This is a genomic window from Kiritimatiellia bacterium (assembly GCA_018001225.1).
Lineage (GTDB): Bacteria > Verrucomicrobiota > Kiritimatiellia > CAIQIC01 > JAGNIJ01 > JAGNIJ01.
Window position 1 is genome coordinate 1 of record JAGNIJ010000020.1, and the last position, 57,379, is coordinate 57,379.

General features: G+C 68.4%; 50 protein-coding genes. 31 read left to right on the plus strand and 19 right to left on the minus strand.

Features of this window, described 5'->3' with window-relative positions; all coding sequences use genetic code 11:
* The 4 genes from KA248_08135 to KA248_08150 form a co-directional block, all read left to right on the plus strand.
* A partial coding sequence (locus tag KA248_08135; GenBank protein MBP7829870.1) for an efflux RND transporter permease subunit occupies positions 1-405 on the plus strand: 405 nt, incomplete at its 5' end.
* Between the two features lie 48 nt (positions 406-453).
* A complete protein-coding gene (locus KA248_08140; GenBank protein ID MBP7829871.1) occupies positions 454-843 on the plus strand; it encodes an STAS domain-containing protein in 390 nt (129 codons plus the stop codon).
* 63 nt (positions 844-906) lie between these two features.
* Positions 907-3,894 carry a phosphoribosylformylglycinamidine synthase gene (locus KA248_08145; protein ID MBP7829872.1) on the plus strand — a complete coding sequence of 996 codons (2,988 nt, stop codon included), beginning with the start codon at positions 907-909 and terminating at the stop codon, positions 3,892-3,894.
* The gene (locus KA248_08150; protein MBP7829873.1) at positions 3,884-4,666 is read left to right on the plus strand and encodes a phosphoribosylformylglycinamidine synthase subunit PurQ; all 783 of its coding nucleotides are present in this window, start codon (positions 3,884-3,886) and stop codon (positions 4,664-4,666) included. Before KA248_08145 ends, KA248_08150 begins: the two co-directional genes overlap by 11 nt.
* A 6-nt stretch (positions 4,667-4,672) precedes the next feature.
* On the opposite strand, the gene KA248_08155 is transcribed toward KA248_08150, so the two are convergent.
* Entirely contained in the window at positions 4,673-5,833 is a 1,161-nt protein-coding gene (locus tag KA248_08155) for a hypothetical protein (protein MBP7829874.1), read from the minus strand.
* Between the two features lie 83 nt (positions 5,834-5,916).
* On the opposite strand from KA248_08155, the gene KA248_08160 reads away from it, so the two are divergent.
* From KA248_08160 to KA248_08215, 12 genes are all read left to right on the plus strand, one after another.
* Positions 5,917-7,389: a S8 family serine peptidase gene (locus KA248_08160; GenBank protein MBP7829875.1), complete on the plus strand. Its 1,473-nt coding sequence runs from the start codon at positions 5,917-5,919 to the stop codon at positions 7,387-7,389.
* Positions 7,390-7,476: 87 nt separating this feature from the next.
* Positions 7,477-8,124 (plus strand): hypothetical protein, encoded by a 648-nt coding sequence (locus tag KA248_08165; GenBank protein MBP7829876.1) that lies wholly within the window; start codon positions 7,477-7,479, stop codon positions 8,122-8,124.
* A 42-nt stretch (positions 8,125-8,166) separates the two neighbouring features.
* Entirely contained in the window at positions 8,167-9,087 is a 921-nt protein-coding gene (locus KA248_08170; protein MBP7829877.1) for a hypothetical protein, read from the plus strand.
* 51 nt (positions 9,088-9,138) lie between these two features.
* Positions 9,139-9,867, plus strand: coding sequence for a 16S rRNA (cytidine(1402)-2'-O)-methyltransferase (gene rsmI / locus KA248_08175; GenBank protein MBP7829878.1), 729 nt, complete (start codon positions 9,139-9,141; stop codon positions 9,865-9,867).
* Positions 9,868-9,901: 34 nt separating this feature from the next.
* Complete coding sequence (locus KA248_08180) at positions 9,902-10,813, plus strand: ParB/RepB/Spo0J family partition protein (GenBank protein MBP7829879.1); 912 nt, start codon at positions 9,902-9,904, stop codon at positions 10,811-10,813.
* Between the two features lie 11 nt (positions 10,814-10,824).
* Positions 10,825-11,994: a M48 family metalloprotease gene (locus KA248_08185; protein ID MBP7829880.1), complete on the plus strand. Its 1,170-nt coding sequence runs from the start codon at positions 10,825-10,827 to the stop codon at positions 11,992-11,994.
* Positions 11,995-12,261: 267 nt separating this feature from the next.
* A complete protein-coding gene (locus KA248_08190; protein ID MBP7829881.1) occupies positions 12,262-13,437 on the plus strand; it encodes an ABC transporter ATP-binding protein in 1,176 nt (391 codons plus the stop codon).
* The gene (locus KA248_08195; GenBank protein MBP7829882.1) at positions 13,434-14,312 is read left to right on the plus strand and encodes an ABC transporter permease; all 879 of its coding nucleotides are present in this window, start codon (positions 13,434-13,436) and stop codon (positions 14,310-14,312) included. Before KA248_08190 ends, KA248_08195 begins: the two co-directional genes overlap by 4 nt.
* Positions 14,309-15,085, plus strand: a complete 777-nt coding sequence (locus KA248_08200) for an ABC transporter permease (protein ID MBP7829883.1) — start codon at positions 14,309-14,311, stop codon at positions 15,083-15,085. The genes KA248_08195 and KA248_08200 overlap by 4 nt, the downstream gene beginning before the upstream one ends.
* Positions 15,082-16,116, plus strand: coding sequence for a spermidine/putrescine ABC transporter substrate-binding protein (locus tag KA248_08205; protein ID MBP7829884.1), 1,035 nt, complete (start codon positions 15,082-15,084; stop codon positions 16,114-16,116). The genes KA248_08200 and KA248_08205 overlap by 4 nt, the downstream gene beginning before the upstream one ends.
* A gap of 143 nt (positions 16,117-16,259) precedes the next feature.
* Positions 16,260-17,558: a TrpB-like pyridoxal phosphate-dependent enzyme gene (locus tag KA248_08210; protein ID MBP7829885.1), complete on the plus strand. Its 1,299-nt coding sequence runs from the start codon at positions 16,260-16,262 to the stop codon at positions 17,556-17,558.
* A gap of 95 nt (positions 17,559-17,653) precedes the next feature.
* On the plus strand, positions 17,654-18,877 hold the full coding sequence (locus KA248_08215) for an anion transporter (protein MBP7829886.1): 1,224 nt from the start codon (positions 17,654-17,656) through the stop codon (positions 18,875-18,877).
* A 42-nt stretch (positions 18,878-18,919) separates the two neighbouring features.
* On the opposite strand, the gene KA248_08220 is transcribed toward KA248_08215, so the two are convergent.
* Entirely contained in the window at positions 18,920-19,768 is an 849-nt protein-coding gene (locus KA248_08220) for an RNA methyltransferase (GenBank protein ID MBP7829887.1), read from the minus strand.
* Between the two features lie 145 nt (positions 19,769-19,913).
* Here KA248_08220 and KA248_08225 point away from each other — a divergent pair, with 145 nt between their 5' ends.
* Positions 19,914-20,582, plus strand: coding sequence for a hypothetical protein (locus KA248_08225; GenBank protein MBP7829888.1), 669 nt, complete (start codon positions 19,914-19,916; stop codon positions 20,580-20,582).
* Between the two features lie 86 nt (positions 20,583-20,668).
* On the opposite strand, the gene KA248_08230 is transcribed toward KA248_08225, so the two are convergent.
* From KA248_08230 to KA248_08245, 4 genes are all read right to left on the minus strand, one after another.
* Positions 20,669-21,538 (minus strand): hypothetical protein, encoded by an 870-nt coding sequence (locus KA248_08230; protein MBP7829889.1) that lies wholly within the window; start codon positions 21,536-21,538, stop codon positions 20,669-20,671.
* A 40-nt stretch (positions 21,539-21,578) separates the two neighbouring features.
* Complete coding sequence (locus KA248_08235) at positions 21,579-22,265, minus strand: hypothetical protein (GenBank protein MBP7829890.1); 687 nt, start codon at positions 22,263-22,265, stop codon at positions 21,579-21,581.
* A 34-nt stretch (positions 22,266-22,299) separates the two neighbouring features.
* A complete protein-coding gene (locus KA248_08240; GenBank protein MBP7829891.1) occupies positions 22,300-22,524 on the minus strand; it encodes a PUR family DNA/RNA-binding protein in 225 nt (74 codons plus the stop codon).
* A 360-nt stretch (positions 22,525-22,884) separates the two neighbouring features.
* Positions 22,885-23,928, minus strand: coding sequence for a hypothetical protein (locus KA248_08245; GenBank protein ID MBP7829892.1), 1,044 nt, complete (start codon positions 23,926-23,928; stop codon positions 22,885-22,887).
* Between the two features lie 114 nt (positions 23,929-24,042).
* Here KA248_08245 and KA248_08250 point away from each other — a divergent pair, with 114 nt between their 5' ends.
* Both KA248_08250 and KA248_08255 read left to right on the plus strand, forming a co-directional pair.
* Complete coding sequence (locus KA248_08250; protein ID MBP7829893.1) at positions 24,043-24,378, plus strand: hypothetical protein; 336 nt, start codon at positions 24,043-24,045, stop codon at positions 24,376-24,378.
* Positions 24,379-24,486: 108 nt separating this feature from the next.
* Positions 24,487-26,163 carry a response regulator gene (locus KA248_08255; protein MBP7829894.1) on the plus strand — a complete coding sequence of 559 codons (1,677 nt, stop codon included), beginning with the start codon at positions 24,487-24,489 and terminating at the stop codon, positions 26,161-26,163.
* Positions 26,164-26,214: 51 nt separating this feature from the next.
* Here the strand turns inward: KA248_08255 and KA248_08260 are convergent, their stop codons facing one another.
* From KA248_08260 to queG, 3 genes are read right to left on the minus strand one after another with little or no spacing between them, the layout of a single operon-like run.
* The gene (locus KA248_08260; GenBank protein MBP7829895.1) at positions 26,215-26,760 is read right to left on the minus strand and encodes a hypothetical protein; all 546 of its coding nucleotides are present in this window, start codon (positions 26,758-26,760) and stop codon (positions 26,215-26,217) included.
* Positions 26,761-26,807: 47 nt separating this feature from the next.
* Positions 26,808-27,776: a M48 family metallopeptidase gene (locus KA248_08265; GenBank protein MBP7829896.1), complete on the minus strand. Its 969-nt coding sequence runs from the start codon at positions 27,774-27,776 to the stop codon at positions 26,808-26,810.
* A gap of 40 nt (positions 27,777-27,816) precedes the next feature.
* Positions 27,817-28,920, minus strand: coding sequence for a tRNA epoxyqueuosine(34) reductase QueG (gene queG, locus KA248_08270; GenBank protein MBP7829897.1), 1,104 nt, complete (start codon positions 28,918-28,920; stop codon positions 27,817-27,819).
* A gap of 137 nt (positions 28,921-29,057) precedes the next feature.
* Between queG and KA248_08275 the strand changes: the two genes are divergently transcribed.
* Both KA248_08275 and KA248_08280 read left to right on the plus strand, forming a co-directional pair.
* Positions 29,058-29,552 carry a hypothetical protein gene (locus KA248_08275; protein MBP7829898.1) on the plus strand — a complete coding sequence of 165 codons (495 nt, stop codon included), beginning with the start codon at positions 29,058-29,060 and terminating at the stop codon, positions 29,550-29,552.
* Complete coding sequence (locus KA248_08280) at positions 29,549-30,403, plus strand: hypothetical protein (GenBank protein MBP7829899.1); 855 nt, start codon at positions 29,549-29,551, stop codon at positions 30,401-30,403. The genes KA248_08275 and KA248_08280 overlap by 4 nt, the downstream gene beginning before the upstream one ends.
* A gap of 8 nt (positions 30,404-30,411) precedes the next feature.
* On the opposite strand, the gene KA248_08285 is transcribed toward KA248_08280, so the two are convergent.
* The 3 genes from KA248_08285 to KA248_08295 are packed head-to-tail and all read right to left on the minus strand — an operon-like array spanning position 30,412 to position 32,226.
* Positions 30,412-31,119 carry an HAD hydrolase-like protein gene (locus KA248_08285; protein MBP7829900.1) on the minus strand — a complete coding sequence of 236 codons (708 nt, stop codon included), beginning with the start codon at positions 31,117-31,119 and terminating at the stop codon, positions 30,412-30,414.
* Positions 31,116-31,751: a uracil phosphoribosyltransferase gene (gene upp, locus KA248_08290; protein MBP7829901.1), complete on the minus strand. Its 636-nt coding sequence runs from the start codon at positions 31,749-31,751 to the stop codon at positions 31,116-31,118. The genes KA248_08285 and upp overlap by 4 nt, the downstream gene beginning before the upstream one ends.
* A 25-nt stretch (positions 31,752-31,776) precedes the next feature.
* The gene (locus tag KA248_08295) at positions 31,777-32,226 is read right to left on the minus strand and encodes a hypothetical protein (GenBank protein MBP7829902.1); all 450 of its coding nucleotides are present in this window, start codon (positions 32,224-32,226) and stop codon (positions 31,777-31,779) included.
* Between the two features lie 358 nt (positions 32,227-32,584).
* On the opposite strand from KA248_08295, the gene KA248_08300 reads away from it, so the two are divergent.
* The 9 genes from KA248_08300 (at position 32,585) to trmB (ending at position 45,525) form a co-directional block, all read left to right on the plus strand.
* A complete protein-coding gene (locus tag KA248_08300) occupies positions 32,585-33,175 on the plus strand; it encodes a glutathione peroxidase (GenBank protein MBP7829903.1) in 591 nt (196 codons plus the stop codon).
* Positions 33,172-33,726 carry a chalcone isomerase family protein gene (locus KA248_08305; protein MBP7829904.1) on the plus strand — a complete coding sequence of 185 codons (555 nt, stop codon included), beginning with the start codon at positions 33,172-33,174 and terminating at the stop codon, positions 33,724-33,726. Before KA248_08300 ends, KA248_08305 begins: the two co-directional genes overlap by 4 nt.
* Before the next feature lie 141 nt (positions 33,727-33,867).
* Positions 33,868-36,603, plus strand: coding sequence for a pyruvate, phosphate dikinase (locus tag KA248_08310; protein MBP7829905.1), 2,736 nt, complete (start codon positions 33,868-33,870; stop codon positions 36,601-36,603).
* Between the two features lie 62 nt (positions 36,604-36,665).
* On the plus strand, positions 36,666-39,410 hold the full coding sequence (locus tag KA248_08315; GenBank protein ID MBP7829906.1) for a pyruvate, phosphate dikinase: 2,745 nt from the start codon (positions 36,666-36,668) through the stop codon (positions 39,408-39,410).
* Positions 39,411-39,516: 106 nt separating this feature from the next.
* Positions 39,517-40,371 (plus strand): sigma-70 family RNA polymerase sigma factor, encoded by an 855-nt coding sequence (locus tag KA248_08320; protein ID MBP7829907.1) that lies wholly within the window; start codon positions 39,517-39,519, stop codon positions 40,369-40,371.
* Entirely contained in the window at positions 40,368-40,892 is a 525-nt protein-coding gene (locus tag KA248_08325) for an adenine phosphoribosyltransferase (protein ID MBP7829908.1), read from the plus strand. Before KA248_08320 ends, KA248_08325 begins: the two co-directional genes overlap by 4 nt.
* A gap of 128 nt (positions 40,893-41,020) precedes the next feature.
* On the plus strand, positions 41,021-42,235 hold the full coding sequence (locus tag KA248_08330) for a hypothetical protein (protein MBP7829909.1): 1,215 nt from the start codon (positions 41,021-41,023) through the stop codon (positions 42,233-42,235).
* A 60-nt stretch (positions 42,236-42,295) separates the two neighbouring features.
* Positions 42,296-44,836 carry an ATP-dependent helicase HrpB gene (hrpB, locus tag KA248_08335; protein MBP7829910.1) on the plus strand — a complete coding sequence of 847 codons (2,541 nt, stop codon included), beginning with the start codon at positions 42,296-42,298 and terminating at the stop codon, positions 44,834-44,836.
* A complete protein-coding gene (trmB, locus tag KA248_08340) occupies positions 44,833-45,525 on the plus strand; it encodes a tRNA (guanosine(46)-N7)-methyltransferase TrmB (GenBank protein ID MBP7829911.1) in 693 nt (230 codons plus the stop codon). Before hrpB ends, trmB begins: the two co-directional genes overlap by 4 nt.
* A gap of 160 nt (positions 45,526-45,685) precedes the next feature.
* On the opposite strand, the gene KA248_08345 is transcribed toward trmB, so the two are convergent.
* The 7 genes from KA248_08345 to KA248_08375 all read right to left on the minus strand — a co-directional run bounded on the left by KA248_08345 (position 45,686) and on the right by KA248_08375 (position 55,808).
* Complete coding sequence (locus KA248_08345) at positions 45,686-46,318, minus strand: hypothetical protein (GenBank protein MBP7829912.1); 633 nt, start codon at positions 46,316-46,318, stop codon at positions 45,686-45,688.
* Complete coding sequence (locus KA248_08350; protein MBP7829913.1) at positions 46,311-49,679, minus strand: RHS repeat protein; 3,369 nt, start codon at positions 49,677-49,679, stop codon at positions 46,311-46,313. Before KA248_08350 ends, KA248_08345 begins: the two co-directional genes overlap by 8 nt.
* 105 nt (positions 49,680-49,784) lie before the next feature.
* Positions 49,785-50,342, minus strand: coding sequence for a hypothetical protein (locus tag KA248_08355; GenBank protein ID MBP7829914.1), 558 nt, complete (start codon positions 50,340-50,342; stop codon positions 49,785-49,787).
* Positions 50,339-52,057, minus strand: coding sequence for an adenine deaminase (gene ade / locus KA248_08360; protein MBP7829915.1), 1,719 nt, complete (start codon positions 52,055-52,057; stop codon positions 50,339-50,341). The genes KA248_08355 and ade overlap by 4 nt, the downstream gene beginning before the upstream one ends.
* 81 nt (positions 52,058-52,138) lie before the next feature.
* Positions 52,139-54,463 (minus strand): molybdopterin-dependent oxidoreductase, encoded by a 2,325-nt coding sequence (locus KA248_08365; protein MBP7829916.1) that lies wholly within the window; start codon positions 54,461-54,463, stop codon positions 52,139-52,141.
* 20 nt (positions 54,464-54,483) lie between these two features.
* Positions 54,484-54,966 (minus strand): (2Fe-2S)-binding protein, encoded by a 483-nt coding sequence (locus KA248_08370; protein MBP7829917.1) that lies wholly within the window; start codon positions 54,964-54,966, stop codon positions 54,484-54,486.
* Positions 54,963-55,808, minus strand: a complete 846-nt coding sequence (locus KA248_08375) for an FAD binding domain-containing protein (protein MBP7829918.1) — start codon at positions 55,806-55,808, stop codon at positions 54,963-54,965. Before KA248_08375 ends, KA248_08370 begins: the two co-directional genes overlap by 4 nt.
* Before the next feature lie 175 nt (positions 55,809-55,983).
* Here KA248_08375 and KA248_08380 point away from each other — a divergent pair, with 175 nt between their 5' ends.
* Complete coding sequence (locus KA248_08380) at positions 55,984-57,165, plus strand: glycosyltransferase family 4 protein (protein ID MBP7829919.1); 1,182 nt, start codon at positions 55,984-55,986, stop codon at positions 57,163-57,165.
* Positions 57,166-57,379: the final 214 nt, after the last annotated feature.

Below are 57,379 nucleotides of genomic sequence, written 5' to 3' on the forward strand. Positions count from 1 at the left end.
CTGTCCATCCTCGGCCTGCTGGGCGGCGTTATGCTGATCGGCGTCGTGGTGAACAACGCGATCCTGATGATGGACGAGGTCAACGTCCTGCGCCGCGAACAGGGCCTGCACAAGCGGGAGGCCATGCTCAAGGCCGCGGTCGACAAGTTCCGGCCGATCTGCATGACCTCGATCGCCGCCGTGCTGGGCATGCTGCCCATGGCGCTGGGATCCGGCCTGGGCAGCGAGATTCGCGCGAGCATCGGCATCGGTTCGGTCGGCGGCATGGTGGTGTCCAGCCTGCTTTCGCTCTACTTCATTCCCCTGCTCTACATCCTGGTGGGCCAGACCGACCGCCGCCAGGACCGGCACCGCGCAAAGATGGAAGAGGAAGCCGCGCCCCCGCCGCCCGTACAAGCGGGTTGATGCCGCCGGCCCGGGGGCGTAGGATGGCGCGGTAAACGAGGGACGATTATGCCGCTGAAAACCATCGTCGAGAAACGCCGCCAGGGCGGATACCTGGTGCGGCTCGAGGGCCGCCTGGATTCCGCGACCGCGCCGGCCTGCGAGAAGAAGCTCATGCCGCTGCTCCAGGAAAACGTCCGCACGATCGTCCTGGACGCCGCCGGGCTGGAATACATCAGCAGCATGGGCCTGCGGATCGTGCTGGAGATCCGGAAGCAACTGGCGGCGCGCAAGGGGCACCTGGTGCTGGCGCATCTCCAGCCGGCCGTCGCCCAGGTCTTCGAGGTCGCCGACATCCTGCCGCGCACGGGGATTTTCGATTCCGTCGAGAGCGCGGATATCTTCCTCGACGCCATCCAGCGCCGGGAGCAGGTCAAGGGCTCCGACGAATCCGACTGACCGACCCCGGCGCCGTCCGCGGGCTTGCCTATCCCCCGCCGCGCGGGTACAAGGCGAGGGGTCATGGCGATCCGACTCGAGGTTTCCCTGAATCCGCGCATCCCGGATGCCCGCGGCCGTGATGCCGCCGCCCGGGCGCGACGATTCCTGCGCGCGCCTGTTTCGTCCTGCCGGACCCGCGACGTCTACCTCGTGGACATGCCCCTCTCGCCGGCCGGGATCGGCCGCGTCCGCCGGGCCTTCGCCGATCCCGTCACCGCCCGCGCCGCCGCCGGCCGCCTCCCCCCTCCGCGGTTCGACTGGCTGATCGAGGTCGGGTTCCGGCCCGGCGTGACCGACAACCTCGGACACACGGCCCGCGAGGCGATCGCCGACGTCCTCGACCGCGAGCCCGGGCCGCGCGAAGGCGTCTACACCGCCACCCAGTACTTCCTGCGCGGACCGAAGCTCGCGCGCGGCGACGCCGAGCGGATCGGCCGCGACCTGCTGGCGAACGAGCTGATCCAGACCTGCCGCGTTTTCTCGCCCGCCGAATGGGCCGCCTCGAGCCCCGACACCGAGCCCCCCGTCGTCCGCGAGACCGTCGAGCCGCAGGCCCGCCCGGTCGACCTCGGCGGCCCGGACGACGAGTTGCTCCGCATCAGCCGGGACGGCGTCCTGTCCCTCGATCTCGGCGAGATGCAGGCGATCCGCGACTACTTCGCCCGGCCCGACGTCCGGTCTGCGCGGGACGCCCTAGGCCTGCCCGCCGCGCCAACGGACGTCGAGGTGGAATGCCTTGCCCAGACCTGGTCCGAACACTGCAAACACAAGATCTTCTCCGCGCGCATTCGCTACACGGATGAAACCGGGCGCGAAGAATGGATAGATTCCTTGTTCAAAACTTACATTCGGGGCGCGACGGAACGGATCGCGCGGGAGCGGAGCTGGCTGGTCTCGGTCTTCACGGACAACGCGGGGATCATCCGGTTCAACGAGCGGTTCCACCTCGCGGTCAAGGTCGAGACGCACAACACGCCGTCGGCGCTGGACCCGTACGGCGGCGCGATCACGGGTATCGTCGGCGTCAACCGTGACCCGATGGGCACCGGCATGGGCTGCGAACTGCTCTGCAACACATGGGGCTACTGCTTCGCCTCGCCCTTCCACGCCGGCCCCGTGCCGGAGGGGCTCATGCCCCCGCGCCGCATTCGCGACGGGGTGCACCAGGGTGTGATCGACGGCGGCAACCAGAGCGGCGTGCCCTGGATGCGCGGCTTCGAACGGTTCGACGAACGGTTCCTCGGCAAGCCGCTCGTCTTCTGCGGGACGGTCGGCCGCATCCCGTGCGCGCTGCAGGGGCGCCCTTCGGAGCGTAAAGAAGTCGCTCCCGGCGATCTGATCGTCATGTGCGGCGGGCGCATCGGCAAGGACGGCATCCACGGCGCGACGTTCTCGTCCGAGGAACTGCGCAAGGAGTCGCCCGCGCAGGCCGTGCAGATCGGCGACCCGATCACGCAGCGGCGGATGTACGAGTTCCTCGTCGAGGCCCGCGACGCGGGGCTGTACCGCGCGATCACCGACAACGGCGCGGGCGGCTTGAGCTCGTCCGTCGGCGAGATGAGCCGGTTGAGCGGCGGCGCGGACCTGGACCTCGCGCTCGCGCCGCTGAAGTACGAGGGCTTGCAACCCTGGGAAATCCTGCTCTCCGAGGCGCAGGAGCGCATGACCCTCGCGGTCCCGCCGGAACACCTCGACGCCCTGCGGGCCCTGGCGAAGCGGCGCGACGTGGAAATCACCGCGCTGGGCCGATTCACCGACGGCGGCGCGCTTGTAGTCCGCCACGGGGAGAAGGTGGTCGGCCGGATCGGCCTCGATTTCCTGCACGACGGCGGCCCGCGGATGACGCTCGAGGCCCGATGGACGCCGCCCACGTTCCCGGGCCCCGCGCGCCCGCGGGCCGGAGCGCGGACCGGCGTCCTGCTGGACCTCCTGCGCTCGCTGAACGTGTGCTCGAAGGAGTTCAAGTCGCGCCGGTACGACGCCGAGGTCAAGGGCTTGAGCGTGGTCAAGCCGTTCGTCGGCGCGCGCGCGGATATGCCGGCCGACGCGACGGTCATGCGCGTCGAGCACGGCCGCGACGAGGGCATCGTCCTCGCCGACGGCATCAATCCCTTCTTCTCCGACCTCGACGCCTACGCCATGGCCGCCTCGGTCGTGGACGAAGCGGTCCGGCGGATCATCAGCGCGGGCGGCTCGCTCGACCGGATCGCGGGCCTGGACAACTTCTGCTGGCCCGACCCCGTGCTCTCCGAAAAAACGCCCGACGGCCCGTACAAGCTCGCCCAGCTCGTCCGCGCGAACCGCGCGCTGTACGACGTGACCACGGCGTACGGCGTGCCCTGCATCTCGGGCAAGGACAGCATGAAAAACGATTCCGTGCGCGGCGGGAAAAAGATCTCGATCCCGCCGACGCTGCTCTTTTCCACGATCGGCGTCCTCGACGACGTGCGCCGCGCCGTGACGCCGGACTTCAAGCAGGCCGGCGACTTCATCTACGCGATCGGCCTGACGCGGGACGAGCTGGGCGCGTCGGAATACCATCGTTGGCTCGCCGCGCGGCAAGGCCGGGCCGGCGCGTGCGGCGGGACGCCGCCGGCGCTGGACGCGGACCTTGCCGGGCGGCTTTACCGGGCGATGGGCGAGGCGACCCGGGCGGGGCGGCTGCGCTCTTCGCATACGCCAACCCTCGGGGGGCTGGCCGTCGCGCTGGCGCTGGCCGCGATGGGCGGGGACCTCGGCGCGGACGCCGACCTCGCGGCCGCGCCCGGGGCGCGGGAGCTGGACGACGACGCGCTGCTCTTCTCGGAATCGAACAGCCGGTTCGTGGTCACCTGCGCGCCGGACCGGGCGGCGGAGCTGGAATCGCGGTTCGCGGGGCTGCCGTGCGCGCGGATCGGGACGGTGATCGCGGAGCCGCGGGTGCAACTGCGCATCGGCGGCCGGCGCAAGGCGGATGTATCCGTCGAGAAGATTCGAGGCGCTTTCAAGGAAACGCTGGATGGCTTCTGACCCCTCCATTCTCATCCTGACGGGGCACGGGCTCAACTGCGAGGCCGAGTCGGCCTATGCCTGGGAGCGGGCCGGCGCTCGGGTGACGCTCGCCCATTTCAACGACGTTCTCGCCGAGCCCCGCCGCCTGCACGACCACGCGGGGCTGATGTTCATCGGCGGGTTTTCCTACGGCGACCACATGGGCTCCGGCCACGTGATGGCGCTGCGCGCGCGGCACCGGCTGCGCGAGGACCTGGAAAAATTCGCCGGCGCGGGCAAGCTGGTGCTCGGCGTCTGCAACGGCTTCCAGATCCTCGTGAAGCTCGGGCTGCTGCCGGGGCTGGACGATGACACTTTCACGCCGCGCGCGGCGCTGCTGCCGAACGAAGGCGGCGCGTTCCAGAACTTCTGGGTGCGGGTGCGGTTCGAGCCGGCCTCGCCCTGCGTGTTCACGCGCGGGCTGGAGTTCATGGATCTGCCGATCCGGCACGGCGAGGGAAAGTTCTTCGCGCCGCCGGACGCCCTGAAACGGATCGAGGCCCAACGCTTGGCCGCCTGCCGGTACGTGGACCCGGCGACCGGCGAACCGGCCGCGAGCTTCCCGCACAATCCCAACGGCTCGCTGAACGCCATCGCGGGGCTCTGCGATCCCACCGGCCGGGTGTTCGGACTCATGCCGCACCCGGAGGCCAACCTCTACCGCGAGAATCATCCCGCGTGGACTCGAGGCGTCTCCGGGGGTGATGGCTTGAAGCTGTTCCGAAACGCCGTGGACTTCCTGCGCGGCTGATCCGCGCTATTTCGACCCGGTCGCGGGTTGCTGCCACGGGGTCGAGGCGGTGGGCAGCGTCGAGCCCCACGGGCGCAGCATGTCGGCCGGCTTCCCGGCCTGGAATCCCGGCGTGGCATAGGACGGCATGGGCGACCCGCCAAACGAAGGGGGGGCAATCGGGGTCGCGCCGAACAGGCTCCCCGCCTTGCCGAGGCTCGAGGCGGGGGTTATGCCGGGCAGCGCGGAGCCCGACGGCGCGGCGGCCCGGGGCTGGGCCCCGCCCCACTCGTAGACGGAGGCCGCTGGCTTTGCCATGGCGGCCTCGCCCGGCACGAGAAGCGATCCCGGCGCGGGCGGCTCCGCGCGCGAGGACTGGCTGCGCACCGCGACCCGCTCCCGCTCGACGGCCGGGGCAAACAAGGCTTCGGTTCTCGGCATGAGCGAGCGTTCCGACCGGTCTCTCCCCTTCCAAGCGTCGGCCGGGTCTCGCTCGGAGACCTCCAGGTCGCGGTCTTCGGGATTTTCCAGGGCGCTGACCCGCGTGCGCAGCAGGCCCCCGTCGTCTTCCCGCAACGCGCGCGGATCCGCCCGGCCGTCGACCCGGGCCAGTTCCTGCGCGTCGCGCACGCCCACCTCCTCGTACACGCTCGCCGCGAGGCGGCGGTCCTCCGGCGGGTCCATCATCATGCCCGTGGCTCCGGGAACCCGCCCGCCGTCCCGGAAATCGTCGTCCTGCGCGGCGGCCTCGTCCGGGGCGGCCTCCTCGTCGCCGGTCTTGCGCCGCTCGCTGACGTCGTCGGCCAGCCAGCCCCATCCGGACTCCCGGCGCTCCTCCTCCAGGGCCTTGTCGCTTTCCGTCTTCACGTTCAGGGCCGACGGGAGCAGCCAGTTCTGGTCACGCTTGGCGCGCCTGGAAGACGACGGCGCCGGGGGCGGCAGGGTCAGGAGCATCTCGGTCGTGACGAAAAGCCCGGGCATGAACGCGGAGTCCGAGCCCAGGCTCTCGGGGGCCGTTACCCGCGGCTCTTCCGGGACCACCGGCGTGGCCGAGACGGTGACGTCGTGCATCTGCACCCGGTCCGAGTACTCGCGCCCGGCCGGCTTCCGGCGCGGCGCCGCCTCCTCTTCGGCCGCGACCGCCGCGACCGACAGCAGCGCCAGCACTGTGGTCACCACCTTCTTCACAAGATCATTGTAGGCGGCTCCCCCGGCGGCGTCAATGGAGCGCGCCGCTTGAAGCCCCGCCTCTTTCTGTTACGTTGGTTCATATGACACCGCGAACCCTCCGATTGCTCATCGCGCTGGGCGGGCTGGCGCCGGGCGCCGCCGTTGCGGCGGAGTTCCGGCTGCTGGGGGAGCAGCTCTGGTTCCAGGCCGAAAACCTGCCGCTGGCCGAGGCGCTCCAGCCGTTCGCGCAAGCCGGCGTGCGGGTCCGGATGGACCCGGCCGTCACGACCCGCGTCACGGCGGATGTCCGCGGCGAAAACGCGCAGGCCGCGCTCGCGCGGATGCTGGAGCCGCTCGGTTATGTCCTGACCTGGGACGTCGTCCAGGGCCCGCTCGGGCCCTGGCCCCGGCTCGCGGAAATCCAGGTGTTCCAGCCGGGCCGGCGCGAACAGGCGCAGCTTCTGCCGGGCCAGTCGGACAACCTGGACGTCGCGCGGGACGCGGACGGGAACCTGCTGGTGCGGGACGAAATCCTGCTGGCCTTCCAGCCGGGCAGCCGGCGCGAGGAGGTCGAGCGCCTGCTGGCGCCGTACGGCGGCGTTCTGCTCGGCGGCATCTCCGAACTCGGGATTTACCGCGTCCGGTTCCCGCCCGGCTCCAACATTACCTCCCTGGTGGAGCACCTGGGCCGCCACCCGCTCGTCAAGGCCGCGGAACCTCACCATGCCGTCGCCCTTCCCCCGCCGGCGGTCTCCGCTTCCGCGGCCGGCGCCGCCGCTGCGCCGGCCGCAAGGGGTTCGGTCCCGGTGGACGCGGCGCCCGTCGCGATCCTGGACACGGGGCTCCTGAAGGAGTCCGGGCTGTCCGCGCTGGTCGCCGGGCGCTACGACGCGCTGAACCCGGACCGGGCGGTGGACGACCGGCAGGGGCACGGCACGCAGATGGCCCTGATCGCCTCCGGCGCCGTCCTCCCGGCCGGCGCGGCGGAATCCGCGGACGGCGTTCCCGTTCTCGCGATCCGGGCCTTCGACGACCACGGTTACGCCTCCGCCTTCTCCCTGATGAACAGCATGGTCTATGCCGCGACGAACGGCGCCCGCGTGCTGAACATGAGTTGGGGCACGCCGGTCGACAGCCGGTTCCTGGCCTCGGCCATCGCGTGGGCCCAGTCCCGGGAGATCGTGGTGGTGGCCTCGGCCGGCAACGAGCCGACCGGAAAGCCCGTCTACCCGGCCGCCCTTCCCGGCGTGGTGGCGGTCTCGGCCCTGGACGCGTCGGGCGAGCCTTGGGACATGTCCAACTTCGGCCGCTTCGTGTCCGTCTCCGCGCCGGGCACGGCCAGCCTGCCCGTCGGGTATCGCGGCCCGCCGGGCGGCTACGCGGGGACCTCCATCGCCAGCGTCTATGTCGCGCGGAGCCTGGCCCTGTACCGGGCGCGGCATCCCGGGGCGACGGCCCGGCAGACGGTCGCGGCCCTCCGGCAGGCGGTGGCGCCCGGCGCCGGGGGCGCACAGGATCCGCGGCTGGGGTATGGGCGGCTCGACGCGGCGGCGCTGGGCCGGCTGCTTCCCTGACGGCGCGGCGGCCGAAAAAACTGTTGTTTGCCCGCGAAAAAGGAATACAGTGAGCCCGTCGATATCCACCGAAAGGAAAGGCAGCACATGAAAAAGTTGGGTACCTTCCTGGCGATCGCGGCCCTGGCCTGCGGTACGGCTCAAGCCGCCCAAGGGGACGCGGAAACCTGGGCAAACGAGGTCGAGGGCGGGCTGGTGATCCAGTTCCCGGGCACCGGTGATTTCGATCTCTACGACATCGGCTTCGGCGCGGAAATCCAGTATCGAAACTGGGCCCTGGACCCCTTCGGCGTGGCGTTCTCGGTGGGCTACGTCCAGTGGGAGGCGAACGAGGATTGCTACAAGCTGGGCCGCATCCACACGGACTTCGACGGCTCGGTCACGACGATTCCCCTCGGCGTCTCGGGGCTGCTCTATCTGTACGGGTCGCAGAATTTCAGCCTCATCCTCGAGGCCGGCCTGCGCTACCTCGTCACGGACAGCGACATCACCTTCAACCGCATCGTGGAAACGGAGGAGGGGAAGGTGCCGTCCAGCCTCGAGGTGGATGACAGCGTGATCGGCCTGCTGGCCCTCGAGGCGGACTACTACATCAGCAAGCAGGCCCTGATCTTCGGGGGCGTGGGCTACCAGCAGGACATCGAGCGCGGCGCGATCGACACGCCGACGGGGCCCCTCCGCGACAACGAGTTCACGAGCCTCTTCATCCGCCTCGGCGGCAAGATCGTGTTTTAGTCCCGGCCCGGGTCGGAGTCCGGCCGCCGCGCGGGAAGTCCCATGAAGACGCGGGTTCTTTTGCTCTTCCTGTGGGCCGGCGCCGCGTTCGCGCAGCCCCCCCCGACCAATCACACGCTGGCCGACCACGTGCACGAGAGCCTTAGCGGCAACGTCGCTCGATTAAGCCGGTGGGTCGACTCCTTCTTCGGGAACTTCCCCGTGGAGGAAGAGCGGCTGGGTAACCGGGTGCGGCTGATCCCGATGGTCGAGTTCCGCGAGGGCGACACCCCGGACTTGAAGCTTCGCGTGCATGCCAAGCTCCGGCTTCCCCGATTCAGCCGGCGGTTGGGGCTGGTGCTGTCGGCGTTCCGCGACGAGGACGCCGCCCAGTACGGCGTGCCCGGGCAGTTCGCCGCCGACGAGGACGTGCAGCAGGCCGCCCTGCGGTACGTGATCGAGGAGGAAAAGCGGGCGCGCTTGAGCGCGGACCTGGGCTTGCGCTTCGATCCCGAGGTGGATCCCTACCTGCGGCTGCGCTGGCGCTACCAGCTCACCGACGATCCCGTCGCCAGCCGTGTGGTCCAGTATCTCTACTGGAGCCCGCGGCGCGGGTGGGGCGAGACGTCCCGCTTCGAGATGGAATCCAAGATCGCGCCGAAGACCTTTGCGCGGTCCACAACCGCCGCCACGTGGTCGGAACGGAGCCGCGGGGTGGACTGGGCGCAAACCTTCTCGACCTGGCACTATTTCTCCCTCCGCCGCGCCGCGGGGCTGGAGTGGCTGACCGAGGGCTTCACGGATCCCCGGGCCTCGCTGGAAAAAAGCCGGCTCTCGCTCAAGTACCGGCGGCGCGTGTCGCGGGACTGGCTGTTCATCCAGGTCGGCCCGTTCGTGGAGCTGCCGCGCGACCAGGATTTCGACGTCACCCCCGGCTTGACCTTCCAGGTGGAAACCGTGTTCGGCGACTCGCCCTTCTGGTGAGGCGGCCGTTTTGCTGTTGCCACGGCCCCGCGCCGCCCTACACTGGCCCGCATGGAGCCCGGCCTGTACATCGTCGGCACGCCGATCGGCCACCTGCAGGACATCACGCTGCGCGCGCTGGACGTCCTGCGGCAGGCGGAGGTCGTGGTCGCCGAGGATACGCGACACACGCGGATCCTGCTGGAACGCCACGAGATCCCCGCCCGCCTCTTCAGTTGCCACCGCTTCAACGAGGCCTCGCGGGCGCAGGCGATCCTCGACCGCGTCCGGGCGGGCGCGGTCGTGGCGCTCGTGACCGACTCCGGCATGCCGGGCGTCTCCGATCCCGGCAGCCGGGTCGTGGCCGCGTGCCGCGCCGCGGGCCTGCCGGTCACCTGCCTGCCCGGCCCGTCGGCCGTGACGGCCGCCGTGGCCTTGAGCGGCATGGGCGGCGCGGCCTTTTCCTTCGCGGGGTTCCTGCCGCGGAAGGAGGGCGCGCGCCGGCGGCGCCTCGAGGAACTGGCCGCGCGGGAGGAGCCGGTGGTCCTGTTCGAGTCGCCCTTCCGCCTCCTGCGCACCCTGGAGGAAATCGAGGCCGTCATGGGCCCGCGGCCGGTGTTCCTCGGCCGCGAGCTGACGAAGCAGTTCGAGGAAAGCCGGGTCGGCACCCCGTCGGACCTGCGGGCCGCCTTCGCCGGGCGCTCCGTGAAAGGCGAACTCGTCCTCGTGATCTCGCCCGCCGGGCGACGCGGCGAACCGGACGACGCGCGGCCCGACGGTCCGGCGGAAGGAAAGAGTTGATTTTTCAGGGCGGCGCGGACAGGCTATCCGCAACATGGCAGCCAAGCACATAGGCCTCGGGCGCGGCTTGAGCGCCCTCATCAAGGATACCCCGGCCGCGCCGGAACCGGCCGCCCCGGCGCCCGGCGAGGAGCGCGGCATCGTCAGGCTGCCGATCGACCAGGTTCATAAAAGCCCCTGGCAGCCGCGCCGCGAGATGAAGGCGGAGGCGATCGAGGATCTGGCCCACTCGATCCGCGAGCACGGCGTGCTGCAGCCGCTGCTGGTCCGGCGCGTCGAGGACCACTATGAGCTGATCGCCGGCGAGCGCCGCCTGCGCGCGGCGCAGGCCGCCGAACTGCGCGAGGTGCCGGCGCGGGTCATGGAGGTCTCCGACCGCGAGGCGCTGGAGCTGGCCCTGATCGAGAACCTGCAGCGCGAGGACCTGAACCTCATCGAGGAGGCCGAGGGCTACCGGACGCTCGTCGAGAAGTTCGAGATGACGCAGGAGCAGATCGCGCAGCGCGTCGGCAAGGCGCGCGCGACGGTGGCGAATGCCCTGCGGCTGCTGGACCTGCCGGACGCCGTGAAGCAGAAGGTCGCCGAGGGCGCGTTGTCCGGCGGCCACGCGAAGGTGCTGCTGGGGCTTGAGATCCCCCGCGAGCAGGAGCTGCTGGCCGCCCGCGCGCTCAAGGAGGGCCTGTCGGTCCGGGCCCTGGAGAAGCTGGTGGAACGGCTGCGCAAGATGCCGCGCAAGCCGCGCGCCGTGCGGTCCGACCTGCCCGAGAGCTATCTCCAGTCGCTGACGGACCGGCTGCACCAGCACCTCGGCACGTCGGTCCACGTCACCCCCTGCCGGACCCTGGCCAACGGACGCAAGGCCAAGGGCTGCATCGCGATCGAGTTCTACACGAACGAAGAGCTGGACCGCCTGCTGACGATCCTGGGCCTGGCCGAGAACCTGTAGGGGGCCCGGCGATGAGCGATACCCCAGCCCCGGCGCCGGCCCCGGACGACGATCTCCGGGCGCGCCGGTACGAGTCCCTGCACAACCGCCTCTTCCTGCTGCGCGCGGCGCTGACCCTCGGCCTGGTCTGGGCCTACCTCCTGACCGGCGCCTCGGCGGCGCTGGCGGCCGGCCTGCACGCGCGGTTCGGGGGCTGGTGGCCGCTCGTCAACGGGCTCTACACGCTGATCACCCTCTTCGGCTTCTCGGCCCTCATGTTTCCCTTGAGCTACTTCAGCGATTACGTGATCGAGCGTCGCTACGGCCTGTCGCACCAGTCGCCCGAGGGCTGGTTCCTGGACTATCTCAAAACACTGGGGTTGGAGTTGCTGCTCGGCGTGGTCTTCTTCAGCGTCCTGTACGCGCTGCTCCGGTGGCTGCCCGGCTCGTGGTGGGTCTGGGCGACGGTGTTCTACGTGTTCTTCGCCGTGGTGCTCTCGTCCCTGGCGCCGGTCCTGATCCTCCCGCTGTTTCACCGGATCGAGCCGCTCGACCAGCCCGAGCTGGTCGCCGCGGCGGAGGCCCAGGCGCGGCAGGCGGGGGTGCGGGTGCTCGGGGTGTTCCGCTGGGGGCTGGAGGAAAAGACCGAGACGGCCAACGCCGCGCTCGCCGGGCTCGGCCGTACGCGCCGCATCCTGCTGGGCGACACGCTGCTGAAGGGATACTCGCGGGACGAGATCCTGTCCATCCTGGCCCACGAGCTGGGCCATTACCGCCACCGGGACATCGCCCGGCTGATCGCGGCGGGAACGATCCTGGCCGCGCTGGGCTTCTTCGCCGCGCAGGCCGCCCTGAAGGGCCTGGTCGCGGGGTTCGGCTTCGCCGGGCCGGCGGACATCGCCTCCTTTCCCCTGATGATCGTCTGCCTCTTCCTCTTCTCGCTGATCGCCATGCCGTTCTCCAACGCCTACTCGCGCCGCCGGGAGCTCGCCGCGGACGCGTACGCCGTGCGCGCCACGGGGTCGGCCGGGCCGCTGGTCTCGGCGCTGAACAAGCTCGCGGCCCAGAACCTGGCCGTGCGCCGGCCGGCCGCCTGGCTGGAGTTTCTGCTCTACAGCCATCCCTCCATCGATCGCCGGATCGAGCAGGCGCAAGCGGCGGAAAAAGCGCCGGGAGAGACCGCCCGACACCCCGGCGCGTAAATCCGAAATTCGAAAAGCGGGAAACGGAACGCCCGGGTTCCGTTCTTTCTGAAATGCTCCGCCTTCGGATTTGTTTCGGATTTCGACATTCGGATTTCGAATTTTCTTGTTGTTGCGCTTGTATCCGCCCCGCGATCGCTCATAATGGGCGGCAACGGGTAAACGCGGACCCGGCTTCGTCCCGATGCGGCATCGGAACTGCGCCGGGGTAAAGCCCGGCTTCGTCCCGTCGTCGCGGGGCTGCGCCGGGGAGGCACGGATCGGGCGGTGGACGACTTTCTGGTTTTCGAAAACGTCTCGAAAAGTTTCGGCAAGGTCCGGGCGGTCGCGGACGTTTCGCTGACCATCCGGCGGGGCGAGTTTTTTTCCCTGCTCGGCCCGAGCGGCTGCGGCAAGACCACCCTCCTGCGGATCCTCGCGGGCTTCGAGGGCCCGGACAGCGGGCGCGTGCTGCTCAACGGCCGGGACGTCACCCAGCTCGCGCCGAACGAGCGCAAGGTCAACACCATCTTCCAGAGCTACGCCCTCTTCCCGCACCTGACCGTCGCCCAGAACATCGCGTTCGGCCCGCAGATCGCCGGCTGGCCCCGCGCGCAGATCCGGGAGGAGGTGGACAAGATGCTCCACCTCGTCCAGCTCGCGGACCAGGCGCACAAGCGGCCCGACCTGTTGAGCGGCGGGCAGAAGCAGCGCGTCGCCATCGCGCGCGCGCTGATCAACAAGCCCCAGGTGCTGCTGCTGGACGAGCCGCTCGCCGCGCTGGACCTGAAGCTGCGCCAGCGGATGCTGATCGAGCTGGACCTGATCCACGACGAGGTCGGCATCACGTTCGTGTACGTCACGCACGACCAGGGCGAGGCCATGAGCTTGAGCGACCGCATCGCGGTGATGGACAAGGGCCGCATCGAGCAGGTCGGCACGCCCGCGCAGATCTACGAGGCTCCGCGCAGCAGCTTCGTGGCCGCCTTCATCGGCGACACGAACTTCTTCGAGGGGCAGGTGGTGGAACTGCTCGGCGGCGACTACAGCCGGCTGACCGTGGAGGGGTTCCCGTCCGTCGAGTGCTTCAACGACAACAAGCTCAACGTCGGCGACCTGGTGTACTTGAGCATCCGGCCCGAGAAGTTCCGCATCTCGCGGGAGAAACCCGAGCCCGCGCCGCACGTCAACGCCGTCCAGGGCCGCGTGGCGGACGTGATCTACCTGGGCTCGCTGACCAAGTACTGGGTGCGCGCGCAGGACTACCGCATCGCGGTCTGGCGCCCGGCCAGCCGCTTCCTGCTGGACGAGAACCCGATCACGTGGAACGACGAGGTCTGGATCTCGTGGCACGGCGACGACAGCTTCATGCTGGAGCGCTACAGCGAGTCGGACGAGAAGCTGATGGAGTCGCCGCCGGACCAGGTGGGCGATCCCAGCGGCCGCGGGGCGGCGAAGCCATGAACCCGGCGCGCCGGGCCCGGTGGATCGAGTCGCTGGTAACCGCGCCGTCCATGGGCTGGCTGCTGGTCTTCTTCGTCGCGCCCACCGTGATCATCTTCGCCATCACCTTCAAGCCCGTGGACCTCTACGGGGGCATCGGGAAGGGCTGGACGCTGGCGACGCTGAAGAGCCTGTTCAACCCCAACTACCCGGCGATCGTGTGGCGAACGGTGTGGCTGTCCGCGGCGACCACGGCCGCGTGCCTGGTCCTCGCCGTGCCCTGCGGGTTCTACATCGCGCGGGCCTCCGCGCGATGGCGCCAGATGCTCCTGCTGCTGATCATCCTGCCGTTCTGGACGAGCTTCCTGGTGCGCGTGTTCGCCTGGAAGGTGCTGCTGCACCCGGAGGGGCCGCTCAAGCACGCGCTGGCGGCCATCGGGCTGATCGGGCCGGACACGCTGCTGCTGTACAACGAGAAGGCGATCCTGCTGGTGATGGTGTACACGTTCCTGCCGTTCGCCATCCTGCCGATCTACGCGGCGGCGGAGAAGTTCGACTTCCGGCTGCTCGAGGCGGCGCGCGACCTGGGGGCGCGGCCGCTGCGGGCGTTCTTCAGCGTCTTCGTGCCGGGCATCCGCCGCGGGCTGCTGACGGCGACGCTGGTGGTCTTCATCCCGGCGCTCGGGTCCTACGTGATCCCGGACATCGTGGGCGGCCCGACCACGGAGATGATCGGCAACAAGATCGCGCAGCGCACGTTCAGCGACCGCAACCTCCCGCACGCCAGCGGGCTCGCGGCCTTCCTGACCCTCGGCGTGCTCGCCCCGCTGCTGCTCGTCCTGGCCCTGCAGCGGAAGAAGGGCGAGGAAGCCCCGACGATGCAGGAGGTCTCGTGAAACGCAGCATGGTCCCGCTGCTGACGACGATCTTTGTGCTGGTGTTTTTCTACCTGCCGATCCTGGTGCTGGTGATCAACTCCTTCAACGCCTCGCGGTTCGGCGGCACGTGGGAGGGCTCGACGCTGGAGTGGTACCGGATGCTGTTCAAGGAGGCGAGCGTCTGGCGCGCCCTGCGCAACACGCTGGTCATCGCCGTCGGCGCGACCTTCGCGTCCGTCGCCCTGGGCACCACCGCCGCCTTCGCGCTGCACCGCTACCAGACGAAGCTGCAGCGGTTCCATTACACCCTGGTGTACACGCCGCTGGTCGTGCCGGAGATCCTGATGGGCATGAGCCTGCTGCTCTTCTTCGTCGCGGCGGGGCTCGAGCTGGGGCTGTTCACGATCTTCCTGGCCCACACGACGTTCTGCATCAGCTACGTGGCCATGGTCGTGCTCGCCCGGCTCCAGGACTTCGACTTCTCCATCATCGAGGCGGCGCAGGACCTCGGGGCGGGCTGGTGGACGACGACCTGGCGCGTGCTGCTGCCGCTGCTGGCCCCGGGCCTGGCCGCGGGCGGCCTGCTGGCCTTCACCCTCTCGATCGACGACTTCGTCATCACCTTCTTCGTCGCCGGGCCGGGCTCGACCACCCTGCCCGTGCGCATCTACAGCATGATCAAGCACAGCAAGAACATGCCCATGATCAACGCGCTGTCCGCGATCCTGCTGGTCGTCACTTTCGCGGCTGTATGGGGCAGCCAGCGGTTAACCAAGGAGAGCCACGCATGAAAGCACGCATCCTGTTCCTCGCCCTCGCGCTCGGGGCCGTCCTGCTGTCCGGCTGCGGGGAGAAGACGCCGGCCCTGCACTTCTATACCTGGGCCGACTACATCAAGCCGGAACTCGTCGCCCGCTTCGAGCAGGAGCACGGCTGCCGCGTCATCATCGACACCTTCGATTCCAACGAGGCGATGTACGCGAAGCTGAAGGCCGGGGCCACGGGGTACGACCTGCTCAACCCCAGCAGCTACATGGTCAAGCTGCTGAAGGACCAGGGCCTGCTCCAGGACCTCGACCGCGCGCTCCTGCCGAACCTGGCGAACATCGACGCGGAATACCTGCGCATCGCCATGGACCCGGAGATGAAGCACAGCGTGCCGTACATGCTCACCAACACGGGGCTCGGCTACCTGGCCAGCCGCGTGCCGGATTTCGAGCCGACCTGGGGCGTCTTCGACCGGACCGACCTGCGCGGCCGGATGACCATGCTCAACGACATGCGCGAGACGCTCGGCGGCGCCCTGAAGTTCCTCGGCTACAGCCTGAACTCGACCGACGAGTACGAGCTGGCCGCCGCCCGCGACGTGGTGATCCGCTGGAAGAAGAACCTGGCGAAGTTCGAGAACGAGCAGTACAAGACCGGCCTGGCCTCCGGCGAGTTCACCCTGGTCCACGGGTACAACGGCGACATCCTCCAGGTCATGGAGACCAACGAGGACATCGTCTTCGCCGTGCCGCGGGAGGGCACCTCCATCTCGTGCGACGACCTCGTGATCCCGCAGGCGGCGAAGGAGGTCGCGCTGGCCCACGCCTTCATCAACTTCCTGCACGAGCCCGAAGTGGCCGCCGAGAACACCGAGTTCATCGGCTATCTCTGCCCGAACAGCGCCGCCTACCCGCTGATGAGCGAGGAGATCCGCGAAGACCCGTCCATCTTCCTGGAGCCCGAGATCAAGGCGAAGAGCGAGGTCATCGGCGACGTCGGCGAGGCCCTGGCGCTGTACACGAAGATGTGGGACCAGGTCAAGGCGGCGGAATAAAGCGGCTCGTCGGAGCCTCGCCCTCCATGAACATGTTCCTGGAGGGCGAGCGTCCCGCGAGCCGGCGAGGGAAGCATTGACGCCGCGGCGGCGGTTTTGTACCGTGGCCGCGTTATTCCAAGGAAAACAGGGAGAAAACTGACATGAGCACAACGCATTTCACGCTGAAGCAGTCGGACATCCCGACCCAGTGGTACAACATCCTGGCCGATTTCCCGGAGCCGCTGCCGCCGCCGCTGCATCCCGGCACCAAGCAGCCGGTGACGCTGCAGGACATGCTGGCGATCTTCCCGGAGAGCCTGGTCATGCAGGAGATGTGCCCGGACCGCTGGGTCGAGATCCCGGCCGAGGTCCGCGACATCTATGCCCTGTGGCGGCCGACCCCGCTGCTGCGCGCGGTGCGCCTCGAGAAGGCGCTCCAGACCCCGGCCCATATCTACTACAAGTATGAAGGTGTCAGCCCCGCGGGCAGCCACAAGCCCAACACGGCGGTCGCCCAGGCCTACTACAACAAGCAGGCGGGAACCCAGCGGCTGGCCACGGAGACCGGCGCCGGCCAGTGGGGCTCGTCGCTCGCGCTCGCGTGCAAGCTCTTCGGCCTCGAGTGCGTCGTGTACATGGTGAAGGTCAGCTACCACCAGAAGCCGTACCGCAAGATGCTCATGCACACCTGGGGCGCGACCGTGCACTCCAGCCCGACCCGCCACACCGAGGTCGGCCGCCGAATCCTCGACGCCGACCCGGAATGCCCGGGCAGCCTCGGCATCGCCATCAGCGAGGCCATCGAGGACACCGTGCACCACCCGCACACGAAGTACTCGCTGGGCAGCGTGCTCAACCACGTCTGCATGCACCAGACCGTCGTCGGCCAGGAGGCCATCAAGCAGATGGCGCTGGCGGGCGAGGAGCCGGACGTCCTGATCGGCTGCGTCGGCGGCGGCAGCAACTTCGCCGGGCTGGTCTTCCCGTACCTGCACCTGAAGATCACCCAGAAGAAACCGTATCGCGTCGTCGCCGTCGAGCCGTCCTCCTGCGCGTCGCTGACCAAGGGCGAGTTGCGCTACGACTTCGGGGACACCGCCGGCATGACCCCGCTGCTCATGATGCACACGCTGGGCCACGACTTCATCCCGCCCAGCATCCACGCCGGCGGCCTGCGCTACCACGGCATGGCACCGACGGTCAGCCACGCGAGGAAACTGGGCCTGGTCGACGCCGTCGCCTACCCGCAAACCAGGATCTTCGAGGCCGCGATCCAGTTCTCCCAGACCGAGGGCATCGTGCCCGCGCCGGAATCCGCGCACGCCGTGGCCGCCGCCATCGACGAGGCCACCGCCGCGCGCGAGGAGGGGAAGAAGCGGGTCATCCTGTTCAACCTCTCCGGCCACGGCATGCTGGACCTGGCGTCGTACGACTCGTACCTCGCCGGTCACCTGAAGTAGGCGCCTCGGGCGCCGGCCAGCGGCGCCCCTACACCGCGATCCTGTAGGGGCGTCGCTTGCGACGCCTGTCTTCGCTACACAGGGAGGTTCTCCTCGTGTCCCGCGCCGCGCTGATCATCTTTGCGGTCACCTACGCCGGCGTGGCGCTGGGCCGGCTCCCCGGGCTCGCCCTGGACCGGACGGGCTTGGCCCTGCTGGGCGGCATCGCCATGGTCGTCGCGGGCGTGCTCACGGAACCGGAGGCCCTGCGGGCGATCGATTTCCCGACTCTCGGCCTGCTCTACGCGCTGATGGTGCTGTCCGCCCAGTTGCGGCTCGGCGGGTTCTACACGCGGGTCGCGCTCGCGGTCGCCCGGCTGATGGACCGCCCGGCCCGGTTCCTGCTCATCCTGATGGCCGTCAGCGCCGCGCTCTCGGCCCTGCTGGTCAACGACATCGTCTGCCTGGCGTTCACCCCGGTCCTCGCCGTCTCGCTGCTCCGGAGCGGGCTCAACCCCGTCCCGTTCCTCCTCGGGCTGGCGGTCTCCAGCAACATCGGCTCGGCGGCCACGATCATCGGGAACCCCCAGAACATGCTGATCGGCCAGGTCGGCCGCCTGCACTTCGGCCGGTTCCTGCTCTGGTGCGGGCCGCCTTCGCTGCTGGCCCTGCTGGCGGCGTTCCTCGTCCTCGCCTGGCTCTACCGCGGGCGGTGGCGCCGCCCCGCGCCGGCCGCGAACCCGGCGGCGGTCTGGCCGGAGTTCAACCGGCACCAGGCCGCGAAGGGCGTGGCGGCAACGGCCGTCCTCGTGGCCCTCTTTTTCACGCCCATCCCGCGCGAGCTGTCCGCCATGGCCGTCGCCGGCGTGCTGCTGTGCAGCCGCAGGATGCAGACGCGCTGGATCCTCGACCTGGTGGATTGGCACCTGATCACCCTGTTCGCCGGCCTGTTCGTGGTCATCCGCGGCATCGAGGCCGCCGGGCTGCCGGAGCGCATGCTGGCCGCCCTGCAGGGGCACGGCATGGACATCCGGCAGCCCGGCCTGCTGACCCTCGTCTCCGCCGCCTTGAGCAACCTGGTCAGCAACGTGCCGGCCACAATGCTGCTGGTGAAGTTCATGGATCCCGCCGACCCCGTGCCGTGGTACGTCATGGCCCTCGCGATGACCTATGCCGGCAACCTGCTGACGATCGGCAGCATCGCCAACCTCATCGTCATCGAGCAGGCGAAGCCCTACGGCATCGAGATCGGCTTCCGCGAGCACGCGCGCGCGGGCATCCCGGTGACCGTCGTCTCCCTGCTGATCACGCTGGGGTGGATCTGGTGGCGGGCGGGATAGGAAGGAACTACGAAACACGCGAAAGACGCGAAAAGGAAAAGGCTATCCCTCTTTCGCGTGTTTTGCGTGTTTCGTAGTTTCTCCTCTGCTTCTCTGCCGGACGGCTTCGTAGAGCAGGATGGTCGCCGCGGCGGACACGTTGAGCGAGTCCGCCTGCCCGAGCATCGGGATCCGCACCTTGAGGTCCGCGTGCTCCATCCAGAACGGCTTGAGCCCGTACTGCTCCGAGCCCACGACGATCGCCGTGCCGCCGGTCATGTCCGCCCCGGTGTAGTCGCGGTCGGCGTGGGGCGTGGCGGCCAGGATGCGGATGCCGCGCGCCCGCAGCCAGGCCAGCGTCTCCTCCGGCGTGGCCTCGACCACAGGCAGGGCAAACAGGGTGCCGATGCTCGCGCGCACGACGTTGGGATTATTGATGTCCGTCGTCGGGTCGCAGACCAGGACGGCGTCCGCCCCCGCGGCGTCCGCCGAGCGCAGGAGCGTGCCGAGGTTCCCGGGTTTCTCGATGGCCTCGGCGATCACGAGCAGCGGGGCGGGCTTCTCCAGCTTCAGGGCGGCCAGCTTCCAGCGCACCTGGGGCCCGGTGGCGAGCAGGCCCTCGGGCCGGTCGCGGTAGGCCATCTTGGCGAAGACGGGCTCGGTGCATTCGAAGAGCTCCGCGCCGGCTTGGCGGCAGGCCTCGACCACCTCGGGTTCGTGGTGGCCCAGGTAGAGCGGCGGGCAGTAGAAAAGGGCGTTCGGCTTCCAGCCGTTGGCCACCGCCCGGCGCAGTTCCCGGTAGCCTTCCACCACGAGCAGCCCGGCCTCGTCGCGGTGCGGGCGGCGGGCCAGCCTGACCACGTCCTTGACCCGGGGGTTCTGTAGACTGGTGATCTTCTGCGGTTCGTTCATGGCGGCATAGGTTCTCGGGCGCCGGCCAGCGGCGCCCCTACGTTCCAGCCCTGTAGGGGCGTCGCTCGCGACGCCCGCTCCGGCTCCGCTTGACCTATTCAACGCTTCGGGTACTCTGGATGTCGGATAGCTAAAGGGATTCGCCTTGAAACGTCACGCCAAATTGCTGGCCGCCCTCCTTCTGCCCGCGCTGGGAACGGCCGCCCGCGCCAACCAGCCCGCGGACTTCGCGCGCTACCAGGTCATCCTCGACCGCAAGCCGTTCGGCGTCGCCCCGCCCCCGCCCGTGGTCGCGCCGCCGCCGCTGACGGCCGAGCAGTCGTTTGCCCGGACCCTGCGCTTGAGCGCCATCTGGGAAAACCCGGACGGCAGCATCCGGGTCGGCATCATCGACGCCAACGGCAACCGGAATTACTTCCTCGGCATCGGCGACGCGGAAGACGGCGTCGAGCTGGTTTCCGCCGACTACAAGAACGAGGAGGCGGTGCTGCGCAAGGGCACCGAGATGGCGGTGCTGAAGCTGTCCTCGGGCGAGATCCAGCCGCTGAACCAGGAGCAGCAACAGCAGCGCCTGACGCAGGAGCAGGCCCAGCGGATGTCGTACGCCGAGCGGCGCAAGGAGCGCGAGCGCCAGCGCCAGCAGCCGCCCCCGCCCCCCCCGCAGCCGGTCTACACGGGCGCCGAGCTCGAAAAGCATCTCCAGGAATACCAGATGGAAGTGATCCGGCAGGGCCTCCCGCCGCTGCCCCTTCCGCTCACGCCCGAGATGGACGCCCAGCTCGTCTCCGAGGGCGTCCTGCCGCCGATGGAATAGCCGCCGTGCCCGACGGAATCGGCGGGGGCTCCTTCTCCGGCTCGCGGGGACGCTCGCCCTCCAGGCGCCTTTCGCATGAAGGTGGATTAGGCCGACGGGCCGCCGCGGGTATAAATGAAGCGGATCGCCGCACCGCCGGGGGCCGGCGGGCCGTTCGTGCTCGATCCGTTCCCATTGCCGTTGGTGCTCGTGCCGTTGCCCGTGCCGTTCGTGCTCGAGCCGTTGTCCGTTGTGTTCGTGGACGAGGACGGCTGGAAGATCGTCACCGTGTCCGTCCGCCCGGCGGCGTCCGTGACGGTCAGGGTGTTGTCGCCCGAGGCGGTGCGCGTATACGTGACGGACGTCCCCGTGCCGGGCGATACGCCCCCGCGGCTGCTGTTGCCCACGGTCCAGGTAAAGGGCGACGATCCCGTGTCGTTGCACGTGAACACCCGGCTGTTCTGGTTCGAGTAAAGGGTATCTCCATCCGGGCTGATCGTGATCTCCCCGACGACGCCGGTCGGGGAGGGATTGATCGTGCCCACGGCGTAGAGCGTGGAGTACTGGTTCGGCTCGATCCAGGTCCCCCTCATGGTGCCGTCGGTGCCCTCGCCGTTCAGCGTCCCGGAGATCGTCACGGACCGGCCGATGGTGGTGCGGCCCTCGAGGGTAAAGGAGGCGGTCGTATCCACCAGGTTGCCCAGGGTGCCGCGGAAGACGATGCCGTTGTTGTCGACGGCCTCGAGCTGGTCGCCGTTCTGGCGCAGGTTCAGCAGCGTGACCTCGTCGCCGCTGTTCGGCGGCGAGACCATCCCCGTGCCGTTGGCGCCGGTGCCCTGGTAGAAGCCGCTGAAATCGATGCCGAGCATCCGCACGACGCTGTCGGCCGAACCCACTTCGCAGCCGCACAGCGAATAGAGGACCAGCGGCACCAGCGCCGCGACCAACCCGAGAGCAATGCACGCCGTTCGTTTCATTCGATCTTTCCGCGGATCAACGGGCCCACAGGGGCTCGCGCTACTGGAAGTTGGCCGTTACGCTTTTATCCCCTGTCATCGTGATGGTGGTGGGATTGCTGCTGCCGCTCAAATCCCCGGACCAGCTCGAGAACGAGAACCCGGTGCTCGCGGTCGCCTGAAGCGTAACCACGGCCCCGTTTGAATACGAGCCCCCCGACGGGGAAACCGACCCGGCGCCCGACGGGTTGATGGTAACCGTCAGCGTATAGGTCCCGACGGGGTTGTTGGTTGGCGAGGGATTGATGACGGCCTCGGCGTAGAGCGTGGAGTACTGGTTCGGCTCGATCCAGGTCCCGCGCATGGTGCCGTCGGTGCCCTCGCCGCTCAACGTGCCGGAGATGGTCACGGACCGGCCGACGGTGGTCCGGCCCTCGAGGGTAAAGGAGGCCGTTGTATCCACCAGGTTGCCCAGGGTGCCGCGGAAGACGATGCCGTTGTTGTCTATGGCCTCGAGCTGGTCGCCGTTCTGGCGCAGGTTCAGCAGCGTGACCTCGTCCCCGCTGTTCGCCGGCGAGACCATCTGGGTTCCGTTGGACCCGGTGCCCTGGTAGAACCCGCTGAAATCGACGGCGACCATGCGGACGACGCTGTCGGCGGAGCCGACCTCGCAGCCGCAGAGCGCGAGGAAGACCGGCGGCAGCAGGACGAGGGCCCAGCCGAACACCATCCATCCCGTTCGTTTCATGATTCTCTCCCGTGCCGTCCGTGTCGCCGGAGATTCAGGCCGGCGCGGCCTGGTTGCCGCCCTTGTCCGCCTCGATCGCGCGTTCGATGGTGTCGAGGAAAAGATCCAGGCCGGTGGAGGGAACGATGATGGTGTCCCGCCGGCCGCCCACCTCCTCCGTGATCCGCAGGAAACGCCCGCGGGGGTTTTCCTTGAGGTCGAAATAGAACTGCTTGCGTTCGATCTGGATCCGCTCGCTCAACAGCACCGTATCCACCATGCCCTCCGCTTCCCCTCCCCTCCGCTCCTCCCTGCCCGGATGCCCGGCCGGGGCGCCCGGTCCAGCCGCAAACGCAGATGTACTCTAATCGCGCGCAGGACGTTGTCAACGCCGGATTGGACCGCCCGCGGCCACGGAACGTTGAGCCGCTAATTAGCGCGAACTGACACATCAAGGCATAGCCACAACCAAAAAGGCATTTAACGCAAAGTCGCGAAGGAACGCAAAGGTTCGCAAAGACTGTCGAGGGGGAACTGGTTGTTCAGAACGGATTCTCTTTATTATTCACAGCCTTTGCGCGCTTTGCGCCTTTGCGTTAACAAATCTTCCGAGCTCCCCCGCGGTGCTTGTTTCTTAAGGTCAGAACCGCAGGCCCGCCAGGAACATGACGGTGGTCGTTTCCAGCTGCACGAACTTGTTGAACTTCTCGCGCCGGTCCGCGACCTCTTCGTCGGGCCGGTCCTTGGCCAGGACCTCGGCGTCCGCCTTCATGTGCTGCACGCCGATGCCCAGCAGGAGTTCCAGCGTGTCGGACATCGGGATGCCGAGGAGCGCGCGGGCCTCGAAGTGGTCGTAGTCCAGGTCGAGGACCTTGTCGTTGCGGGAGGAGATGCCGATGTCCTCCGTGCTGCCGCTGAAGTCCAGCACCGCGACATAGCCCTGCAGGAGCAGTTCCGGCGCGCGCGGATTGTCCGGGTGGCGGCCGCCCATGCGCACGTCGAGGCCCAGGCCCAGCTCCGGCAGGACCATGCCGGTCCAGCCCTCGCCCTTGCCGCCGACCACGTATTCCCGGGGGGGGATTTCGTAGAGGATTACGCCCTCGGCCGGACCGGCGTCGATCTCGAAGCGGCTGAAGAACACGTTGAGCCCCAGGCCGATGGACGGCGTGAATTCCACGACGTCCCCGGCGTTGATGGAGACGGGCGTGACCATGGCGCGCAGCGCGAACGTGCCGCCCTGCAGTTCCGCCTTGAAGGCCTGGCCTTCGGGGATGGTCATGTAGTCGTAGGACTCCCCGTTGTAGCTGACGTCGTCCACCCCGATATAGTAGTCGCGGACGGCCCGGGTGCTCTCCGAAGGATTCAGGTACGTCAGCCTGGACTGGAGGGTGACGAAGCGCCACGCCTTCTCGAAGTCCAGGCCGAAGGTGGCATAGCCGCCGTCGAACCCCAGTTCCTCCAGCGTGTAGGTCTCGGCGAACTGCGAGTTCTTGTCCGGGTCCGTGAGGTCGTAGTACGGGCGGGTCGTTTCCTGGACGAAGCCGTCGAGCTTCGTCATCTGCCCGCCCAGGACGGACAGGGAGGCGGTGAAGCGGCCTTCCGTCGTGCGGCCCCATTGCGGGCCGGCCAGGACGGAAACGGGGAGCAGGAGGATCGCGGGCGCAAGGCGCAGGAACGGGTTCATGGCGTTTCCTTCATTAAGGGCGCGGAGCGTCGGCAAGAATCGGACCCGAGTCAAGACCAAACCGGCGGTTTTTGACTTTTTCGGCTCGGGCAGGTACAGTCCGCGGCTCTCGATATGGGCACCCTGACGATCAATGCCTGGCTGGGAATCCTGATCACCGGCGCCGCCCTCCTCCTCGGAGGGTTCGCGACGGCCACGAGCATCCTCAACGCCCGCGGGCCCCGCGAGCGCCGGTTCGTGCTCGCGCGCTGCGCCGGCGCCTGGGCCGCCATCGTCCTGCTGCTCTTCCTCGTGATCCTCACGCCGTTTCCCTGGAACATCGCCTGGATGATCCTCTACTTCTTCCACCTCCCCCTCGCGATCTACCGCTTCGCGTCCAAGCTCCAGTTGCTCCGGGTCCTGGAGTCGCGCGCGTCGGCCCGGCCGGCCGCCGACCGGCCCGGCAAATAGGATTTGCCCTATCCCCCCGGAATCCGCACACTATCCTGACGAATGGACGCGCGGGGCGGCGGGAGGCCGCCCGCGCCACGGCGTATGACGCTTCGCCATAAAGTCCTTTTGGCCGTGACCGCCGCCGCGACGGCGGCCTTGGCGGTCCTGCCGCTCGTCTTCAGGCCCGGCCTGCTCTCCGGGACGGCCGGCCGGGCCGCCTGGTGCGCCGGACTCGTGATCGCGGGGCTTCTGCTCGGAATGCAGCTCGCCCGCCAGCGAAGCAATGGGGCGGGCCGCCTCCTGTTCGCGCAGATGCCCGGCGGGTTCGCCCTGCACGAAATCATCTGCAACGCCGCCGGCACGCCCCGCGATTACCGGTTCCTGGATATCAACCCCGCTTTCGAGCGCCTGACGGGCCTTTCCCGCGCGGAGGTAATCGGGCGCACCGTGCGCGAGGTCCTGCCCCGGACGGAGGACGCCTGGATCGAGCGGTACGGCCACGTGGCCCTGACCGGGGAGCCGGTCCACTTCGTGGACCACTCCGCGACGCTGGACCGCACGTTCGAAGTGCTGGCCTTCAGCCCGCAGCGGGGGCGGTTCGCCGTGATCTTCCTGGACATCACCGAGCAGAAACTGCGCGAGCAGGAGCAGGCCAAGATCCAGAAACTCGAGTCCCTCGGCATCCTCGCCGGCGGCATCGCCCACGATTTCAACAATGTCCTCGCCGTCGTGCTCGGCAACCTCCACCTGGTCCGCATGAACGATCCCCCGCTGGACGAGGAGACCCGTATCCTTCTCAACGAGGCGGAAACCGCCTCCCTGCGCGCCAAGGGGCTCACGCAGCAACTGCTGACCTTCGCCAAGGGGGGCCTGCCCGTCAAACAGGTGTGCGACCTGGGGCCCGTGATCCGGGACGCCGCCACGGGTGCCCTGCACGGCTCCGCCTCGCGCGTCGAGTTCCAGCTGGCCCCCGACCTCTGGCGCGTCGAGGCGGACCCGGGCCAGGTCGGCCAGGTGATCCAGCAACTGACGGCCAACGCCGACCAGGCCATGCCCGAGGGCGGCGCGATCACGATCCGCGCGCGGAACGTCGTTGTCGAAAGGGACGCGATCCACCTGCCGCAGCCCGGCCGCTACATCGCCATCGTCATCGCCGACACGGGCGCCGGCATCCCGCCCCAGCATCTCGACCGGCTCTTCGATCCGTACTTCACCACCAAGAAAAAAGGCAGCGGGTTGGGGCTGGCCACCAGCCTCTCCATCGTCCGTAAGCACGGGGGGCGCATCACGGTCGAATCGGCGGTCGGCCGGGGATCCACCTTCCGCGTCTACATCCCGGCCACGGACAAGCCGATCGAGCCCGTGCCGGAGCCCGACCTGGAATCGATCCCGAAGGGCTCCGGCCGCATCCTGGTGGTGGACGACGAGGAACCGGTGCGCCGCCTGACCGCCCGCATGCTGGAACGCGTCGGGTACGAGGTCGCCGAGGCCCGGGACGGCGACGAGGCCGTGCGACGGTTTGAAGAGGGCCGGCAATCGGGTCGCCCCTTCCGGGTCGCCGTGCTGGACCTGACCATCCCGGGGGGCAAGAACGGGGTCGAGATCCTCAAGGACCTGCGCCGGCTCGATCCGAACACGAAGGCGGTCATCGCCAGCGGGTACGCCACCGACCCGGTGATGGCCACCTACCGGGAGCACGGTTTTTCCGGCGTGGTGACCAAGCCGTTCCGCCTCGCGGAACTGGCCCGGGTCATCGCGCAGGCGGCCCGGGCGCCGGACACGCCGCCGGCCCCCGGCCCTTGAAAACGAACCCCGGGCGCGAGGGGCGCCCGGGGGGTGCGGATCCGGCCCGTACTATTCCTCGGCCTCTTCCACCAGTTCCTCCTCCGCTTCCTCTTCCGCGGCGACCGGAGAGACCGACTCCATGATGTTCACGAACTGCCGCTTGGCCTCGTCCGTCGCGTTCTCCTTCTCGATCGTGTAGAGCATCACGAACGCGCGGTTCTCGGTCGGGCCGAACACCGCGATGGTGAACTGCACCGCCTCCTCGCTTTCCTGCTCGGTGCCGTCCCCGTGCTTGAGCCAGAACTTCACGCCGTACTTGTTGGTGATCTCCTCGTCCTCGTCGTCGAACTCGACGTCCGAAAGAAGCTGCTCGGCCGTCGCGGTCATCTCGTCCTCGAGGTGGTCGAGGTCCTCCACCTCCCACAGCACCAGGTACACTGTCTCGTCGCCGGAAAGCCCTTCCAGCGCGTCCTGTTCGTTCACCTCGGCGGTCCAACTGCCCGGGAACCGGAGGCTGAACGCCGGATCCCCCTCCGGGTACTCGAACGTCTCGCCCGCCCGCGCGGACACCACGGCGGCCACCAGCATGCCTATCACGATCCACCGCTTCTTCATCGGCTTTCCTTTCCTGTTGGGTTGCCTGCGCCGGGCCGGTCACCCAATTACCGGACCCAGTTTCCTTGACTCGCGGCCTTCTTTTCGCTCGGCACGGAAGTTCCATCCGCGGGGGCGCTGACCAGCGACCGCCGCGGGTTCTTGATCTTGACCCAGCCCGGCCCGGGGTCCTGGGCCAGGGTCTGGCCCCGGTGCGCGGGCGACGCCTTCGCGGACTCGTACGCCGCCAGGGCCTCGGGCAGGTGCTCCTCGAGATCGCGCGCGCGATCCTTGCTGGACGGATGCGTGGAAAGCATGTTCAGGGCTCGGTCGATGGAGCTTTCCTGCTTCGCCGCCCGCTCCCACAGCCGCACCGCCGCCCGGGGGTCGTACCCCGCGCGGGCCATGTACATCAGGCCCACCCGGTCCGCCTCGCGCTCGTCCTTGCGGGAATACTTGGTCACGATCAGGCCCTCGTAGATCAGAAAGGCTCCGCCGAAGATCGTCTGCAAATCCTCGTCCTCCTTGTACTCGGCGTAGATCGCGCCGCCAAGGAGCAGCAACTCCCACGGCAGGTTGCGGGTCAGTTCCTCGGTCGAGTGCCGGCAGTTGACATGGGCGATCTCGTGGGCCAGGACGACCGCCAGCTCGTCCTCGTCCCGGACCAGGCCTTCCTCGGGATCGTACAGGCCGGCGAGCACAATGAGCTTGCCGCCCGGCAGGGCCATGGCGTTGACCTCGTTCGTCTGCAGGAGAATCACCTCGTACGGCAGGTCCGGCAGGTGCGACACGGCCGCGATGCTCTCCGTGACGCGCCGGATCTGGCGGACCCGTTTCGTGTCGCGGTTAATGCCGACCTCCTCCTCCTTCGCCCACTTCTGGATGTCGGTGAAGAAATCGGTGCCCAGTTCGATGTCGTCGTCCAGGGACCAGAGGTTGTTGACCTTCTTGCCCGTGACGGCATCGATGGTGCTGCAGGAAACCAGGCCGAGGGTAACGATCGCCAATGCCATCAGCCCACGAAGAATGCGTTTCATTTTTAGTGCCTCCACCGCGTTCGACGACGCCGGCCGCCCGTTATTCAGATTCCAACGCCTTATTCTCCTGCAAGGAAGGGGTTGCGTCAATTCCGCCCAGGCGCTGGAAAGCCCAGCGGGCGTGCTCGCGCAGCCCTTCGTCGGCCTGCCGGAGGAGGGGGTCGAGCGTCGCGCGCGCCTCGGGCCGCCCGCTGTTGCCGACGGCCACCAGCGCGTTCCGGATCAGCCGCGCCCGGCCGGTCCGCTCCAGCGGCGTGCCGCCGTAGCGCTCCCGGAATCCCCGCTCGTCCAGCGCGAGCACGTCCGCCAGGCGGGGCGCCCAGCGGTCCGGCTCGAAACGGAGAAAGGGCCGGGCGGCGGGACGGGAGAACCGGCGGACCCACGGGCAGACCGCCTGGCAGTCGTCGCATCCGAAAATCCGGTTGCCCAGGCGCGGGCGGAGTTCCTCCGGGATCGGGCCCCGGTGCTCGATCGTCAGGTAGGCGATGCAGCGCCGTGCATCGAGTCGGAACGGCTCCGGGAAAGCCCCTGTCGGGCAGGCCCCCAGGCAGCGGGCGCACCGGCCGCACGGATGCGGCGCCTCCCCAACGCAACTGCCCCGCGCCGGCGCGTCGTACTCGAGATCCGTATCGAGGAGCAGCGCGCCCAGGGAGACCAGCGACCCGAACCGCGGATTGATCAGCAGCGTGTTCCGCCCCACGAAGCCCAGCCCGGCGCGGCCCGCGTAATGCCGCTCGAGGACCGGCCCGGTATCCACGGTCGCCCGCCACGCCGTGCCCGGCTTCTCGCGCCCGGCGAACCGGCCCAGCTCCTCCAGGCGCGGGAGCAGCACGCCGTGGTAGTCCGGGCCCCAGGCGTACGCCGCCACCCGGCCCCGCAGGGGATCGCCCGCCAGCGCCGGGGCCGGCCACTCCACGAAACAGGAACACCCGGCCACGACGACGGCCCGGGCGCCCGGCAGCACGGCCTCCGGCCGGGCCCGGCGGGCGGCGGACCGCTCCAGCCAGCCCATCTCCGCCGCGTAGCCCCGCGCGACCGCGTCGTGCAGGACTTCCGCGCAGGCCGGGGGCTCGGCGGGCGCGATGCCCACGAGATCGAAGCCCAGTTCCAACGCTCTCTGCCGTATGCGGTCCGACAGGCTCATGACGGTTCAGTGTGAAATGCCGGCGGAGGGCATTATCTTCAGGCCGGATGGGAATGCACGCTCGAAGACGCCGCCCGCGCCGGGGTTTTTCGTCTCGCCCCCGGGCCGGGGATTCGCTACAAGACACGAAAGATCCTATGAAGATCGCGGTGTGCATGGCGTTTCTGCTGGCGGGCGCCCTGGCCGGATGCGTCGGGACGCGGCCCGAGCCCCCCGCGGCCCCGGCGGGCCCGGCCGCTGAACGCCCCGCGCTCTCCGAGGCGGTGGACGAAGCCGCGCTTCCGGACGAACCCGCCGAGGAAGACCTCGCCGCGACCAACGAGCCGGCCTTCCGGTACGAAGGCTTCAAGCGCGTCGCGTGCTCCAACATCTCCAACGTCCTGCTGCGGGCGGCCCACTACTTCAGCACCAACGAAGTGATCTACCGCGTCGCCCTCGGCCCGCCCCCCGCCCCCCATTCTTTCGTCCGCGTCGGGGACTTCATCGGGGAATACGAGGTCGTGGGCGGAAGCGGGCCGCGCGGCGACGAGCACCTCGTGCTGCGCAAGGACGACGAGGAATACATCGTGTCCCGCTCCCGGAAGGTCTATGCCTCGCCCTCGACCGTGCGACGGGAACGCAAGAGAGAATGAGCCCCCCCGCCCCGTTCTTCTGGTCCCCCGAGCGATACGCCGCCTTTCACGCCTGCCTCCGCCGCTACTATTACCGCTACCACGCGGACGCCCCCGCGTTCCGCCCGGTGCGCGACCTGCGGACCCGCGCCGCCTGGGCCGACGAACTCGTGCGCCGGGGCGCGCATGAATGCCTGCGCGACGGGCTGGACGAGGACGCCGCCGCGGCCCGGCTGCTCCAGCGGCTGCGCGACGATTTCAGGGCCTCGCGCCAGCACGGCTACCGCGCCCAGCCGAAGACGACGGACGGCCTCTTCGAACACGAGTACGACATCGCCGTGCCGGATGCCGAGTGGAAGGACATCGCCGAGCGGGCCGTGGAATCCCTCCGGACTTTCCTCCGGACCGACTACGCGCGGGCGCTGGCTGCCGTCCCGGCCGCCGACCGGCTCGCCGCGGGCGAAATCCTGCGCTTCGACCTGCTCGGCCTGCCGGTGGAGATCCGGCCGGATTTCGGCGCGCGGACGGCGGGAGGGGTCGCGCTGCACGCCTGGGGCGACCCGCGCGACGCACAGCGCCCCCTCGCCCGCGCGGCCCTGGCCTGGCTGGCGGCCAGCCGATGGAAAGCCCCGCCCGAAGGCGTGGAGGTCGTGGAGTACGATTTCCCATCGGGCCCGGCCGCCGAACACCGGTTCACGGCCGAGGACCTGGAGGCCGCGCGCGAACTGATCCACGACGCCGCTTACGAAACCCGGTATCCGCTGGCCGACCCGGAGCGGAACGTGGCCCGGGAGCAGGATTTCGATTTCATCGATGACGAAGCGGTCTGCCGGTCGTGTTCATTTCTGAAACTTTGCGCCCGCTGGCGCTGACGAGCCCGCTATCCGCGCAAGCCCAGCCGCCGCAGAACGGCCGCGGTGTCGGACAGGTCGGTGAAGACGTGATCGGCGCCCGCCGCGCGAAGCTCGCCGGCGTTGAATTTCCCCGTGGCCACCCCGATGGACGTCGCGCCGACGCGGCCGGCCGCGGCGATGTCGAACGGCGTATCCCCGACCAGGAAGCAGGCCCGCAGGGCCGCGCCGGGCGGCAGGGCCCGCCGAACGCGGGCCAGGGCCAGCTCGGCGATCCGCCCGCGGTCGGCATGCTCGTCGCCGTAGGCGCCCAGGATGAAATGGTTGTGCAGGTCGAACTGCCGGAGCTTGATCCGGGCGCAGCGCTCGACGTTGCCGGTGACGAGGCCCAGCAGGACGCGGGGATCGCCGGAGAGCGTTTCGAGCAGTTCGCGCACGCCGCGGAACAGCACCAGCTCGGCCCCCGCGGCCGCCCGTTCCAGTTCCTCCGGCAGGCGGGCCAGAAAGGCGCGCTGCTCCGTTTCGGTCATCTCGTGGCGGTGCGCGGCCATGACCTGCTGCAGCACGTTCAGGTCGGTGTTCCCGGCGAAGTTCACGTAGGCGATGTCGTCGGGCCAGCCGAACACCGCTTCCACGGCCTTCGCGAAGGAGCGCCGGCCCGCGCCGCGCATGTCGAGGAGGGTCCCGTCGATGTCGAAGAGAACGCCGATCCGCTCCGCTGGCGGTGTCTCGGTCATGAGGCGGCGCGCGCGTTGAACATGCGGTCGCCGGCGTCGCCGAGGCCGGGCAGGATGTACCCGTGCTCGTTGAGGCGCTCGTCGATGGCGCAGACGTAGAGCTGGGTGTCCGGAAACTGCCCGTGCACCCGGCGGACGCCCTCGGGCGACGCGAGCATGGCCAGCAGTTTCACGGTCTTCACGCCCCAGGCGCGCACGGCCTCCAGCGCGGCGACGGCCGAGCCGCCGGTCGCGAGCATGGGATCGAGCACGAGCGACACGTCCACCGGGTCGCCCGCGGGCAGCTTGCGGTAGTACTCGATGGGCTGGAGCGTTTTCTCGTCGCGGTAGAAGCCGAGGTGCCAGACCTCCGCGTCCGGGATGAGGTTCACGACGGGATCCACCATGCCGAGCCCGGCGCGCAGGATGGGCACCACGCCGATGCGCTGCCGGACGACGCGGCCGCGCGCGGGGGCCATGGGCGTCTCCACGGTCGTATCCTGCAACGCCAGATCCTGGGTCGCCTCGTACGCCAGCAGGGTGGAGAGTCGCTGCAGCAGGCGGCGGAATTCCGCGGAACCGGTCTCCCGGTCGCGCAGCCGGGCCAGGTGGTGCTGCACGAGCGGGTGTCGAATCTCGAATACGTTCCGCATGGCCCGTCCTCCCGCCGGCCCCGGATCAGCCGCCCGTCTTCTTCTCCAGTTCCGCGACGCGGGCCTCGAGCGCCTTGATCCGGGCCGCGTATTTTTCGTCCAGCCCTTCGATCGCGGTGACCAGCAGGCCGTTGACCTGGTTCTGCTGCGACCACAGGCGGTAGGTATAGAACTTCAGCAGGCCCCAGATGACCTTCTTGAGCCGCACGAGCAGGGGCGCCAGGTAGCGGCGGCGCTCGCGGATCTCGAAATCCGAGATGTCCACGAAGACCGCGTCGCGCAGGCACTGGAGGTAGAACCCGAGAAACTGCTCCTCGTTGCGCAGGTGGACGAGGTTCGTGCGCTCGGCCCGCGCGATGCGGGCGTCGGCGTAGACGCCCTGCTCCATCTTGCGCGCGACCTCCGCCTGGATTTCGCGGACCAGGCGCTCCGCGTCCACGCCCGGGGCCCCGACTTCAAACAAAGGCTTCTCCATGCCGGGCATTGTGCGGACGCCCCCCGCTTCCTGTCAATAGCGGCGGCAGCCCCCAAATCCGCGCGCAAGGACCTCCGACCCTATGCGATGCCGCGCAGGTTCTCCTTGGCGGTCACGGCTCGCGGGACGCTCGCCCTCCAGGCGAGAAACTTGGCTGCATCGTATGGAAAGCGTTCTGACGAGCGTCCACGCGAGCCGCAAAGACAGCGGCGTGCGCAGGGAATGCCCGAGCGACGGCCATCCGGGGGCCGCCCGGCTCGGTGTCCGCACGGCCGATCACCTTTTATAAATAGTGATCGCGGGGCGCGGAGGTTGTTTTTTCCGAAAAGCGGGTTATTTTCCGTCGAGGGAAAAGGCCATGAGATCAATAATAGCGCTGGGAATCCTGGGCGTTTTGCTCGGTGGCGCCGGTACACAGCCGGCCCGGGCGGAGGAGAAAGCCGACGTGAAGTCCGTGCATGACGTGACCGTGAAGAACATCGAGGGCGACGAGGTTCCGCTGTCCGGGTACCAGGGCAAGGTGCTTCTGATCGTCAACGTCGCCAGCCGCTGCGGGTTCACGCCGCAGTACGAAGGGCTCCAGAAACTGTACGAACGCTACGAGAAGGCGGGGCTGGTCGTGCTCGGCTTCCCCGCGAACAACTTCATGAACCAGGAGCCCGGCACGGACGCCGAGATCAAGGAATTCTGCTCCACGCGCTTCCGCGTCACGTTCCCGATGTTCTCCAAGATCTCCGTCAAGGGCAACGACATCCATCCGCTGTACCGGTTCCTGACCTCGAAGGAGACGAATCCCGAATTCGCCGGCCCGATTTCGTGGAACTTCAACAAGTTCCTCGTGGACCGCGACGGCCGGGTCGTCGCGCGGTTCGGCTCCCGCGAGGCGCCGGATAGCCCCGAGGTGATGGCGGCCGTGGAAAAGGCGCTCGGTGCGTCCGGCCAGCCATGAAACGCGCCGGCGTGATCTTCTCCCTGCTCCTGGGCGGGGCTGTCACGGCCCCCGCGGCCACGATGCCGTATTTCCCTCCGCGCGTGGAAGCGGACGGCACGCCGATCGTCCTCCGGAACACCGGGATTTTCAAGGCCCGGATCTTCTTCTCCGTCTACGCCGCCGCGCTGTACCTCGGCGAGGACGTTCCCCCCTCGCGGGTTCTCGATGACGTGCCCAAGCGCCTGGAGTTGCATTACTTTTACAACATCCCGGCCCGGGTCATGGTGGAGGAGGGCGACAACGTTCTGCGGGAAAACCTGTCGCGCCCACAGAGGGAGGCGATCCGGGAGCGGCTGGCGCAACTCAATGCAACCTATAGGGATGTGAAGCCTGGAGACCGCTATGCCCTGACGTATGTCCCGGGTCGCGGAACCACATTGAGCTTGAATGGAACGGAGATTTGCCGGATCGACGGCGCCGATTTCGCGGCCGCGTATTTCCGGATCTGGCTGGGCGAAAAACCGTCCAGCCGCGGCCTGAAGCAGGCCCTGCTGTCCGCGCCGGATTGACTCCGGCGGACGGGGGTAGAAGGCTTGACTTGCGGCGCGTGTTCCTCTAGTGTTCGCCCGCTTTCAAGACCTAGCGGCCCCGCGGCCGACTTGAAAAATCCTGGGAAACTGACGTCTCTGAACAACAAGAAGGAGTCACGCATGGCCAAGAAATACGTATACAGTTTCGGCGGCGGCAAGGCCGACGGAAACGAGTCGATGAAGAACCTGCTGGGCGGCAAGGGCGCCAACCTGGCCGAGATGGCCGGGCACCCGAAGCTGCGCCTGCCCGTGCCCCCGGGCTTCACGATCACCACCGAGGTCTGCACCCACTACTACGCGAACAAGAAGACGTACCCGAAGGAGCTGAAGGCCCAGGTCGCCGCCGCGCTGGCGAGAGTGGAAAAGCTCATGGGCAAAAAATTCGGCGACGTCAAGAACCCGCTGCTCCTCTCCGTCCGCTCGGGCGCGCGCCGCTCGATGCCGGGCATGATGGACACCGTCCTGAACGTCGGCCTCAACGACGACACGATCCAGGGCCTGATCGCCGCGACGAAGAACCCGCGCTTCGCCTACGACGCGTACCGCCGGCTGATCATGATGTATTCCGACGTGGTGATGGAGAAGGCCGCGGGCATCGAGCCCAAGGGCGGCAAGGGCATCCGCAAGGTCCTCGACGAGCACCTCGAGCACGTCAAGGAATCGAAGGGCTACAAGGAAGACACCCAGTTGACGGCCGAGGATCTCCAGCAGATCGTCGTGGACTTCAAGAAGACGGTCAAGGACGTGCTGGGCAAGCCGTTCCCCGAGGACCCGGTCGCCCAGTTGTGGGGCGGGATCGGCGCCGTGTTCATGAGCTGGAACGGCAAGCGCGCGGTGGATTACCGCCGCATCGAGAAGATCCCGGACGAGTGGGGCACCGCCGTCAACGTGCAGTCCATGGTGTTCGGCAACATGGGCGATGATTGCGCGACGGGCGTCGCGTTCACCCGCAACCCGGGCACCGGCGAGGCGAAGTTCTACGGCGAGTACCTCGTCAACGCGCAGGGCGAGGACGTGGTCGCCGGCATCCGCACCCCGGCCCCGGTGAACGAGTATTCCAAGAACGACCAGAGCAAGAACCTGCCGACGCTCGAGAAGCTCATGCCGAAGTGCTACAAGGAGCTGCACTCCATCCAGGGCCGCCTGGAGAAGCACTACAAGGACATGCAGGACATCGAGTTCACGATCGAGAAGGGCACGCTCTTCATGCTCCAGTGCCGCGTCGGCAAGCGCAACGGCGTCGCCGCCGTCCGCATCGCCACGGAGATGCAGAAGGAGAAGCTGATCAACGCCCAGGCCGCCATCATGCGCGTGGCGCCGGCCCAGCTCGTGGAGTTGCTGCTCCCGATGCTCGACCCGAAGGCCGAGCTCGCCACGCACGCGATCGCCAAGGGCCTGCCGGCCGGCCCCGGCGGCGCGATCGGGCGCGCGGTGTTCACCGCCGCCGACGCCGTGGCGTGGGCGGGCCGCGGGGAGAAGGTCATCCTCGTCCGCGAGGAAACCTCGCCCGAGGACGTGGACGGCATGCACAAGGCGCAGGCGATCCTGACCAGCAAGGGCGGCATGACCTCGCACGCGGCGCTCGTGGCCCGCGGTTGGGGCAAGTGCTGCGTGGTCGGCTGCTCCGACATGGAGATCGCCGACGACAACAAGTCGTTCAAGACGAAGAGCGGCGCCGTGGTGAAGGAAGGCGAATGGATCAGCCTGAACGGCACGAAGGGCCTCGTCTACGTCGGCCAGCTCCCGCTGGTCGCCGTCGACCTCGATCATAACAAGTCCTACACCGAGCTGATGAAGCTCGTGGACCGGTTCCGCGTGCTCAAGGTCCGGACCAACGCGGACACCCCGAAGGACTCGGCGCAGGCCATCAAGTTCGGCGCGGAGGGCATCGGCCTGTTCCGCACCGAGCACATGTTCTACGGCGAGGGCAGCGACAAGCCGCTGTTCCTGCTCCGCAAGATGATCATGTCCAAGTCGCTGGCGGAGCGCCGCCAGGCCCTCGACGAGCTCTTCCCGTTCGTGAAGAACGACATGAAGGCCACGATGGCCGTGATGGCCGGCCGGCCGGTGACCATCCGCCTGCTCGATCCGCCGCTGCACGAGTTCGTCCCGCACAGCGAGGACAAGCTCCAGGCGCTGGCGGCCGAGCTGAAGGTGGACATGAACGAGCTGGGCAAGCGCGCGGACTCGCTCCGGGAAAACAACCCGATGCTGGGCCACCGCGGCGTGCGCCTGGGCGTCACCTACCCGGAAGTCACCGAGATGCAGGTGCGGGCGATCCTCGAGGCCGCCGCCGAGCTGGTCAAGGCCGGCCAGAAGGCGCTCCCCGAGATCATGATCCCCGTGACCTGCGCGGCCACCGAGCTCGATCATCAGAAACGGATCGTGGAGAAGGTGTACGGCGAGGTCTGCAAGAAGTTCGGCCTCAAGAAGCTCGAGTACCTGTACGGCACGATGATCGAGATCCCGCGGGCGGCGCTGCGGGCGGGCCAGATGGCGGAGACGGCCGAGTTCTTCAGCTTCGGCACGAACGACCTGACCCAGATGAGCTTCGGCTTCAGCCGCGACGACATCGGCTCGTTCCTGCCGGACTACCTGAACGGAAAGCTCCTGCCGGACGATCCGTTCCAGACGATCGACCAGGACGGCGTGGGCGAGCTGATCAAGCTGGGCATCGAGCGCGGCCGCAAGACCCGCAAAAACCTGAAGGTCGGCATCTGCGGCGAGCACGGCGGCGACGCGGCCAGCGTCGAGTTCTGCCACCGCGTCGGGATGAGCTACGTGAGCTGCTCGCCGTTCCGCGTGCCCATCGCGCGGCTGGCGGCGGCCCAGGCCGCCCTCCGCGGCAAGAAATAGACGGACGCTGAAGCAGTTCAACGAAACCCCGGCGTCCGCGCCGGGGTTTCGCTTTTAAAGCCATGGTCCACAAGGCCGCCAAGCAGTACGTATTCCTGTTCGGCCCCGGGGCGAAGCACACCGAGGGGGACGCCTCGATGCGCGCGATCCTCGGCCTGCGGGGCGCGAACCTGGCGGAGCTGTCGCGGCTGGGCGTCGCCGTGCCGCCCGGCTTCACCCTCTCGACCGAGGTCTGCGCCTACTTCACCCGGCACGGCGGGCAGGTGCCGGCGGGGCTGATGGACCAGGTCGACGCGGCGGTCCGCAAGCTGGAATCCCTGACGGGCGCGAAACTCGGCGACCTGCGGAACCCGCTGACCGTCGCCGTCCGGTGCGGCGCCGGGGTCGTCATTCCCGGGCTGATGGAGACGGTGCTGAACCTCGGGCTGAACGACCAGACCGTCCCCGGTTTCTGCGAGCAGACCGGCAACGCCCGCGCCGGGTGGGATGGCTACCGGCTTTTCATGGAACGGTTCGGCGCCGCCGTCCTCGGGCCGGAGGCGGGCTTGTCCCTGTCCGATTTTGACGCGGAGCGCTCGAAGCTGAAGGACAAGTACCGCCTCGCGGGGGACGCCGATCTTACGGCCGGCCACCTGCGCGAACTGTGCGACGCTTACAAGCGGCTCTTCATCGAGAAAACCCGCCGGCCCTTTCCGCAGGAACCGCGCGACCAGCTCCGCCTGGCCCTCACGGCGGGCCTGCGATCCTGGACCTCCGAACGGGCCGAGCATTACCGGCAGGCCCACAAGGTGGCCGGGCTGCTCGGCGCGGCCGTGAACGTGCTCGCGATGGCGTACGGGAGCCTGGACGAGGAGTCCGGCTCGGGGGTCGTTTCCTCGCGCGACGGGAAATCAGGATCCAGCCGGCCGGTGGGCTTCTTCCGGGTCGGCGCGCAGGGGATCGGGCTCTCCGCGGCGGCGGCCGGGCTCAAGGACGTCCACGACATGCCGAAGGAAAAGCCGGCCGCCTGGAAAAAGGTGTACGAGCAACTGGCGGAGGTTCTTCACAAGCTCGAGGGCCATTACCGCTACCCGCAGGACATCGAGTTCACGGTCGAAAAGGGCAGGCTGTGGATCCTGCAGACGCAGAACGCCCGGCGCACGGGCCGGGCCGCGGTGCGGTGGGCGCTGGAGATGGCCTCGGGTCAGGACGCCGCCAGCGGCAAGCCGCTGCCCCGCGTCCTGAAGGTCGAGGAAGCCCTGCTGACCCTCGGGGTCAGCGACATGGAGGCCTTCCTGTTCCCGCTCTTCGACGCGGCGGCGGAGCGGCAGGCGATCCTGCTCGCCCGGGGCCAGCCGGCCGCGCCGGGCGCCGCCGCGGGCCGGCTCGTCTTCTCCGTCCAGAGGGCCAGGGAGTTGCTCCGCAAGGACCGGGCGGCCCGGCTGATCCTCGCGTGCCGCGACCCGGGGGAGGCCATCGGCCCGGACCTGCGCGGCCTCCAGGGGCTGCTGGCCATCGGCGGCGGTTCGTCCCTGGCCACGGCCGCGCGCGGCCAGGGCCGCGCCGCCGTGGCGATCAGCTCCGGCGTCCGGCTCGATGCCCGCGCCCGTACGCTCTCCTTCAACGGGCACATGCTGGGCGAGGGTGACGGGATCAGCCTGGACGGCTTCACGGGGGCGATCTACCGGGGCGAGTTGCCGTGCGAGACATCGTCGCCGGCCGCGACGCTTGTCGGGGGGCGGAAGTCCGAGCAGAAGACGCCCGCGGCGCGCCTGTACCGGCAGTGGTCGGAGTGGACGGACCGGTCACGGAAAATGGAGGTGCGCGCGACGGCAAGCGGCCCGCGCGACGCGAAGGCCGGCCGGAACCTGGGTGCCGACGGCTTCCTCTACTTCCCGGAACCGGCCCTGCTGGAGAGGGAAGGCTTGTGGCTGATCCGGGAGTACCTGTGGACGGACGATCCCGCACCGCGCCGCAAGGCGCTCGACGGCCTGCAGGCGCTGTACCGCTCGGCCCTGGAGGAGCTGTTCGAGGCGGCCGGGGGCCAGCCGGTTTGCATCCGCGTGCTGAACGAGGCGAGAGACCCCTGGACGGCGCTTCACGGCGGCGAACTGGAGACGCTGGCCCGCCGCCTGGGCCTGTCGCTCGAAAAGGCGCGCGAGCGGCAGAAGCAGCACGCGGAGGCGCCGCGGGTCGACGGGCCGGGGCGCCGCCTGCTGCTGCGCCACCCGGATCTCGGCGCCATGCAGGCCGCGGCGATCGCCGAGGCGGCCTGCCTCCAGGAAAAACACGGCGTCAAGGTCCTGCCGGAAATCGCCCTCCCGCGCGTCGCCGGCCGCGCCGAGTTCGACCTGTGCAGCCGGCTCGTGCGCGAGGCGGTGACGCGCGTCCTCAAGGAGCGGAAGACCCGCCTGAAGTTCTCGATCGGCGTCATGATCGACACGCCGCGCGCCGCGCTGACGGCCGACCATCTCGCCGAGAGCGCGGAGTTCTTCCTGTTCGACGGCGACGAACTCACGCGGTCGGCCTACGGCTTCCCGAGGCATGCCGCCGGCGCAGCGGTGGCGGAGCAGGTGGAGCGACGGGTGCTGGCGGCCGACCCCTTCCAGACCCTGGACGCGGGCGGGGTCGGACAGCTGATCGAGCTGGCGGTGCGCAAGGGCCGCGAAACGCGGCCGGACCTCCAGTGCGGCCTCTACGGCGAGCATGGCGGCGATCCAAACAGCGTCAAGTTCTGCGGCAAGGTCGGCCTGAACCACGTCGTCTGCTCGCCTTACCGCGTGCCCCTCGCGCGGCTGGCGGCGGCCCAGGCGGCGATCACCCAGTAGCCGCCGGCCGGGCCCGTTTTTCGAACGCTTGCATTTCTTGGCCGGTTGCTGCCAGAATATCCCGCTCGGAATACTGCGGCTTGAGGGGCCCGTAAGGCCCAGCACGATGAACGGCGAAGACAAAGGCATCAAGATCTACCTGCGGGAGATCGGGCAGACCGCCCTGCTGACCCGCGAGGACGAGGTCAAACTGGCCCGCCGGATCAAGCGAGGCGACGAGGAGGCGCGCCAGCTCATGATCCGCGCCAACCTGCGGCTCGTGGTCAAGATCGCCCACGACTACGCCCAGTACGGGCTTCCCCTCCTCGACCTGATCTCCGAAGGCAACATCGGCCTCATGAAAGCCGTCGAGCGGTTCAACCCCAGGAAGGGCGGCAAGTTGAGCACCTACGCCGCCTGGTGGATCAAGCAGTCCATCAAGCGCGCGCTGGCGAACCAGAGCAAGACCATCCGCCTGCCGGCGCACCTGGTGGACAAGATCGCCCGCATGCGTCGCGCGGAGCGAGCTTTCGCGCAAAAGAAGGGGCGCGACCCCACGGAAACCGAGCTGGCCAAGGCCGTCGGCGTATCGGTGGCCACCATCCGGATGTGGCAGACCGTTTCGCTGCGGCCGGCCTCCCTGAACGCCCCGATCGGCGACGAGGACAGCGCGGAATACGGGGACATCATCGGCGACGACCGCAACGTTTCGCCGGTGGACGATCTCTCCGACCGTCAGTTGAAGGGCGAAATCGAGGGCCTGCTCGACCGGTTGAGCAAGCGCGAGCGCGAGATCCTGATGTACCGCTACGGCCTGCGCGGGGTGAAGGAGGAGACCCTCGAGGTCGTGGGCCGGCGGTTCAAGATTACGCGCGAGCGCGTGAGGCAGATTCAAAACGCCGCCGTCCTTCGCCTTCGCCAGATGTTGGAGGAACTGGATCAGCCCCCGGAAAACACCGAGCCCAAGGAGGAAGGCCCATGACCATCCCGGCCCTGAAGAACGCCATCCGCGACATCCCGGATTTCCCGAAGGAAGGCATCATTTTCAAGGATATCACCCCCCTTCTGGCCGAGCCCTCCCTGTTCAAGCTGGCCGTGGACACGCTGGCCGAGCGTCACCGCGACAGCCGTATCGACCGTGTCTGCGTCGTGGAGTCGCGCGGGTTTCTCTTCGGCTCCGCCGTGGCCTACCAGTTGGGGGCCGGCATCGTACCGATCCGCAAGAAAGGCAAGCTGCCCCACGAGACGCTCGAGGCCGCCTACGATCTCGAGTACGGCACCGCCACGCTCCAGGTCCACGTGGACGCCTTCGAGCCCGGCACCCGCGTGCTGCTGATCGACGACCTGCTCGCGACAGGCGGGACGGCGGAAGCTTCCGCGCGGCTCATCGAGCAACTCGGCGGCAAGATCATCGAGATCCAGTTCCTCATCGAACTCGCGTTCCTCAACGGCCGCGAAAAGCTCACCAAGTACCCGGTATTCGCGCCGATCGTGTACGATTGACCTTTTTTCCGGCTGGCCGCCCGCCTCGAAGCTTGCGCGTATTTAGTTAAAGTTTAGCGCTTTACCTGTCGCGCCGTAGGATGTAGGGTGCATCCATTCTGTTTCATCGCGCAACCTGGAGCCGTGTCATGTCTGTTTTGAGAACCGCATCCGCCATTATCAGCCTGGCTGTCCTGCCGGGAGTCGCCGTCATATCGTCGCGGGCCCAGTCGCCCACGATTGACGGGCTGCTCGACGCGGACTTCTACGGCGCGGCGCGTTCGGTTCAGGACACGCCCACGTCCTTCGGCGACGCGACAAACGGACACGTCCGCTTCGCCCGCGGCGGCTCGGAACTCGACGCCGCCTATGCCCGCGTCTCCGACGGCACGCTCTTCCTTTTCATTGCCGGCAACGTGGAGACCGCCGGCCAGGGCGTCCAGTGGCCCGCCGGCAACCGGAACCGGCTGGATATCTTCATCGACAGCATCGACGGCGGGCAAAACAGCCTGCGCGGCGACAATGCGGACGTGGACGGGAACGGACTGAACCGTATGGGCCACCTGGACCCGGCGAACGACGGGCTGAAGTTCGACACGGGCGTGGAGCACGACTTCTTCCTGACGTTCAACAACTACACCGAAATCGTGAACATCCCCGGGTCCGGCAACCAGGAGCTGTGGCGCGGGGCGCTGCATTACGCCAGCCTGCCGACCGGCGGCAGCGGAACCGGGCTCCTCGTCGGTACCGCGTCGGACTCGTGGCCCGGCTCGTATCCCGACTCCTTCACGCTGTCACAGGGCGTGCGACTCGGTTTCCGCAACAGCAACACCAACGGCGTCACCGGTACGGGGGCGCCGTCGCCGAGCGCGGCCGGCGCAGGGAATGTGACGTCCGGCCTCGAACTGGCGATCCCTCTGGCGCTGCTCGACAGCACGAACGGCGGCCTGAACGCCGAGTTCCGGATCACCGCGTTCATCAACGACTCCGCCCACGGCTACCTGTCGAACCAGACGCTCGGACCGATGGGCCAGCCGCCCGGCAGCTACGGGAACATCGGCGAGCCGCGCGTGTTCGATTTCTCGCAGTCCTATTCGCCCGGCGCGCAGTACGTTACCGTTTCCAATCCCTTCCCTTCGACGCGGCTGATCCTCCCGTTGACGCTGCTCGACAACGGCAGCGTCAGCAACCGCTGGATCGGCGAGGTCGGCGCAACCTATGTGCTGCAATACACCACCAACCTGCTGACCGGCCCGTGGACCAACGTCAGCGGCATCGTCACGGCCTCGGCGGCCATGGTGTCCTTCGTGGACACGAATACGGCCGCATCCCATCTCTACTACCGGTCCGCCCGGCTACCGTAAGGAATCCGCGAGAATCCTCCTTGACCCGCCCGGGGGGACGCGTGGTTAATCCCCGGTGACATGGACCGCCGCGAACTGCCCATCTTCGACATCGAGCGCGAACTGCTCGCGCGGGCCGGCGAGCACCGCCGCCTGATCGTCCGTGCCCCGACCGGCTCGGGCAAGTCCACGCAGATCCCCCAGATGCTGCTCGACGCCGGGCTGCTCGGCCGCGGGCGCGCGGTTATCCTCCAGCCCCGCCGCCTCCCCACCCGCCTTCTCGCCGCCCGCGTGGCGAACGAGCGCGGCGTGAAACTCGGATCGGAAGTCGGCTACCAGATCCGCTTCGAGAACGTGACGGGTGATACTACGCGCATCGTTTACGAAACCGAGGGCGTCCTGCTCCGCCAGATGCTCTCCAATCCGCGCCTCGACGGCGTCGCGGCCATCCTGTTCGACGAGTTCCACGAGCGGCACCTGTACGGCGACGTGACGCTCGCCCGCGCTCTCCAGCTTCAGCGCTCTGCACGGCCCGACCTGCTCCTGGTCGTCATGTCCGCCACGCTGCCGGCCGGCCCGCTCGACGAGTACCTCGCGCCCTGCGCCGCGCTGGAAGCCCGCGGGCGCCTGTTCCCCGTGGGCACGGAATACCTCGACCGGCCCGCGGATTTCGACCGTACCCCGCCGTGGGAAGTCGCCGCCGCCGAGTACGAGCGGGTCTGCCGCGAGGGCGAACCCGGCGACGCGCTGGTCTTCATGCCCGGCGCGTACGAGATCGCGCGGACGGTCCAGGCCCTCGAGAATTCGCCGGCGGCGCGCGGGCGGATCATCCTGCCGCTGCACGGCGAACTGCCGGCCGCCGACCAGGACGCCGCCGTATCGCGATACGACCGCCCCAAGATCATCGTCTCCACCAACGTCGCGGAAAGCTCGCTGACGATCGAGGCCGTGCGCCTGGTCATCGACAGCGGGCTGGCCCGCATCCCGCGTTTCGACCCCGCGCGCGGGATCAACACGCTGCTGGTCGAAAAAATCAGCCGCGCCTCCGCCGACCAGCGGGCGGGCCGCGCCGGGCGCACCGCGCCCGGCCGCTGCGTGCGTTTGTGGACGGAGCGCGAGCACGCGGAGCGCCCGGTCCAGGAGATCCCCGAAATCCGCAGGCTGGACCTGTCCGAGATCATGCTGACGCTTCGCGGGGCGGGCGCGGGCGACCTGCGCGAACTGCCCTGGCTCGAGCCGCCGTTGCCGCGCGCCCTGGACAGGGCTGAATTGCTCCTGCGCGACCTTGGCGCGCTGGACGATAAGCTGGCCGTGACCGAGCTGGGCCGCCGCATGGCCGGGTTCCCCGTCCATCCCCGCTATGCCCGGATGATGCTCGCCGCCGGGGAATATGGCTGCGTCCGCGCCATTACCCTGATCGCCGCGCTGACCCAGGGCCGGTCGCTCTGGATGCGCAAGCCGGACAAATCCACGCGCGAGCAGCGCGAGGATGTCCTCGGCGAAGAGGGCGCTTCGGATTTCTTCGGGCTTATGCGGGCCTTCCGGTTCGCCGACAGCCGGCGCTACGACGTCGGCGCCTGCAACCGGCTGGGCATCCACGCCAATACCGCCCGGCAGGTACGGGCGCTGGCCGGGTTCTTCCTCGATCTCGCGGACAAAACGGGCTTGAAGATCGAGGACCGCGCGCCGGAAACGGACGCCATCTGCAAATGCATCCTGACGGGCTTCTCCGACCAGGTCGCGAAGCGGCTGGATGCCGGCACGCTGCGCTGCCAGCTGGTCCACGGCCGCAAGGGCGTCCTGGCCCGGGAAAGCGCCGTGCAGGAAAGCCCCCTGCTCGTCGCGTCGGAGGTCCGCGAGGTCGAGGGGCGCGGCGGCGAGTTGAACGTGATCTTGAGCCTCGCCACCGCGATCCGGCCCGGGTGGCTGGAGGAAATGTTCCCCGCCGATTTCAACGAGCAGGTGGACGTCGAGTACGACGCGGCCGAGCGCCGGGTCGTCGCGTGGCGCCGGCGGATGTTCCGCGACCTGCCCCTCGAGAGCAAGCGCGTGGACCCGCCGCCCGCGGACGCCGCCGGCGACCTGCTGGCGGAAGAGGTCATCAACGGCCGCATCAAGCTGCCGCACTGGGACGAGACCACCGACCAGTGGATCGCGCGGGTCAACAGCCTGGCCGCCTGGTGCCCGGAGCTCGGGCTTGCCGCCTACACGGAGGAGGACCGCTGGTCCGTGCTCCGCGTGGTCTGCCGCGGCGCCGTCTCCGCGCGCGACCTGAAGGACCGGCCCGTGACGGCGGCGTTCAAGGACCAGATGGACCCCGCCCGCCGCGCGCTGGTGGAAAAGCACGCGCCGGAAAGGATCGAGCTGTCCAACGGCCGTCGCGCGCGCCTGACGTACACCGAAGGCGAGCCCCCGCACATCGCCCAGCGCATCCAGGATTTGTACGATGTGAAAGAGACCCCGAAAATCGCCAAGGGCCGCGTGCCCGTGGTCGTCGAGATCCTGGGGCCCAACCACAGGCCCGTGCAGGTGACCCGCGATTTGGCCGGCTTCTGGCGCGAGCATTACCCGCGCATCAAGAAAGAGATGCAGCGGAAATATCCCAAGCACGAGTGGCGATGAAGAATCCCTTCTCCGAGGCCTTCCGCATCCTGCCGGACGACTGGCTGAATCCGCTGCCGCTGGCGCGCTGGTTCTCCTCCGGAGTGCTCCGGCAAGCGGAGCGCGACGGAGCTCTGACCGGGCAAAGCGGCGTGGCGTCCCGCCCCGTTCCGGGGCGGGACTTCCCGCCGCACGCCGAGCGGCCGCTCGAGGTGGACGTCGGCTGCGGCAAGGGGCGGTTCCTTCTCTCTCGCGCCGCGTCGCATCCGGACACGGACTTCCTAGGCGTGGACCGGATGATCGGGCGCCTGCACAAGATTGACCGGAAGCTGGTTCGGAGAGAGTTGGGCAACGTTCGCTGGCTGCGGCTCGACGCGTACTACGCCGTGGCGTACATGCTGCCCGCCACATCGGTGTCCACCTACTACATTTTTTTCCCGGATCCCTGGCCGAAGAAACGGCACCACGATCATCGCCTGTTCAATGCTGCTTTTCTTGACGCGCTGTCCCGGACGCTCAAGCCGGGCGGGCAGGTCCACTTCGCCACGGACCACCTTCCCTACTTCGAGGAAGTCGTGGCCGCGATCAAGGCGGACCCGAGGTTCGCGGAAATTCCCGCCTTCGAGCCCGCCGACGAGGAGCGGACGGATTTCGAGTTGATCTACCTGGGCCGGACCCCGATCGGGCGGTATTCCTTCCGGAAGGAATGATACCAAATCCGGGTGAATGCGGGTAGATTTCGGGCTCGCAGGAACTCGCCCCTCCATGATTCCTGCCACTGGAGGGCGGAGCTCTGCGACGCCGTTCGTACCGCCTCTCACCCGTACCTGGTATGATGGAGGCCGGGGTAGAACCCGGTCCCTCCGGGAATTACTCCAGGTCTACACGGTATAGCCAGGGCCCGGAGCCCGTGGCCGTCTGGTCGGTATGCACGTTCAGCGGCGGGGTGGCTAGGATGTTGGTGCGCAAGGGGCCGAAGCCCTGCACCAGGTTCGTGGAGCGCGCCACGCGGTAGAACTTGTTCGTCACACTGTTCCACTGCAACACATTACCCGAAACCCGAAACCCGAACACCGAAACCTCGAACACAGACATCGCATCCAGCGGATCGGTCCCCGCAGCGGCCTCGTCCACGTTGGGCACGCCATCCCCGTCGCTATCGGGGTCCAGGGGGTCGTAGCCGTTCTGGAACTCCCAAAGGTTGTTCTTCCCGTTCTGATTGGGATCGCCGGCGGCGGCGTTGGTGAGCGTGTTGAAGAAGACCCACTCCCAGGCGTCGGGCATCGAATCGCCGTCGCTGTCGGCCTCGGCGATGGTTCCGCTGATCGCCACGTTGGTCAGGCTGCCGTCGAGCATGTACTGGTAGGCGATGCTCGCGCCGGTGTCGTAGACAACCCGCGTCACGCGGCCGGCGCCGTCGTGATCGAACGATTGCGCCCCGGCGCGCAGCGTGATCAAGGCGAGCACGATGACCGCGAACCGGATATGCCGGCCCTTATTCATCGGATCCCTCCGCGGCCGAACCCGCCATCTCAAAGGCTTCCTCCGGCGAGAAAACTTCCTCCGGCGTCGGCCCGCCGGCAGCCTGATCGTTGTAAGACTCGGGCGCCGAACTCCGGGCCGCATCGTCCGGTTTGCGCGGCGGCGGGCTGTCGCCGCACATTGGCTCCAAAGCTTCGCGTTCCTTGCGGCGTTCGATGATGTCCAGCAGCCTGGACCAAAGGCGGTCGTGCTCGTAGAGCGTACCCATGGAATCCTTCACGAAATGGTACATGTCGTCCTCGCCGCTCGCGTCCAGCCCGCTCGGATCCGCCGCGTCCACGGGATTGCCCCCGGCGTAGGCATAGAGGTTCAGCCCGCCGAGGAAGCCGATGGGGTCGGGCGTCAGGAAGCGGCGCAGGCCGGCGTGATAGAAACGGTTCCGCATGTAATAGAGGTCCTGGCCCGCGTCGAGAACCCCGTAGCAGCCGGCGAACGTGAACGGGTTGCGGACGCGGGCATAACCGTAGCCCGCAGCGCCGTACGGCAGGAAGCGATACATCGCGGAAATTGCGCCCGCCTCGTCGGTCATCGCGATCGTGTTGCCGTTGTGATCGAAGTGGTAGAAGTGCCAGCCCTTCCCGACGTGGTGCATCGCGACGAGGTCGAGCTCGCGGTACACATACGAAGCGGCCACGACGCCCGCGCCGTCGGTCTCGAACAGCAGCCGGTCTTCGTGGTCCCAATGCAGGTTCCGGGTTCCGTCCGGCCCTTCGATCCGCACGCAGCGGTTGAACCCGTCGTACGCGTAGCTGTTGGTCTCGCCGGGCCTGCGCATCACGGTCAGCCGGCCCTCGGCATCGTAGTCGGCGATCCAGTCGAACGGCGCGGGGACACCGGTCAGGTTCCCGTCGTTGTCATTCTGGCACGCAACGCCGTTGACCTGGTACAGCGGGCCGAAGATGTTCAGCCCCAGGTTGGTCGGCGCGAGCGGCGGGTTCCACGGGGCGAGACCCGCCGTCTTGACGAGGTTCGTCGTCTCGCCGGCGATGTTGCGAGCGATGCGCAGGCTGATCAGCGTGCCGGCGGGCGCGGTGTGGACCAGGTTCGTGACGCGCCCGCCCCGGTCGTAGCCGAACTGGCTCGACGTGCCGTTTGCCCGGGCCACGGAACGGATGCGCCCCTCGCCGTCATAGCCGAAGGAAAGGCTTTGGGCATCCCAAACGAGGTTGGTGACGCGGTCCCGGCTGTCGCGCTGGTACTGGACCGTCGGCCCGCCGGGATAGGCGACGCTCTCGATCCGGCGCGTGGCGGAGTACGTGAAGACCGCCTCATGCCCGTTGTCGTACCGGATCCGCGTCACCAGCCCCCGCGCGTCCAGCGTCCGCCCGGCGCGGCCCGCGGTTCCGCTCCAGTTGGTCAGGCGTCCCACGGCGTCGTAGGTGAAGGAGTTTGTGCTGCCGGGCTGCCTGACCCCGGTAAGGTTCCCGTCCGCGTCGTAGGTTCGGGCCGCCGACTGCCCCCGCGCGTTGATCCGGTTGGTCAGCCGGCCCAGCGCGTCCCACTCCAGCCGGTTGGACGTGGATTGACCGTGATACTTGAACGAGGTCATCCGGTCGTGTCCATCGTAGGAGCACGCGGAAAGGGTCTCCACGACGATGCCCGGGGGATTGACATAGAGCCCGGCCTGCGAAGCCGACAGGATATTGCCGTTGGCGTCGTAGCCGCGCCACAGGTCGCCGCCCGCGCCGTCGGCCAGGGTCTCCAGCCGGTCGGCCTGGTCGTAGGTCATCCGGGTCACGCGCCCCAGCGGGCCCGTGGCCATCACGAGGTTGCCGCCACCGTCGTAGACATAGTCCGTTCGCGCGCCCGCTGCGTCCGTGAACGCGGTCTTCTGCAGCAGCGCGTTCCGCTCGATCCGGTTGGTCTGCCGGTTTTCGTTGACGACGGAGGTCGGCCCGCAGCAGTCGTAGCCGTAGTCCCCCGTCGTGCCGTCCGGGTTCGTGACGCGAGTGAGCCGCCGGTTGGCGTCGTACTGGAATTGCGTCACGAAACCGCGCTCGTTGGTGATCGCGGCGATGTTGATCCCCGCGGCATCGTACGCGAACCCCGCGCGGAATCCGGCGGGGTCGGCCACCTGGAGCAGCCGCCCGTGCGCGTTGTACGCGAAGCGCGTGACCCCGCCCGCGGGATTGGTCACGGCGACCAGCTGCCCGAGCGCGTCGTAGCCTAGGCCCGTAATCCGGCCGGCCGGGCTGGTGAGGCGGATCACGTTGCCGCGCGCGTCGCGCTCGAACCGCGTCACGCCGCCCAGCGCGTTCGTAACGTGCGTCACCCGGTCGTTGGAGTCGTAGGCGAATGCCGTCCGCGCGCCGTCCGGGCCGGTCACGCTCGCGAGATTGCGGCGGGCATCATAGGTCTTCACCGTTGAAAAACCGCGCGGGCTGGTCGTGTTGGTGGGGAAGCCATTGGTGTCGTACAGGTGCGTGGTGCTTTGCAGTGCGGCGTCCGTCTCGCTCGTGAGGTGTCCGTCGGCGGTCTGAAACCAGGTCTCATTGGTCCGCGCGTCCGTGAACCCGGCCTGCCGGTTGTCCAGGTCGCCGCTGAATTGATACCGGTTGGTTCGGCCGAGCGGATCCGTCACGGACTGGAGCATCAGGTTGCCGGGCCCCTGGTAGGCGAAGGTCCACGCGCGGCCCTCGGTGCTCATGGCCGTGACCCGGTTCTCGCCGTCGTACGTGTACGCGGTCGTGTTCCCCGCCGCGTCGCGCGTCTGCACCAGGTTGCTCGACGCATCGTAGGCATAGGACAGCGCCGCGCCGTTCGGCAGCAGGATGTTCGTGCAGAGCCCGCCCGCATTGTACGAGAGGACCGCCTGCCGGCCCGCGGCGTCGGTGATCGTCCGGAGCACGCCGTTGGTCCACGCCAGCAGGACCCGGTTTCCGTTCCGGTCTTCCACCGACTGAAGCGGGTGCCGCGTGCCGTAGTCGGTGGACGGCCAGGCCAGGGCCGGCGCGCGGTAGCGATAGACCTGGTCTGACGATTTGTCGCGAAGGCGGTAATGGGTCCAGTCGTTGCTCAAGACAGACGACAGCTCGTCGCGATGGCCGCGCCAGGGCGGATAGGTGTCGTTGGTGCCCAGGACCCCGGAGAAGAAGACCTGACCCCCATCCGGCTTGACGACCTGGTGGCCGAACAGGTGGTGAATCAGCGGCGCCTCGTAGCTGAACGTCCAGCCGTTTCCGAATATCCCGCGCTCGGAGGGATCGCCGCTGTAGGTTCGTGCCAGCCGCACTTCGGGGCCCAGCCCGCTCCACGCGAAATCCGCGTCCTCGATCACCGGGTTCAACGTGGCCATGTTCACGCGGAAGACCGGCAGGCCCATGTCCACGCACCCGCCGCACCCGGCGGGCGGTCTGCGCAGGCCGGGCCGGAACGGCGTCCAGCGCAGGCCGAAGCCCTTGACCCACGGGGCGTCGCCGACATCCCGCTAGCCGTACACGTCGTCGAACGACCAGATGAATATCTGCACGTGTTTCAGCGGCCCGCCGCGCAGGGCGTTGGTCGGGCTGGTGAGCCACTGCCCCATGAAGGAAAGCCGGGTCACGTTGGCTGTTGAGTTGCGGAAGAAGAACTCGACGTGCACCACCGACATCGTGCCCGGCGCGGTCGGCCACGGCGAACCCTCGTTCCAGTTGGTGGCGACGTAGGAGGTATACTCGCTCTGGTTGAACGACGGGATGCCGACGCTCACCCCGCACTGGTACGGCGCCGCGGGCTGGCCCAGGTAATCCAGCGAAGGGGTCGGGTTCCACGCCGCCCGCGCCGTGAGGCGGGTGGACTCCTTGAACGAGGTCGCGTAATGGATTTCCGCCAGATCGGGCCCGCTCGTGAAGCGGCCGAGTTCCAACGCGGATGCCTCGCCGTTGACGTCCCAGGTGAACGTTTCGCCCGCGGCCACGGTGGTCACGGCGCGCACCGGGACCAGGCCCAGCCGCAGGAACAGCGCGCCCGCCATCCACCACCGGCCTGGCCAAGACCACGTCATGCCACGAACAGCGGCACCGGCTGAAATTTCGTGACGTCCACCAGGCCCTTGTCCGTGAGCTTGAGTTCCGGGATGACCGGCAGGGCGAGGAAGGACATGGTCATGACGGGATCGGGCAGCGTGCAGCCCAGCCCGCGCGCGGCCGCGGCCATGGCCTCGATCCGGTCGCGCACTTCTTCCAGCGGCAGGTCGGACATCAGGCCCGCGATCGGCAGGGGGACGGCGGCCAGGACCTGCTCGTTGTTCACGACCGCCTGCCCGCCGCGCAGGCGCGCGACTTCCTTGACCGCGGCCATCATGTCCCGGTCCGTCGCGCCGACGACGACAATATTGTGCGAGTCGTGCGCGACGCTGGAGGCGATGGCCCCGCTCTTCATGCCGAACCCGCGCACGAAGCCGATGCCCACGTGGCCCGAGGCCAGGTGCCGCTCGATCACGGCGATCTTGAGCAGGTCGCGCGCCGGGTCGGCGACGAGAGCTCCATCCGCCACGGAAGCTTCTTCCTCGAGGAGCTTGGTGACGATCTGGTCGGGCACGAGACCGATGACCCGGACGCGCGGGCGGTCCGCCTTGCCCCCGGGAACCGGTACGCGCAAGTCGAGGCCGTGCCACTGTACGTTGACGCTGCTGCGGAGGCGGTGCGCCTTGGCCTTTGCACGAGGCGCCAGCAGCGACTGGTTCTCGGCGACCTTCTGGCCCGCCTGGTAGACCTGCGCGACGCGGAACGACTCGAAATCGTCGAGCACCACGAGGTCCGCCCAGTAGCCCGGGGCGACGGCGCCGAGTTTCTTGAGCCCGAAGTAACGCGCCGGGTGGAGCGTGCCCATCCGGACGGCCGTGACGGGATCCATGCCCTTCTGGATGGCGCGGTGCACGAGCCAGTTGATGCTGCCCTCGCGGAGGAGGTCGGCCGGGTGCCGGTCGTCCGTGCAGAAGCTGCAGTTGATGGCGGCGGCCGGCGTCACCAGCGGCAGCAGGGCGTCGAGGTTCCGCGCCGTCGTGCCGTCGCGGATGAAGATATGCATGCCCATCTGCCGCTTCTCGCGGGCCTCCTCCAGCGTCGTGCACTCGTGGTCCGAGCCGATGCCGGCGACGATGTACGCGGCGAGATCCTTGCCGGACAGGCCGGGGGCGTGGCCGTCGATCGGGTGTCCCTCGGCGGCCGCCAGCTTGGCCAGCACGTCGGGCGCGCGGAAGATGACGCCGGGGTAGTTCATCATCTCGGCCAGGCCGATGACCCGCTTGTGCCGGAAGAGGAGCTGGATATCCTCCGCCGTCAGCCGGGCGCCGGAGGTCTCCATGTCCGTCGCCGGCACGCAGGAGGGGACCATGACGAACACGCGCAGGGGCAGGCCCTCGCTGGTCTCGATCATGTACCGGACGCCGTCGAGCCCCAGCACGTTGGCGATTTCGTGGGGGTCGGTGATCACCGCCGTCACGCCGCGCGGAACGACCGCGCGCGCGAACTCGGGCACGGTGACCATGCTGCTCTCGATGTGGACGTGCGCGTCGATGAAGCCCGGGCACAGGAGCCGGCCTTGCAGGTCGACGGTCTCGCGGGCATCGTACTTCCCGAAGCCGATAACATGGCCCTTGAAGATCGCGACGTCGGCTGGATGGATCTCGTTGGAGAAGACGTTGACGACCCGCGCGTTTTTCAGCAGCAGGTCCGCGGGGGTTTCCCCGCGCGCGGCCGCGATCATGTCTGCATTCATGAACCACCCCATCCGAAGAGGGTGGCGCGGGCCTCCGGCCCGCGATTCACGGGCGGGACGCCCGTGCCACTCTCGAAATTGCTATCCCAACTGCTGCATCCCCTTCCAAATTTTTTCCGGCGTGAACGGCGCCTCGCGCAGGCGGACACCCACGGCGTTGAAGATCGCGTTGGCAATGGCCGGGCACGGTCCGTTGATGCCGATCTCGGACACGCTCTTCGCGCCGAACGGGCCGGTTTTCTCGTAGGTCGGAACCAGGATCGTCACCATCTCGGGCTTGTCCCGCATGGAGTAGATCTTGTAGTGCAGGAACGAGTCGTTGGTCATTTTGCCAGCGTCGTTGAACAGGTACTGCTCGGTCAGCGCGTAGCAGATGCCGTTCATGACGGCGCCCTCGACCTGGCCCTCGGCCAGCTTCGGGTGGATCGCCGTGCCGCAGTCGGTCGCCGCGACGTACTTCACCACGCGAACGAGCCCGGTCTCGGTGTCCACCTCGACCTCGGCGAAGTGCGCCGCGAAGGGCGGCGGGGACTTGTGGCTGATGTGCGAGGAGATCGCCGCGATCTGGAACTGGTTCGCCGCGTACAGCGAGTGCAGGGCGACGTCCTGGAACGTCACCGATCCGCTGCCGTCCTTCGCGAAGACCTGCGCGTCGCGGACTTCCAGGTCGGCGGGCTTCTTCTCCATGATCTCCGCCGCAACGCCGAGGATCTGCTTCTTGATCTTCAGCCCCGCGTCGAGGACGGCGTTGCCGGTGAGATAGGTCGTGCTGGAGGCGTACGCGCCGACGTCGAACGGGGTCATGTCCGTGTCGGACGAGTACACGAGGATCTTGTCGCTCGTCGTGCCGATGGCCTCGGCGGCGATCTGGGCCAGGACGGTGTCGCTGCCGGTGCCGAGGTCCGTCGCGCCCATCAGCAGGTTGAACGAGCCGTCCTCGTTCATCTTGATCGAGGCGGCGCCCATGTCGATCTCGGGGATGCTGGAGCCCTGCATCAGGCAGCACATGCCGATGCCGCGACGGTAGCGGCCCTTCTTCTTGCGCCAGTCGCCGCGCTTCTTCCAGCCGATCGCCTTGGCGCCGAGCTTGATGCACTTGTCCAAGCCGCAGCTCCCGATCGCCTGCTCCACGCCCGCCTTGCCCTCGCCGAGGGCGGCAAACACGGGCGAGGTCTCGCCGGAGCGGATGTGGTGGTTCGCGCGCAGGACCAGCGGGTCCACGCCGAGCTGCTCGGCGAGCTCGTCCATGGCGCTCTCGACGGCGAAGGCCGCCTGGGTCGCGCCGTAGCCGCGGTACGCGCCGCCGACGGGCAGGTTGGTGTAGACCGCCGTGCCGGTAAAGTGGACATTCGGGGAGCGATAGAGCGGCAGCACCTTGCTCCCGCTGTTGCAGACCACGGTCAAGGCGTGCGAGCCGTACGCGCCGGTGTTGGAGATGCAGTCAAGGCCCACGGCGGTCAGCGTCCCCTCGGGGTCGGCCGCCAGGCGCACGCGGATCCGCTCCGGGTGCCGGGTACGGCTGCTGACAAATTCCTCCTCGCGGGTATAGAAAAGCAGCACCGGCCGGCGCGAGCGCCAGGCCAGCATGCCGACGACGTCCTCGAGCAGGACCTCCTGCTTGGCGCCGAACCCGCCGCCGATGCGCGGCTTGATGACGCGCACCTGCTGGACGGGAATGTCCATCGTCTGCGCGGCGATGCGCCGCGCGTGGAACGGCACCTGGGTGCTCGTCCGGATCACCAGCCGCCCCTCGGCGTCCACGTGGGCCATCGTCACGTGCGGCTCGATGGGGCAGTGCTGGGCCATGTGGATGTAGTAGGAGTGGTCCAGCTTGTACGGCGCGCCGGCCATGGCCTGCTCCACGTGGCCGACGTCCATGCCGACCCGCGCCGCGATGTTCTTCTTCGGCTCGTACGGCACGGGGATCACGGCGCGGGCCTCGGGCTCGTCGTGGATCACCGGGCTGCCCTCCTTCAGGGCGGCCTCGATGGACAGGACGGGCTCCAGCAATTCGTATTCGACCTTGATCGCCTTCAGGGCGGCCTCGGCGAGCTCGGGGGTCTCGGCGGCTACCGCGGCGACGCGGTCGCCGACGTAGCGGACCTTGCGGTCGAACATGAACGTGTCGTACGGCGACGGCTCGGGGTAGCCCTGGCCGGCCGTCGTGTGGGCGATGCGCGGCACGTTGCCGTGGTAGAGCACGCAGTGCACGCCCGGCATCTTCTCCGCGGCGCTGATGTCGATGCTCTTGATGATCGCGTGCGCGTGCGGGCTCCAGAGGAGCTTCGCGTACAGCGCGTCCGCCGGCTTGAAGTCGGCCACGAACAGCGGCTTGCCCAGCGCCAGCGGCAGCGCGTCGAGCTTCTTCACCGGCTGGTTGACTACCTTGAAGTTCTTTTTCGCCATGGTCGTTCTCCCGGATACCGTCAGGCCTGCGCCGGCTTGTTCGCGTCCCGCACGTTCCGCAGCGCTGTCCAGATTTTTTCATAACCCGTGCAGCGGCAGAGATTTCCGTCCGTGTGGACCCGGATATCCTCGTCGCCGGCGGCGGGGTTTTCCTCGAACATCGCCTTGGCGGACATGACGAGGCCGGGCGTGCAGTAGCCGCACTGGACCGCTCCCGCGTCCACCAGTGCCTGCTGAATGGGGTGGACGTTTCCAAAATCGCCCACGCCCTCGATGGTCACGACGTTCCGGCCGTGGACCAGGAAGGCCGGCATGATGCAGGACAGCGCCGCGCGGCCGTCCACGTTGACCGTGCACGCGCCGCAGGTGCCCTCGTCGCAGCCCTCCTTGGTTCCCGTCAGCCCCGACCGTCGCAGCAGTTTGACCAGCAGCTCTCCGGGGGCGATCTCGAAATCCCTCTTCTTGCCGTTCAGCGTGAAGGTGATGGTCTTGGGGTTGCTCATGTTGCCTGCTCCTTCGCCTGGTTCCAGGCCTCCACCAGCACATCGCCCAGCGTAACCGCCGCCAGGCGCCCGATGTACTCGGCGGACATGCCCTCGGCTTCCTTGAATCTCAAGGCCGACAGCCCGTTCAGCGCGGCCTCGCGCAGAAGGCCTTCCGACGCTTTCTTTCCCGCGAGCGCGGCTTCCACTCCCGGGCAGCGCGCGGGGAACGGCACCGCGGCGCTCACCGCCGCGCGGGCGGAGCGGACGCTCGCGCCATCCAGCTGCAGGCAGGCCGCCGCCGTCGCCAGGCTGAAACCCGTCGCCGTCTGCCGCACCTTTTTGTAGCCGAAGCCCGCGCCCTCGCCGAGGGCGGGCACGCGGACCTGCGTGAGCAGGTCGCCGCCCCGGAACAGGCGGGCGGGCTGGGAGGAGAAGAACTCGTCGGCCGGCATTTCCCTTTCCTGCACGCCCCGGATCACCAGCGTCGCGCCCAGCGCCAGCAGGGGGGCCGGGAAGTCGGACCAGGGGAACACGCGGCAGATATTGCCGCCGAGCGTCGATTCGTTGCGGATTTGCTGGGAGGAGAGCGTCAGGGCCACGCGGTCGAGAACCCAGCCGGGCTCGCGGTGCTTCTGGAGCGTCGCCACGCGGGTGGCCGCGCCGACGCGGAAGACACCGCCGTCGCGCCGGATGCCGTCCAGACCGAGCCGGTTCAGATCCACCGCGGTCATCGGCTGGTCCTCGGGGATGAACACCAGCGAGGTCGCCCCGGCCACGGGGAGCGCCGCGGGGCCGAGGTCCCGGAGCGCGGCCAGGGCTTCGTCCAGTCGCGTGGGTATTTTGAAATCGGTTATCTTCACGCTGTGTCCTCCGAGTGTCTGTTCCGTCAAGGGCGGCCGGTCATCGACCGGTGGCGCTGTAATTCCAGCCTGTTCTTATACCCCAGCCGGTTTGCCCGTGTCATCAGAAAACGCCACCGGATTGCGGTTTGCACCCTGCCCGGTCTTTCTCTACAGTCCCCCCCGAGGCAATCCCATGGCGCGCGCGGAACGCATAGCGGTGATCAGCCCGCGGTTCTCCGAGACCGGGACCGTCGGCGGCGCGGAGACCCTGCTTAAACGGCTCGCCGAACTGGCCGCGGCCGACGGGCGGCGCGTCTCGATCCTGACCACCTGCGCGACCAACCATTTCACGTGGGAGAACGCGGTCCCGCCGGGCGCCAGGACGGTGGGCGGCCTCGAGGTCCGGTTCTTCCCCGTGGACGCGGACCGCGACGTCGCCGCCTTCCTGCGCGTCCAGAAGACGATCGGCCAGCGCGGCCCGCTGGAGATCGAGGACGAGCGCCTCTGGATACGGAACTCCGTCAACAGCCGAGCCCTGATCGAACACCTGCACGAGCGGGGCGGCGAGTACGACCGCATCCTGGCCGGCCCCTATCTCTTTGGCCTGTCTTTTGTTGCGGCGCAGGTCTATCCGCGGAAAACCCTTCTTGTGCCCTGTCTCCACGACGAGCCGTTCGCCTATCTCGAAATCATGAAGGAGTTGTTCGGCGCCGTTTCCGGCTTCGCCTTCAACACCGAGCCGGAGCGGGCCCTCGCTCGGAGCCTGTTTGAACTCCCGCCGGAAAAGTGCGCCGTGGTCGGGATGGACATCGAGCCGTTCGAGGCCGATCCCTCGGCCTTCGCGCGGGCCCGGGGGCTGGACCGTCCCTACGTGCTCTATTGCGGCCGGCGCGAGGGCGGCAAGGGGACGCCCCTGCTCTGCGAGTACATGCAGGCCTTCCGCGAGCGCACCGGCGAGGACGTGCGGTTGGTGTTCACCGGCAGCGGGCCCATCGAGGCGCCCGCGGAATTGCAGCCGTTCATTCTCGACGCCGGCTTCGTGTCCGAACGGGAGAAACACGAGGCCATGGCGGGCGCGCTGGCGTTCATCCATCCGTCGGTGAACGAAAGCCTGGGTATCGTGCTGCTGGAGTCCTGGCTGGCCCGCGTGCCGGCGCTGGTCCACGCGGGCGGCGAGGTCTTGCGCTGGCAGTGCCGGAGGTGCAACGGCGGACTCTGGTTCCGGCACTATCCCGACTTCGAGCAGGAACTGCTCCTGCTCCTGCGCCGGCCGGAACTCCGCCGGAAGATGGGCGCCGCCGGGCGGGAGTATGTCCTCCGCGAATACTCGCGGGCGGCGATCCAGGAGCGGCTGTTCGCGGCACTGGACCGTTGATCCATAGTATCCCCCCAGCGCACCCCCTCATCCCCTCCAAACTCGCGGTCGCTATTTATAAAATGTGATCAAGCATTGGTGGGCATGCCGGCAGGAAAAACGTCCTTCACTCTTTTCTCGGTTATATCGTAACATTCTCATATATATAATATTACGACTCGGCGCACCCCTACGTTCATCGCCCGTTTATTACTGTCACATTTTATAAATAGTG

Bases quoted from the DNA above. Each gene is read 5' to 3' on its own strand.
- KA248_08230 (MBP7829889.1), bottom strand. From the start codon at position 21,538: ATGAAACGAACGGCGTGCATTGCTCTCGGGTTGGTCGCGGCGCTGGTG.
- KA248_08295 (MBP7829902.1), bottom strand. From the start codon at position 32,226: ATGGAGAAGCCTTTGTTTGAAGTCGGGGCCCCGGGCGTGGACGCGGAG.
- KA248_08170 (MBP7829877.1), top strand. From the start codon at position 8,167: ATGAAGACGCGGGTTCTTTTGCTCTTCCTGTGGGCCGGCGCCGCGTTC.
- trmB (MBP7829911.1), top strand. From the start codon at position 44,833: ATGAAGAATCCCTTCTCCGAGGCCTTCCGCATCCTGCCGGACGACTGG.
- upp (MBP7829901.1), bottom strand. From the start codon at position 31,751: ATGCGGAACGTATTCGAGATTCGACACCCGCTCGTGCAGCACCACCTG.
- queG (MBP7829897.1), bottom strand. From the start codon at position 28,920: ATGAGCCTGTCGGACCGCATACGGCAGAGAGCGTTGGAACTGGGCTTC.
- hrpB (MBP7829910.1), top strand. From the start codon at position 42,296: ATGGACCGCCGCGAACTGCCCATCTTCGACATCGAGCGCGAACTGCTC.
- KA248_08165 (MBP7829876.1), top strand. From the start codon at position 7,477: ATGAAAAAGTTGGGTACCTTCCTGGCGATCGCGGCCCTGGCCTGCGGT.
- KA248_08235 (MBP7829890.1), bottom strand. From the start codon at position 22,265: ATGAAACGAACGGGATGGATGGTGTTCGGCTGGGCCCTCGTCCTGCTG.
- KA248_08195 (MBP7829882.1), top strand. From the start codon at position 13,434: ATGAACCCGGCGCGCCGGGCCCGGTGGATCGAGTCGCTGGTAACCGCG.
- KA248_08345 (MBP7829912.1), bottom strand. From the start codon at position 46,318: ATGAATAAGGGCCGGCATATCCGGTTCGCGGTCATCGTGCTCGCCTTG.
- ade (MBP7829915.1), bottom strand. From the start codon at position 52,057: ATGAATGCAGACATGATCGCGGCCGCGCGCGGGGAAACCCCCGCGGAC.
- KA248_08265 (MBP7829896.1), bottom strand. From the start codon at position 27,776: ATGAAACGCATTCTTCGTGGGCTGATGGCATTGGCGATCGTTACCCTC.
- rsmI (MBP7829878.1), top strand. From the start codon at position 9,139: ATGGAGCCCGGCCTGTACATCGTCGGCACGCCGATCGGCCACCTGCAG.
- KA248_08350 (MBP7829913.1), bottom strand. From the start codon at position 49,679: ATGGGCCTGCCGGTCTTCCGCGTGAACATGGCCACGTTGAACCCGGTG.
- KA248_08250 (MBP7829893.1), top strand. From the start codon at position 24,043: ATGGGCACCCTGACGATCAATGCCTGGCTGGGAATCCTGATCACCGGC.
- KA248_08180 (MBP7829879.1), top strand. From the start codon at position 9,902: ATGGCAGCCAAGCACATAGGCCTCGGGCGCGGCTTGAGCGCCCTCATC.
- KA248_08330 (MBP7829909.1), top strand. From the start codon at position 41,021: ATGTCTGTTTTGAGAACCGCATCCGCCATTATCAGCCTGGCTGTCCTG.
- KA248_08260 (MBP7829895.1), bottom strand. From the start codon at position 26,760: ATGAAGAAGCGGTGGATCGTGATAGGCATGCTGGTGGCCGCCGTGGTG.
- KA248_08325 (MBP7829908.1), top strand. From the start codon at position 40,368: ATGACCATCCCGGCCCTGAAGAACGCCATCCGCGACATCCCGGATTTC.
- KA248_08275 (MBP7829898.1), top strand. From the start codon at position 29,058: ATGAAGATCGCGGTGTGCATGGCGTTTCTGCTGGCGGGCGCCCTGGCC.
- KA248_08205 (MBP7829884.1), top strand. From the start codon at position 15,082: ATGAAAGCACGCATCCTGTTCCTCGCCCTCGCGCTCGGGGCCGTCCTG.
- KA248_08210 (MBP7829885.1), top strand. From the start codon at position 16,260: ATGAGCACAACGCATTTCACGCTGAAGCAGTCGGACATCCCGACCCAG.
- KA248_08355 (MBP7829914.1), bottom strand. From the start codon at position 50,342: ATGACGTGGTCTTGGCCAGGCCGGTGGTGGATGGCGGGCGCGCTGTTC.
- KA248_08220 (MBP7829887.1), bottom strand. From the start codon at position 19,768: ATGAACGAACCGCAGAAGATCACCAGTCTACAGAACCCCCGGGTCAAG.
- KA248_08320 (MBP7829907.1), top strand. From the start codon at position 39,517: ATGAACGGCGAAGACAAAGGCATCAAGATCTACCTGCGGGAGATCGGG.
- KA248_08380 (MBP7829919.1), top strand. From the start codon at position 55,984: ATGGCGCGCGCGGAACGCATAGCGGTGATCAGCCCGCGGTTCTCCGAG.
- KA248_08370 (MBP7829917.1), bottom strand. From the start codon at position 54,966: ATGAGCAACCCCAAGACCATCACCTTCACGCTGAACGGCAAGAAGAGG.
- KA248_08140 (MBP7829871.1), top strand. From the start codon at position 454: ATGCCGCTGAAAACCATCGTCGAGAAACGCCGCCAGGGCGGATACCTG.
- KA248_08240 (MBP7829891.1), bottom strand. From the start codon at position 22,524: ATGGTGGATACGGTGCTGTTGAGCGAGCGGATCCAGATCGAACGCAAG.
- KA248_08285 (MBP7829900.1), bottom strand. From the start codon at position 31,119: ATGACCGAGACACCGCCAGCGGAGCGGATCGGCGTTCTCTTCGACATC.
- KA248_08315 (MBP7829906.1), top strand. From the start codon at position 36,666: ATGGTCCACAAGGCCGCCAAGCAGTACGTATTCCTGTTCGGCCCCGGG.
- KA248_08310 (MBP7829905.1), top strand. From the start codon at position 33,868: ATGGCCAAGAAATACGTATACAGTTTCGGCGGCGGCAAGGCCGACGGA.
- KA248_08300 (MBP7829903.1), top strand. From the start codon at position 32,585: ATGAGATCAATAATAGCGCTGGGAATCCTGGGCGTTTTGCTCGGTGGC.
- KA248_08280 (MBP7829899.1), top strand. From the start codon at position 29,549: ATGAGCCCCCCCGCCCCGTTCTTCTGGTCCCCCGAGCGATACGCCGCC.
- KA248_08185 (MBP7829880.1), top strand. From the start codon at position 10,825: ATGAGCGATACCCCAGCCCCGGCGCCGGCCCCGGACGACGATCTCCGG.
- KA248_08365 (MBP7829916.1), bottom strand. From the start codon at position 54,463: ATGGCGAAAAAGAACTTCAAGGTAGTCAACCAGCCGGTGAAGAAGCTC.
- KA248_08245 (MBP7829892.1), bottom strand. From the start codon at position 23,928: ATGAACCCGTTCCTGCGCCTTGCGCCCGCGATCCTCCTGCTCCCCGTT.
- KA248_08145 (MBP7829872.1), top strand. From the start codon at position 907: ATGGCGATCCGACTCGAGGTTTCCCTGAATCCGCGCATCCCGGATGCC.
- KA248_08150 (MBP7829873.1), top strand. From the start codon at position 3,884: ATGGCTTCTGACCCCTCCATTCTCATCCTGACGGGGCACGGGCTCAAC.
- KA248_08160 (MBP7829875.1), top strand. From the start codon at position 5,917: ATGACACCGCGAACCCTCCGATTGCTCATCGCGCTGGGCGGGCTGGCG.
- KA248_08305 (MBP7829904.1), top strand. From the start codon at position 33,172: ATGAAACGCGCCGGCGTGATCTTCTCCCTGCTCCTGGGCGGGGCTGTC.